The sequence below is a fragment of the Streptomyces sp. BoleA5 genome (genome assembly GCF_000373665.1).
In the GTDB taxonomy this organism is placed as follows: domain Bacteria; phylum Actinomycetota; class Actinomycetes; order Streptomycetales; family Streptomycetaceae; genus Actinacidiphila.
This window is the reverse complement of record NZ_KB892108.1, coordinates 51,725-107,701: the sequence shown is the minus strand read 5'-3', so window position 1 is coordinate 107,701 and position 55,977 is coordinate 51,725. Positions and strand designations below refer to the sequence as shown.

The 55,977-nt window shown below is 72.3% G+C and carries 57 protein-coding genes and 1 pseudogene (2 of these 58 only partly in view); 15 read left to right on the top strand and 43 right to left on the bottom strand.

Going from position 1 to position 55,977, the window contains the following annotated elements:
* The 4 genes from aceE to B085_RS0122295 all read right to left on the bottom strand — a co-directional run.
* Positions 1-1,739, bottom strand: partial view of a pyruvate dehydrogenase (acetyl-transferring), homodimeric type gene (gene aceE / locus B085_RS0122310; protein ID WP_018560813.1) — the 5' portion only. 937 nt of this gene lie to the left of the window's left edge; only the first 1,739 of its 2,676 coding nucleotides appear in the window; its start codon is at positions 1,737-1,739; its stop codon lies beyond the left edge, outside the window.
* Between the two features lie 130 nt (positions 1,740-1,869).
* Complete coding sequence (locus B085_RS0122305; RefSeq protein WP_018560812.1) at positions 1,870-2,496, bottom strand: GntR family transcriptional regulator; 627 nt, start codon at positions 2,494-2,496, stop codon at positions 1,870-1,872.
* 93 nt (positions 2,497-2,589) lie between these two features.
* Positions 2,590-2,718, bottom strand: a complete 129-nt coding sequence (locus B085_RS51500; RefSeq protein ID WP_018560811.1) for a hypothetical protein — start codon at positions 2,716-2,718, stop codon at positions 2,590-2,592.
* Positions 2,719-2,769: 51 nt separating this feature from the next.
* Positions 2,770-3,570, bottom strand: a complete 801-nt coding sequence (locus B085_RS0122295) for an exodeoxyribonuclease III (protein ID WP_018560810.1) — start codon at positions 3,568-3,570, stop codon at positions 2,770-2,772.
* A gap of 72 nt (positions 3,571-3,642) precedes the next feature.
* Here B085_RS0122295 and B085_RS0122290 point away from each other — a divergent pair, with 72 nt between their 5' ends.
* From B085_RS0122290 to B085_RS0122280, 3 genes are read left to right on the top strand one after another with little or no spacing between them, the layout of a single operon-like run.
* The gene (locus B085_RS0122290; RefSeq protein WP_018560809.1) at positions 3,643-4,143 is read left to right on the top strand and encodes a GNAT family N-acetyltransferase; all 501 of its coding nucleotides are present in this window, start codon (positions 3,643-3,645) and stop codon (positions 4,141-4,143) included.
* Between the two features lie 9 nt (positions 4,144-4,152).
* Positions 4,153-4,539: a PPOX class F420-dependent oxidoreductase gene (locus tag B085_RS0122285; RefSeq protein WP_018560808.1), complete on the top strand. Its 387-nt coding sequence runs from the start codon at positions 4,153-4,155 to the stop codon at positions 4,537-4,539.
* A complete protein-coding gene (locus B085_RS0122280; protein ID WP_018560807.1) occupies positions 4,536-4,931 on the top strand; it encodes a (2Fe-2S) ferredoxin domain-containing protein in 396 nt (131 codons plus the stop codon). Before B085_RS0122285 ends, B085_RS0122280 begins: the two co-directional genes overlap by 4 nt.
* A gap of 71 nt (positions 4,932-5,002) precedes the next feature.
* Here the strand turns inward: B085_RS0122280 and B085_RS50120 are convergent, their stop codons facing one another.
* Together B085_RS50120 and B085_RS43400 are read right to left on the bottom strand one after the other, a co-directional pair.
* Positions 5,003-5,173 (bottom strand): hypothetical protein, encoded by a 171-nt coding sequence (locus tag B085_RS50120; protein WP_018560806.1) that lies wholly within the window; start codon positions 5,171-5,173, stop codon positions 5,003-5,005.
* 291 nt (positions 5,174-5,464) lie between these two features.
* On the bottom strand, positions 5,465-5,899 hold the full coding sequence (locus B085_RS43400) for an ATP-binding protein (RefSeq protein WP_018560805.1): 435 nt from the start codon (positions 5,897-5,899) through the stop codon (positions 5,465-5,467).
* Between the two features lie 125 nt (positions 5,900-6,024).
* On the opposite strand from B085_RS43400, the gene B085_RS0122265 reads away from it, so the two are divergent.
* The 3 genes from B085_RS0122265 to B085_RS0122255 all read left to right on the top strand — a co-directional run bounded on the left by B085_RS0122265 (position 6,025) and on the right by B085_RS0122255 (position 7,482).
* Positions 6,025-6,888 carry a helix-turn-helix domain-containing protein gene (locus tag B085_RS0122265; protein ID WP_018560804.1) on the top strand — a complete coding sequence of 288 codons (864 nt, stop codon included), beginning with the start codon at positions 6,025-6,027 and terminating at the stop codon, positions 6,886-6,888.
* Between the two features lie 5 nt (positions 6,889-6,893).
* Positions 6,894-7,133 (top strand): DUF397 domain-containing protein, encoded by a 240-nt coding sequence (locus tag B085_RS0122260; RefSeq protein WP_018560803.1) that lies wholly within the window; start codon positions 6,894-6,896, stop codon positions 7,131-7,133.
* A gap of 109 nt (positions 7,134-7,242) precedes the next feature.
* Entirely contained in the window at positions 7,243-7,482 is a 240-nt protein-coding gene (locus B085_RS0122255) for a hypothetical protein (RefSeq protein ID WP_018560802.1), read from the top strand.
* 37 nt (positions 7,483-7,519) lie between these two features.
* On the opposite strand, the gene B085_RS0122250 is transcribed toward B085_RS0122255, so the two are convergent.
* Complete coding sequence (locus tag B085_RS0122250; RefSeq protein WP_018560801.1) at positions 7,520-8,662, bottom strand: glutathione-independent formaldehyde dehydrogenase; 1,143 nt, start codon at positions 8,660-8,662, stop codon at positions 7,520-7,522.
* Between the two features lie 141 nt (positions 8,663-8,803).
* Here B085_RS0122250 and B085_RS0122245 point away from each other — a divergent pair, with 141 nt between their 5' ends.
* Positions 8,804-9,001 carry a hypothetical protein gene (locus B085_RS0122245; protein ID WP_018560800.1) on the top strand — a complete coding sequence of 66 codons (198 nt, stop codon included), beginning with the start codon at positions 8,804-8,806 and terminating at the stop codon, positions 8,999-9,001.
* A 181-nt stretch (positions 9,002-9,182) separates the two neighbouring features.
* Here the strand turns inward: B085_RS0122245 and B085_RS0122240 are convergent, their stop codons facing one another.
* Both B085_RS0122240 and B085_RS0122235 read right to left on the bottom strand, forming a co-directional pair.
* Positions 9,183-10,211 (bottom strand): MsnO8 family LLM class oxidoreductase, encoded by a 1,029-nt coding sequence (locus B085_RS0122240; RefSeq protein ID WP_018560799.1) that lies wholly within the window; start codon positions 10,209-10,211, stop codon positions 9,183-9,185.
* A 59-nt stretch (positions 10,212-10,270) separates the two neighbouring features.
* Positions 10,271-10,849 carry a dihydrofolate reductase family protein gene (locus B085_RS0122235; RefSeq protein WP_026251315.1) on the bottom strand — a complete coding sequence of 193 codons (579 nt, stop codon included), beginning with the start codon at positions 10,847-10,849 and terminating at the stop codon, positions 10,271-10,273.
* A gap of 139 nt (positions 10,850-10,988) precedes the next feature.
* Here B085_RS0122235 and B085_RS0122230 point away from each other — a divergent pair, with 139 nt between their 5' ends.
* Positions 10,989-12,581: a DHA2 family efflux MFS transporter permease subunit gene (locus B085_RS0122230; RefSeq protein WP_018560797.1), complete on the top strand. Its 1,593-nt coding sequence runs from the start codon at positions 10,989-10,991 to the stop codon at positions 12,579-12,581.
* 50 nt (positions 12,582-12,631) lie between these two features.
* Here the strand turns inward: B085_RS0122230 and B085_RS0122225 are convergent, their stop codons facing one another.
* The 18 genes from B085_RS0122225 to B085_RS0122140 form a co-directional block, all read right to left on the bottom strand.
* Entirely contained in the window at positions 12,632-13,093 is a 462-nt protein-coding gene (locus tag B085_RS0122225; RefSeq protein ID WP_018560796.1) for a DUF5709 domain-containing protein, read from the bottom strand.
* Positions 13,094-13,333: 240 nt separating this feature from the next.
* Positions 13,334-13,795 carry a hypothetical protein gene (locus tag B085_RS43395; RefSeq protein WP_018560795.1) on the bottom strand — a complete coding sequence of 154 codons (462 nt, stop codon included), beginning with the start codon at positions 13,793-13,795 and terminating at the stop codon, positions 13,334-13,336.
* 276 nt (positions 13,796-14,071) lie between these two features.
* The gene (locus B085_RS0122215; RefSeq protein ID WP_018560794.1) at positions 14,072-14,443 is read right to left on the bottom strand and encodes a low affinity iron permease family protein; all 372 of its coding nucleotides are present in this window, start codon (positions 14,441-14,443) and stop codon (positions 14,072-14,074) included.
* 96 nt (positions 14,444-14,539) lie between these two features.
* Entirely contained in the window at positions 14,540-15,529 is a 990-nt protein-coding gene (gene hypE, locus B085_RS0122210) for a hydrogenase expression/formation protein HypE (protein ID WP_078620015.1), read from the bottom strand.
* A 79-nt stretch (positions 15,530-15,608) separates the two neighbouring features.
* Positions 15,609-16,733 carry a hydrogenase formation protein HypD gene (gene hypD, locus B085_RS0122205; RefSeq protein WP_018560792.1) on the bottom strand — a complete coding sequence of 375 codons (1,125 nt, stop codon included), beginning with the start codon at positions 16,731-16,733 and terminating at the stop codon, positions 15,609-15,611.
* Positions 16,730-17,026, bottom strand: a complete 297-nt coding sequence (locus tag B085_RS0122200) for a HypC/HybG/HupF family hydrogenase formation chaperone (protein WP_018560791.1) — start codon at positions 17,024-17,026, stop codon at positions 16,730-16,732. Before B085_RS0122200 ends, hypD begins: the two co-directional genes overlap by 4 nt.
* Complete coding sequence (gene hypF, locus B085_RS43390) at positions 17,026-19,401, bottom strand: carbamoyltransferase HypF (protein WP_018560790.1); 2,376 nt, start codon at positions 19,399-19,401, stop codon at positions 17,026-17,028. Before hypF ends, B085_RS0122200 begins: the two co-directional genes overlap by 1 nt.
* The gene (gene hypB / locus B085_RS0122190; protein WP_018560789.1) at positions 19,401-20,192 is read right to left on the bottom strand and encodes a hydrogenase nickel incorporation protein HypB; all 792 of its coding nucleotides are present in this window, start codon (positions 20,190-20,192) and stop codon (positions 19,401-19,403) included. The genes hypF and hypB overlap by 1 nt, the downstream gene beginning before the upstream one ends.
* Positions 20,193-20,197: 5 nt before the next feature.
* A complete protein-coding gene (locus B085_RS0122185) occupies positions 20,198-20,596 on the bottom strand; it encodes a hydrogenase maturation nickel metallochaperone HypA (RefSeq protein ID WP_018560788.1) in 399 nt (132 codons plus the stop codon).
* 182 nt (positions 20,597-20,778) lie between these two features.
* The gene (locus tag B085_RS51995; protein ID WP_018560787.1) at positions 20,779-20,883 is read right to left on the bottom strand and encodes a DUF6893 family small protein; all 105 of its coding nucleotides are present in this window, start codon (positions 20,881-20,883) and stop codon (positions 20,779-20,781) included.
* 54 nt (positions 20,884-20,937) lie between these two features.
* Positions 20,938-21,456 carry a hydrogenase maturation protease gene (locus B085_RS43385; protein ID WP_037732204.1) on the bottom strand — a complete coding sequence of 173 codons (519 nt, stop codon included), beginning with the start codon at positions 21,454-21,456 and terminating at the stop codon, positions 20,938-20,940.
* Positions 21,453-22,817: a hypothetical protein gene (locus B085_RS0122170; protein ID WP_018560785.1), complete on the bottom strand. Its 1,365-nt coding sequence runs from the start codon at positions 22,815-22,817 to the stop codon at positions 21,453-21,455. The genes B085_RS43385 and B085_RS0122170 overlap by 4 nt, the downstream gene beginning before the upstream one ends.
* A complete protein-coding gene (locus B085_RS0122165; RefSeq protein ID WP_018560784.1) occupies positions 22,814-23,461 on the bottom strand; it encodes a DUF6084 family protein in 648 nt (215 codons plus the stop codon). The genes B085_RS0122170 and B085_RS0122165 overlap by 4 nt, the downstream gene beginning before the upstream one ends.
* Entirely contained in the window at positions 23,458-24,123 is a 666-nt protein-coding gene (locus B085_RS0122160; protein WP_037732203.1) for a DUF5947 family protein, read from the bottom strand. The genes B085_RS0122165 and B085_RS0122160 overlap by 4 nt, the downstream gene beginning before the upstream one ends.
* The gene (locus tag B085_RS0122155; protein ID WP_018560782.1) at positions 24,120-24,641 is read right to left on the bottom strand and encodes a hypothetical protein; all 522 of its coding nucleotides are present in this window, start codon (positions 24,639-24,641) and stop codon (positions 24,120-24,122) included. Before B085_RS0122155 ends, B085_RS0122160 begins: the two co-directional genes overlap by 4 nt.
* Positions 24,638-26,422: a nickel-dependent hydrogenase large subunit gene (locus B085_RS0122150; protein WP_026251312.1), complete on the bottom strand. Its 1,785-nt coding sequence runs from the start codon at positions 26,420-26,422 to the stop codon at positions 24,638-24,640. The genes B085_RS0122155 and B085_RS0122150 overlap by 4 nt, the downstream gene beginning before the upstream one ends.
* A gap of 66 nt (positions 26,423-26,488) precedes the next feature.
* Positions 26,489-27,574: a hydrogenase expression protein HypE gene (locus B085_RS0122145; RefSeq protein WP_026251311.1), complete on the bottom strand. Its 1,086-nt coding sequence runs from the start codon at positions 27,572-27,574 to the stop codon at positions 26,489-26,491.
* A gap of 273 nt (positions 27,575-27,847) precedes the next feature.
* A complete protein-coding gene (locus B085_RS0122140) occupies positions 27,848-29,560 on the bottom strand; it encodes a hydrogenase maturation protein (protein ID WP_018560779.1) in 1,713 nt (570 codons plus the stop codon).
* A 262-nt stretch (positions 29,561-29,822) separates the two neighbouring features.
* Here B085_RS0122140 and B085_RS0122135 point away from each other — a divergent pair, with 262 nt between their 5' ends.
* Positions 29,823-31,391, top strand: a complete 1,569-nt coding sequence (locus B085_RS0122135) for a cellulose binding domain-containing protein (protein ID WP_018560778.1) — start codon at positions 29,823-29,825, stop codon at positions 31,389-31,391.
* A 300-nt stretch (positions 31,392-31,691) separates the two neighbouring features.
* Positions 31,692-32,129 carry a subtilase-type protease inhibitor gene (locus B085_RS0122130; protein ID WP_018560777.1) on the top strand — a complete coding sequence of 146 codons (438 nt, stop codon included), beginning with the start codon at positions 31,692-31,694 and terminating at the stop codon, positions 32,127-32,129.
* Positions 32,130-32,246: 117 nt separating this feature from the next.
* On the opposite strand, the gene B085_RS0122125 is transcribed toward B085_RS0122130, so the two are convergent.
* Complete coding sequence (locus B085_RS0122125) at positions 32,247-33,041, bottom strand: SDR family NAD(P)-dependent oxidoreductase (RefSeq protein ID WP_018560776.1); 795 nt, start codon at positions 33,039-33,041, stop codon at positions 32,247-32,249.
* A 307-nt stretch (positions 33,042-33,348) separates the two neighbouring features.
* Between B085_RS0122125 and B085_RS0122120 the strand changes: the two genes are divergently transcribed.
* The 4 genes from B085_RS0122120 (at position 33,349) to B085_RS0122105 (ending at position 37,689) form a co-directional block, all read left to right on the top strand.
* Positions 33,349-34,545: an alginate lyase family protein gene (locus B085_RS0122120; protein ID WP_018560775.1), complete on the top strand. Its 1,197-nt coding sequence runs from the start codon at positions 33,349-33,351 to the stop codon at positions 34,543-34,545.
* Positions 34,546-34,581: 36 nt separating this feature from the next.
* Complete coding sequence (locus tag B085_RS0122115; RefSeq protein ID WP_018560774.1) at positions 34,582-35,370, top strand: crotonase/enoyl-CoA hydratase family protein; 789 nt, start codon at positions 34,582-34,584, stop codon at positions 35,368-35,370.
* A 239-nt stretch (positions 35,371-35,609) separates the two neighbouring features.
* The gene (locus B085_RS0122110) at positions 35,610-37,253 is read left to right on the top strand and encodes a M4 family metallopeptidase (RefSeq protein ID WP_018560773.1); all 1,644 of its coding nucleotides are present in this window, start codon (positions 35,610-35,612) and stop codon (positions 37,251-37,253) included.
* Positions 37,254-37,329: 76 nt separating this feature from the next.
* Positions 37,330-37,689, top strand: coding sequence for a nuclear transport factor 2 family protein (locus tag B085_RS0122105; protein WP_018560772.1), 360 nt, complete (start codon positions 37,330-37,332; stop codon positions 37,687-37,689).
* An 18-nt stretch (positions 37,690-37,707) separates the two neighbouring features.
* Here B085_RS0122105 and B085_RS50965 read toward each other — a convergent pair.
* The 7 genes and pseudogenes from B085_RS50965 to B085_RS43375 form a co-directional block, all read right to left on the bottom strand.
* Positions 37,708-38,076, bottom strand: a pseudogene (locus tag B085_RS50965) (RNA polymerase subunit sigma-24); the annotation flags it as partial.
* Positions 38,077-38,147: 71 nt separating this feature from the next.
* On the bottom strand, positions 38,148-38,486 hold the full coding sequence (locus tag B085_RS0122095; RefSeq protein WP_018560770.1) for a YciI family protein: 339 nt from the start codon (positions 38,484-38,486) through the stop codon (positions 38,148-38,150).
* 580 nt (positions 38,487-39,066) lie between these two features.
* Positions 39,067-39,405 carry a MerR family transcriptional regulator gene (locus B085_RS0122090; RefSeq protein ID WP_018560769.1) on the bottom strand — a complete coding sequence of 113 codons (339 nt, stop codon included), beginning with the start codon at positions 39,403-39,405 and terminating at the stop codon, positions 39,067-39,069.
* 930 nt (positions 39,406-40,335) lie between these two features.
* Positions 40,336-40,593, bottom strand: coding sequence for a hypothetical protein (locus B085_RS51990; protein ID WP_420706621.1), 258 nt, complete (start codon positions 40,591-40,593; stop codon positions 40,336-40,338).
* Positions 40,594-40,664: 71 nt separating this feature from the next.
* Positions 40,665-41,396 (bottom strand): hypothetical protein, encoded by a 732-nt coding sequence (locus tag B085_RS43380; RefSeq protein ID WP_018560767.1) that lies wholly within the window; start codon positions 41,394-41,396, stop codon positions 40,665-40,667.
* A 14-nt stretch (positions 41,397-41,410) separates the two neighbouring features.
* Entirely contained in the window at positions 41,411-42,013 is a 603-nt protein-coding gene (locus tag B085_RS0122075) for a DUF4328 domain-containing protein (protein ID WP_018560766.1), read from the bottom strand.
* 99 nt (positions 42,014-42,112) lie between these two features.
* Entirely contained in the window at positions 42,113-42,955 is an 843-nt protein-coding gene (locus tag B085_RS43375; protein ID WP_018560765.1) for a GntR family transcriptional regulator, read from the bottom strand.
* A gap of 238 nt (positions 42,956-43,193) precedes the next feature.
* Here B085_RS43375 and B085_RS0122065 point away from each other — a divergent pair, with 238 nt between their 5' ends.
* A complete protein-coding gene (locus tag B085_RS0122065) occupies positions 43,194-44,633 on the top strand; it encodes a cellulose binding domain-containing protein (protein WP_018560764.1) in 1,440 nt (479 codons plus the stop codon).
* Between the two features lie 62 nt (positions 44,634-44,695).
* Here the strand turns inward: B085_RS0122065 and B085_RS0122060 are convergent, their stop codons facing one another.
* The 8 genes from B085_RS0122060 to B085_RS0122025 all read right to left on the bottom strand — a co-directional run.
* On the bottom strand, positions 44,696-44,875 hold the full coding sequence (locus B085_RS0122060; protein ID WP_018560763.1) for a hypothetical protein: 180 nt from the start codon (positions 44,873-44,875) through the stop codon (positions 44,696-44,698).
* Between the two features lie 207 nt (positions 44,876-45,082).
* Positions 45,083-46,183 (bottom strand): 2,3-diaminopropionate biosynthesis protein SbnA, encoded by a 1,101-nt coding sequence (gene sbnA, locus B085_RS43370; RefSeq protein WP_018560762.1) that lies wholly within the window; start codon positions 46,181-46,183, stop codon positions 45,083-45,085.
* A gap of 226 nt (positions 46,184-46,409) precedes the next feature.
* Entirely contained in the window at positions 46,410-47,480 is a 1,071-nt protein-coding gene (sbnB, locus tag B085_RS0122050; RefSeq protein ID WP_018560761.1) for a 2,3-diaminopropionate biosynthesis protein SbnB, read from the bottom strand.
* The gene (locus tag B085_RS0122045; RefSeq protein ID WP_037732202.1) at positions 47,477-48,511 is read right to left on the bottom strand and encodes a TauD/TfdA family dioxygenase; all 1,035 of its coding nucleotides are present in this window, start codon (positions 48,509-48,511) and stop codon (positions 47,477-47,479) included. The genes sbnB and B085_RS0122045 overlap by 4 nt, the downstream gene beginning before the upstream one ends.
* Positions 48,508-51,762 (bottom strand): non-ribosomal peptide synthetase, encoded by a 3,255-nt coding sequence (locus B085_RS0122040; protein ID WP_018560759.1) that lies wholly within the window; start codon positions 51,760-51,762, stop codon positions 48,508-48,510. Before B085_RS0122040 ends, B085_RS0122045 begins: the two co-directional genes overlap by 4 nt.
* A gap of 31 nt (positions 51,763-51,793) precedes the next feature.
* Positions 51,794-54,397, bottom strand: coding sequence for a Pls/PosA family non-ribosomal peptide synthetase (locus B085_RS43365; protein WP_063741061.1), 2,604 nt, complete (start codon positions 54,395-54,397; stop codon positions 51,794-51,796).
* A 437-nt stretch (positions 54,398-54,834) separates the two neighbouring features.
* The gene (locus B085_RS43360) at positions 54,835-55,635 is read right to left on the bottom strand and encodes a hypothetical protein (protein ID WP_018560757.1); all 801 of its coding nucleotides are present in this window, start codon (positions 55,633-55,635) and stop codon (positions 54,835-54,837) included.
* Positions 55,632-55,977: the 3' end of a serine/threonine-protein kinase gene (locus tag B085_RS0122025; RefSeq protein WP_026251310.1), read on the bottom strand. 1,280 nt of this gene lie beyond the right edge of the window; the window shows 346 of its 1,626 coding nt (coding positions 1,281-1,626); its start codon lies off the right edge, out of view; the stop codon is at positions 55,632-55,634. Before B085_RS0122025 ends, B085_RS43360 begins: the two co-directional genes overlap by 4 nt.

Genomic DNA, 55,977 nt, shown 5'->3' with positions numbered 1-55,977 from the left:
TCGGTGATGCCCTCGTTGAGGATCTGCCCGTTCTCCGCCTCCTTGTAGTACAGGAGCATGTCGCGGTCGACCGGGTCGTAGGTCTGGCCGAGCGGCGAGTAGATGCCGGCGCTCGGGAAGAGCGACTCCATGCCGAAGGTGCGCGCCTCGTCGGGGACGATCGGTACCCAGCGGCGACCGCTCTCCTTCTCCCGCATCAGGTCCTTGAGCAGCCGGACCAGGGCCATCGTGGTCGCGATCTCCTGGCCGCCGGAGCCCTTGGCCAGCGCCTCGAAGGGCTTGCCGGACGGCTCGGGCAGCGTCACGGCGTGCACCCGCCGGGCCGGCGCGGGGCCGCCGAGCTCGGCGCGGCGCTCCTGCAGGTAGCGGACCTCGGGGGAGTCGGCGCCCGGGTGCGCGTACGGCACCAGGTCGCCGGAGAGCGCGCTGTCCGGGATGGGCAGCTCGAGCAGGTCGCGCATGGTGCGGAACTCGGGGACCGTGAGCTTCTTCATCTGGTGGTTGGCGTTGCGCGACTCGAAGCCGCGGCCCAGCGTCCAGCCCTTGACCGTCTGCGCGAGGACCACGGTCGGCGCGCCCTTGTGCGTGATGGCCGCGCGGTAGGCGGCGTACACCTTGCGCGGCTCGTGGCCTCCGCGGGAGGTGTGGAAGCACTCGGTGATCTTGACGTCGGTCAGCAGCTTCGCCATCTCGGCCAGCGCCGGGTCGGCGCCGAAGAAGTGCTCCCGGATGTAGGCGGCGTCCCGGGTGGCGTACGTCTGGAACTGGCCGTCGGGCACCTCGCGCAGGCGCCGGACGAGCGCGCCGGTGGTGTCGAGGGCGAACAGCTCGTCCCAGGCGGAGCCCCACAGCGACTTGACGACGTTCCAGCCCGCGGCGCGGAACTTCGCCTCCAGCTCCTGGACGATCTTGAAGTTGGCGCGCACCGGTCCGTCGAGACGCTGCAGGTTGCAGTTGATCACGAAGGTCAGGTTGTCCAGCCCCTCGCGGCCGGCGAGGCCGAGGGCGGCGGTCGACTCCGGCTCGTCCATCTCGCCGTCGCCGAGGAAGGCCCACACGTGCGAGCCGGAGACGTCCTTGATGCCGCGGTGCGTCAGGTAGCGGTTGAAGCGGGCCTGCTGGATCGCCGCGAGCGGGCCGAGGCCCATCGACACCGTGGGGAACTCCCACAGCCAGGGCAGCCGGCGCGGGTGCGGGTAGGACGGCAGGCCGTCGCCGCCGGCCTCCTGGCGGAAGTTGTCCAGCTGCCGCTCGGTCAGCCGGCCGTCGAGGAAGGCGCGGGCGTAGATGCCGGGGGAGGCGTGGCCCTGGATGTACAGCTGGTCGCCGGAGCCGTCCCCCTCCTTGCCGCGGAAGAAGTGGTTGAAGCCGGTCTCGTACAGCCAGGCCGCGGAGGCGAAGGTGGCGATGTGGCCGCCGAGGCCCAGGCGGCTGCCGCGGGTCACCATGGCGGCGGCGTTCCAGCGGTTCCATCCGGCGATGCGCCGCTCCATGTCCGCGTCACCGGGAAGCTCGGGCTCCGCGGCGGCCGGGATGGTGTTGATGTGCTCGGTCTCCAGCAGCGAGGGCACCGAGAGGCCGGACGCCTGCGCGTGGTCGAAGGTGCGGCGCATCAGGTAGGCCGCTCGCTCCGGGCCGGCGGCACGGGCGACCGCGTCGAGGGAGGCGGCCCATTCGCCGGTCTCCTCGGGGTCGGGGTCCGGCAGGTGATCGAGCGCGCTCAGCGTGGCGTCGGTCATGGTGAACGCCTTCCAGATGGTTCCGTGCGGGCAGGGTGTCCCCGTCTCTCACAGAATAAATCTGATCGATGATCGATCAAATACCCTGTGACGAGGGTCACAGAAAGGGGGTTCCGGCCCTCGGACCGGGTCAGCCGCCCTGCGGGGCGCAGCCCAGCACATGCTCCTTGACCAGCTCGCCGACCCGCGGATCGTCCCTGCGGAAGGCCTCCACCACCGCCTGGTGCTCCTCGGCGTACAGCCGCTGCCGGGTGCCCAGCCAGCGGATCGACAGCGCCGTCCAGACCTCGATCCCCAGCGACTCCCAGGTGTGCAGCAGCACGCTGTTGCCCGAGGCCCGCACCAGCTCGCGGTGGAACGCCACGGTGTGCCGCACCTGTGCCCCGGCGTCGCCCACCGCGTCCGCCTCGTGCAGCAGGGCGACCTCGGCCTCCAGCGCGGACAGGTCCTGCCGCAGGCGTGGCGCGGCCAGCTCCGCGGCGATCTGCTCCAGGCCGGCCCGCACCGGGTAGATCTCCTCCAGGTCCGCGGCGGTCAGCCGGCGCACCCGCACGCCCTTGTTCGGAGCGGACTCGATCAGCCGCATGACCTCCAGCTCCCGCAGCGCCTCCCGCACGGGCGTCTGGCTGACCTCCAGCTCGGTGGCGATACCCCGCTCGACGATCCGCTCCCCGGGCTTCCACCGCCCGCTGACGATGCCGTCCACGATGAACTCGCGGATCTGCTCGCGCAGAGAGCGGACGACGGGCGGCGCCATGGGGACTCCTCCGGAAAAGGGCAGCTGACTAGACGATACGGCGACGGCGCCCTCCGGCGTTCCGGGACGGCGGCACCGGCTGCCGCCACGCCCTCAGGCGGGGACGACCTCCACGCCGTCCTCGGCCGGCACCTCCAGGACCAGGCCGAAGCGGCTGTCCGGCTCCCCGCGGGAGTTCGGCGTGACGCCCAGCGCCCCCGGGCGACGGCGGGGTCCCGCCACACCAGGGTGCACGGGGGTGGTGACCCCCGAGCACCGACTGCCTGCTCCCGGCTACCCGAGATCGTAGGTGACCGTCACCGGCGCGTGGTCGGACCAGCGCTCGGGGTGCGTGTCCGCGCGCTCGACCCGGGTCTGCGCGGCCCGGGCCGCCAGGCCGCGGGTGGCGACGTGGAGGTCGATGCGCCAGCCGCTGTCGTTGTCGAAGGCGCGGCCCCGGTAGGACCACCACGTGTACGGGCCCTCGCCCTCCGGGTTCAGGTGGCGCACGACGTCGGTGTACCCGGCCTCGTCGTAGACGCGGGACAGCCAGGCCCGCTCCTCGGGGAGGAAACCGGCGTTCTTCTGGTTGGCCCGCCAGTTGCGCAGGTCGCGCTCGGTGTGCGCGATGTTCCAGTCGCCGCAGATCAGCACCTCGCGGCCCTCGGCGGCGGCCTTCCCCCGAAGCTTCACCATGTGATCGAGGAACGCCTCCATGAAGCGCTCCTTCTCCTCCTGCCGCTCCGTGCCGACCTCGCCCGAGGGGAGGTAGAGGCTGGCGACCGTGACGCCCGGCAGCTCGATCTCGGCGTAGCGGCCGGAGCCGTCGAACTCCTCCGAGCCGAAGCCGATCCGGCTCGCGGACGGTTCCCGCCGCGAGTAGAGGGACACCCCGGCCCGGCCCTTGGCGGCCGCCGGCGCGTGGAGCACGTGCCAGCCCTCCGGCGCGCGGACCTCCTCGGGCAGCTGCGCGGCCTCGGCGCGGACCTCCTGCAGGCACACCACGTCGGCCGTGGTCGCCTCCAGCCAGGGGAGGAAGCCCTTCTTGGCCGCGGCGCGCAGCCCGTTCACGTTCACGGTGGTCACGGTGAGCATGACGGGGACGATACCCGGCGGCCGCAGGGTGCCCGTACCGGGGCGTAGGCCGCACACCCGTACGATGTGCGGGTGGAGATCCGGAAGACGCGCTACGACCACCCCGACGCCGTGCTGCTGACCGAGCAGGTGCAGCAGGAGTACGTGGAGCGGTACGGCGGCCCCGACGCGACCGCGATGGACGCCGACCACTTCGACGGCCCGCACGGTCAGTTCATGGTCGGCTACCTCGACGGCGCCCCCGTCGTGACCGGCGGCTGGCGCGGCCAGGACGCCTCCCCCGAGGGCTTCGAGGACGGCGACGCCGAGGTCAAGCGGATGTACGTGGTGCCGCAGGCACGGGGCCGCGGATTCGCGCGCCGGATGCTCGCCGCCCTGGAGGCCGGCGCCGCCGCGGCGGGCCGCACCCGGATGGTGCTGGAGACGGGGCAGATGCAGCCGGAGGCGATCGCCCTGTACGCCTCCTGCGGCTACACACCGGTGGCCAAGTTCGGCCACTACAAGGACAGTCCGCTCAGCGTGTGCCTGGGCAAGTCGCTCCCGGCACCGGCCGAGGCGGCCGTTCCCGCGTAGCCTGGGTCCATGATCGAGGACAGCGCGTCCGCCCGGCTCGCGGCGGGCAAGTACCTACTGGTCACCACCTACCGGCGGGACGGCCGTACCGTTCCCACCCCGGTCTGGGTGGTCCGCGACGGTGAGGCGCTCGGCGCGTGGACCGCGGCGGACTCCGGCAAGATCAAGCGGATCCGCAACCGCGCCGACGTGCTGGTCGGCCCCTGCGACGTACGCGGCAATCCCACCGGGGAGCAGGTGCCCGCCCGGGCCGAGATCCTCGGGCCGGAGGAGACCGAGCGCTACCGCTCCCTGGTCGCCCGCAAGTACGGGCTGTTCGGCCGGCTGACCCTGTTCGGCAGCCGGCTGCGCCGCGGCCGCGAGGGCACCGTGGGCGTGCGGATCACCCTCACGTGAGCGGCGGTGGGCCGCGGGCGGGCGCCTGCACGGTGAGCGTCTGCCGCGACTGCTGCTGCGGTACGGAGAAGGTCCCCGGCGTCGACCACGACGCTCAACTCGACCGGCTCCGGCGGGAACTCGCCGGGATCTGCCGGGTGCGCGCCACGCGGTGCCTCGACGTGTGCGAGCAGGCGAACGTCGTGGTCGTCCAGCCCTCGCCGCAGGCGCGCGCGGCCGGAGGGCGACCGGTCTGGCTGGGGCTGGTCAATGATCCGGGCGCCGTCGACGACATCGTCGCGTGGGTCCGCGCCGGGGGACCGGGCCTCGCCGCGCCGCCCGACGTGCTGGACCTCTACGCCATCGAGCCGCCCGGCGGCCGCGTCGTGGGCGCGGCGGACGCGGCGCCCTGAGAGGCCGGACACGGCAGGGGCCGTACGGGCTTCGTTGCCCGTACGGCCCGTGAACCGGCCGTGCCCGAGGGTCAGTCGATGCTCCGCAGGATGTGCGGCTCGTTCAGATCGTCCTCGTAGCCGGCCAGTCGGATCGGTGCCGACCTGGCCCAGACGTCCAGGTTCCGCACCTCCCGCTGTTGCGCGGGCTGATCGTCGGGCTCCTTGGGGAGCTGGTTCCGCTTGGACTTCTCGGGTGTCACCGCGCACTCCTTCGTGTCGGGTGAGCCGGACGCCGGCCCGGCCGCTGCCGGACGCCGACCGCCCGGTCGGGCTGATGGCTGAGCGGACGCGGTGGCGCCGGTCGCGGAACCGGGCGGGGACCGCGGTGGGCGGTTCCTCCCGGGGCGGAGGCAGGGGGTGTTGGTGCTCCCCCGAAGGCCTTTCCGTCGGGAGAAGCCTATGCCCGGAGGCGGGGTGCCACCATCCCAATACGGCGCGCCCCCGGCGACGACCACCCTTCCCGCGGACACCGGAGGGACGTCAGCCGGCGTTCAACCGTTGCGCCGGGCCGCCTCGGTACGGCCGCAGGACAGGATCGCCCACACCGCGCGACCGGTGCCGTGCGCCGACGGACGCACGCCCCACCCTTCGGCCAAATGGGCGACGAGGGCGAGCCCGCGGCCGTTCTCGTCGCCGTCGGCGGCCGCGCGCGGGAGGGGGCCGGCGGGCTCGCGCCCCTCGTCGACGACCTCGATGTGCAGCTTGCCGGCCGCCGTCCAGAGCAGGCACGCGACGTGGTCGCTGCCGCTGTGCACCACGGCGTTGGTGAAGAGCTCGCTCACCACGAGGCCGGCGTCGTCGCCCAGCCCCACCAGGCCCCATCTGCCCAGCGCGGAGCGCACCTGGCGGCGCGCGACGCCGACCGAGGAGGCCTGCGCCGGCAGTCGGAGCCGGAAGGTGTCCCGGGCGCTGATGGCATAGAGCACACACGCAACTATGGCCACTGCTTGCACAGAAGGCAAGGGTCATTCTGCAAATTGCACAATCGCCAGTAGCAGGGTGTGGGTTCCATTCGTGACATGGCACACTTCTGCCATGCGGGAATTGCAGCGTGGCTGAGGCGAGGGCGAGCGGGGCGCCGACCGTCCTCCGCGTGATCCTCGGCAAACGCCTCCACGACCTGCGGGAGAAGGCCGGTTGCTCGTACGAGCGGGCCGCGCGCGAGCTGGACGTCACCCATGCCACGGTGCGCCGGATGGAGAAGGCCGAGGTCGGCCTGCGCATCCCTTACGTCGAGAAGCTGCTGGCGCTGTACGGCGTCGACGCCGCCGAGGCGGCGACCTTCATCGACCTCGCCAGGCAGGGCAACCGCCCCGGCTGGTGGCACCGTTACCGCGACGTCCTGCCGTCCTGGTTCAGCGCCTTCGTCAGTCTGGAGGGCGAGGCGGCCATCATCCGCGCCTACGAGCCGCACTACGTCCCCGGACTGCTGCAGACCGAGGACTACGCCCGCTCCGTACTCAGGGCCGGCCGCCCCGGCGCCACCACGGAGGAGCTCGAGCGCCTGGTCGCGCTCCGCCGGGAGCGGCAGGCACTGCTCGCCCGGCCGGACGCCCCGCTGCTGTGGGTGGTCATGGACGAGACCGTGCTGCGCCGCCCCATCGGGAGCCCCGAGGTGATGCGCGCGCAGCTGGACCGGCTGGCCGAGGCGTGCGAGATGCCGCAGGTGAGACTGCAGATCATGCCCTTCGACGCCGGGCCGCACCCGGCGATGTACGGGCCGTTCCACATCTTCCGGTTCCAGATCCGCGAGCTGCCGGACGTCGTGTTCACCGAGAGCCTGGTGGGCGCCGCCTACCTGGACGACGTGGACGACGTCTCGACGTTCCTCGAGGCACTGGACCGGATGTGCGCGCAAGCAGCGCCTGCACACAGCACCGCAGCCATCCTCGATGGCATCCGCAAGGAGATCTGACACACATGGACGACCGCATATACAACGGCATGCGCGCCCTCGACCTCGGCAGCGAGGGCTGGCACAAGCCGTGGAGCGGCGGCAACGGGGGAAGTTGCGTGGAGGCCATGAAACTGGCCGACGGCAGGGTCGCACTGCGGCAGTCCACCGACCCCGACGGGCCGGCACTCATCTACACGGACCACGAGATCAGGATGTTCATCGAGGGTGCCAAGGACGGGAAGGCCGACTTCCTGCTGTCCTGAGCCGCCGCATTGACAACTTCGAGTGAACGCAGCCCGCGTGGGCAACCGCGACGACCGACGGGCTGTCTCCAGCGGTAATCCGCCGGACGGACGGGACAAGGGGAGCAGCATGACCGGACAACTCGGACCGCTGTACGAACCGGGCGTGGCCTATGTGCGCATCGCCGCGGCAGACGCGGCGACCGCCCACAGGGTCGCCGACGTCATCGCCTCCCGGTATCCGGGGACCCGTCCGCCGCGGGTCACCACCAACGCGGACGGACTGGTGGAGTTCGACCTGTACACGTACACCCTGGAGGAGGTCAGCCCCTCCGGCCCGTACGACGCCCAGGGCCCGGAGAGCTGCTAGCCGGGCCCTGGGCGCGGTCAACGGACGGCCGAGGGCCTCAGCCCTGACCGGGGTGGAGGACGACCTTGGTGTAGCCCTCGATCCGCTTGTCGAACTTCTCGTACGCCGACGGCGCGTCCGCCAGGGGCAGCTCGTGGGAGACCACGAAGCTCGGGCGGGCGCGGCCCTCGATGATCATGTCGCGCAGCTGCCGGTTGTAGCGCTTGACGTTGCACTGCCCGGTGCCCAGCCGCAGGCCCTTCTCGAAGAGCCGGCCGATGGCGACCAGCAGCCGGCCGCTCTTGGCCTGCTCGTCCGGCCCTCCGGGGTCGGACGGCACGTAGAGGCCGGGGATGCCGAGGGCGCCGGTGGGGCGCACGGTGTCGATCAGGGAGTTCAGCACCGCCGCGGGCTCCTCGCGGCCCGCGCCGCCTGCCTGGGCCTGGTAGCCGACCGCGTCGACGCCCTTGTCGGTGCCCTCGCCCTTCATGTGCTCCTTGATCTGGTCCACCGGACTGCCCTTGGTGAAGTCGATCGGGATCGCGCCGATCTCCTCGGCCTTCTGCAGCCGCTCCGGCACCCGGTCCACGACGAACACCTTGGCCGCCCCGCGCAGCATCGCCGAGTACGCGGCCATCAGCCCGACCGGGCCGCCGCCGTACACCGAGACGCTCTCGCCGGGGGAGACCTGGGCGAGCTCGCACCCGTGGTACCCGGTCGGGAAGATGTCGGCCAGGAGCACGAAATCGGACTCGTTGGCGGTGCCCTCCGGCAGTTTCAGACAGTTGAAGTCCGCGTACGGAACGCGCACGTACTCCGCCTGGCCGCCCGGCCAGGGACCCATGGCCACATAGCCGTAAGCGCCTCCGGCGAACCCCGGATTGACCGTCAGGCAGTAGCCGGTGAAACCCGCCGAGCAGTTCTTGCAGAATCCGCAGGCGACGTTGAAGGGCATGACCACACGGTCGCCCTGCTTGAGGGTGGTGACCCCCTCGCCGACCTGGTCGATGATTCCCAGGTTCTCGTGGCCGAAGACGATGCCGGGCTCCGCGGCGGTCCGGCCCTCGTACATGTGCAGGTCGGAGCCGCAGATCGCGGTGGAGGTCACCCTGACGACCACGTCGTTGGGGTGCTGCAGGCGCGGATTGTCGACTTCCTCGACGGCTACTTCGAACGGTCCTTTGTAGACGACGGCCTTCACGTGGACACCTCCGATTGGTGTCGGATTCATGGCTTACGTGACCTATTTCTCATGCTGCCTCCTTGGGGGTTACGAGACAAGCCAGCTATTCTTACCGCAAATATGTCGATTTGCGGTTTACCGCGGAGAAAGGCGGGAACAATGGCCCAGCGCTCAGGAACGCTGCTCGTCCCCGTGCCCGGCCTGTCCGGCACGCTGTACCCGGTCGGCACGCGCGTGGCCATCAGCGGTCTGGGCTCCTCCGTGGACGCCTTCGTGGACGGCGACTGGCTGCCGCTGTCGTGGTGGGAGTTCGCCGAGGGCCGCAACGACGACGTGTACGAGGGCCCCGCGGTCTGACGTCCACACCGGGCACACCCGGCCGGGGCCGGGCGCGAGTTGACGGCACCGCCGTGACAGGGCCGTCACGGGGGACGTCATGTTCGGCCAGGACCGCTCCCCGGACGGCGAGTTCAGGGACCCGGCGCCCAACCCGCCGCCGTGGCGGGGCGGGTCGCCTCGGAGCGCGCCAGTCGGAGCCTCAGCCCGCCGACACGGCCCGTGTGCCCAGTTCCGCGAGCCGCGCCAGGCGGCGGTGCGAGTCCAGCAGCGCCGACCGGTCGTAGCCGGCCGTGGTGACCAGCACCTCGTCCGCCGCGGTGCGGGCCACCAGGCCCGACAGCGCGGCCGCCACCTCGTCCCCGGTGCCGTGGACGCCGTTCGACAGCGCCCCCTCGAACACCTCGCGCTCGCGTGCCGTCATCTGCCCGGCCGGCACCTCGTCCGGCGGCGCCAGGGGCGGGAACTCGCCCCGCGTACGCGAGCGCGCCAGCGACCAGGCCTCGGAGACCAGCAGCCGCCGGGCGGCCTCCGTCGTCTCGGCGACGGACACGGGGGTCGACACCACGACGTACGGACGCGGCGCCCACGCCGTCGGCCGGAACGCCGCGCGGTAGCCGTCGATCGCCTCCCGCATGCGCTCCTCGCCCCGCACCGCGGCGATCACCAGCGGCAGTCCGAACGCCGCCGCCGTGGCCGCCCCCGCCCCTGTGGCCAGCACGAACGCCGGGACGCGCATCCCCTCCGGCGGCCGCGGGTGCACCGCGCCGGGGCCCGCCGTGCCGGTGAAGTAGCCGAGCAGTTCGGTCAGCAGCTCCTCGAAGTCCCCGGCGGCGCGGGCATCGCGTCCCAGCGCCCGGCGCACTCCGTCCGTGAAGCCCACCGACCGGCCCAGCCCCATGTCGATCCGCCCGGGGAACAGCGACTCCAGCACCCCGAACTGCTCCGCCACCACCAGCGGCCGGTGGTTGGGCAGCATGACCCCGCCCGTGCCCACCCGGATCCGGGACGTGGCCGCGGCGACCGCCGCCGCCAGCACCGCGGGCGCGGACCCCGCCACACCCGGCACCCCATGGTGCTCCGACACCCAGAAGCGGTGGTAGCCCAGCTCCTCGGCGTGCCGCGCCAGCCACACCGTGTCCCGGAGTGCCTGCGCGGGCTCCGCGCCCTCGCGTACGGGCGAGCGGTCGAGGATCGAGAACGGAATCGGGGGCAGCTGCGGTGCGATCACCTCTGTTGCAACGCCCGCCGCGGCACGTGATTCCCGCGCCGCGGCGCCGCGGAGGCCGCTCAGTCCTCCCGGCGGGCGTACGTCACGATCAGCACGCCGCTCTTGTGTGTGCGCACCTCGGTCACGTCGTACGCCTGCGGGGCGAAACCGCCCGCGAACAGCGGCACACCGGCGCCGGCGACCACGGGGTTGATCTTGACCACCAGCTCGTCGATCTCCGTGCGCAGCGAGCCCGCCAGGCGGCCGCCCCCGCACAGCCAGACGCCCGCCCCGTCCTGTCGCTTGAGCTCGCGCACGAACTCCAGCGGGTCGCCCGGGACCAGTTCCACCTCGGGGTCCGGCTTCGCGGCCATGCTCCCCGACACCACGTACTGCCGCAGGTGCGGATACGGGCTGGTCACCCCGAACGGCACCCCCACCTCGTAGGTGGCCCGGCCCATCAGCACCGTGTCGAACCGCCGGTTCGGCGCGTCGGCGATGCCCAGCGGGCCACGGGCCTGGACCGGGAGGGTCTCCGGGTACTTCGCGAGTACGGTCTCCATGTGGTCGCCCACGGCCGCGAGGAAGTCGTACTCACCCTCCGGACCGGCCACGAAACCGTCGATCGTCGACGCCACGAAATACGTCAGCCTGCGCATGCTTCCCCCCTGGTCCGCGATGATCGTCAACCGGGGCCAAGCTAGTGTGCGGACGCGGCCCACCGCCACGCGATACCCCGGCCGCGGGGGTAGATTCGGTGACGACCCGCGGGGACCACGGGGAATGGCGGAGGGTGCGATGACGGAAGCCGCGAGCACGACGGACCGGGCCGGGACGCTCACACTGGGCGGGGCGAGCGGGCGCTGGGTCCTCGCGGCGGTGGTACTGGGCTCGGGCATGACGCTCCTCGACGGCACCGTTGTGAACGTCGCCCTGCCGACGATCGGCAAGGACCTCGGGGCCACGCTCGCCGGCCTCCAGTGGACGATCAACGCCTACACCCTCACCCTCGCCGCGCTCATCCTGCTGGGCGGCTCGCTCGGCGACCGCTTCGGGCGCCGCAAGCTGTTCATGATCGGCACGGTGTGGTTCGCGCTGGCCTCCCTGCTGTGCGGCATCGCGCCGAGCATCGAGATGCTGATCGGCGCCCGCGCCCTGCAGGGTGTCGGCGGTGCCCTGCTGACCCCCGGTTCGCTGGCCCTGATCCAGGCGTCCTTCGCCTCCCGGGACCGGGCCCGCGCGATCGGCGTGTGGTCGGGCCTGGGCGGCATCGCGGGGGCGCTGGGGCCGCTGCTCGGCGGCTGGCTGGTCGACGCCGTCAGCTGGCGCTGGGTGTTCTTCATCAACCTCCCGCTGGCGGCCCTGGTCATCGTGGTCGCCGCCCGGCACGTCCCGGAGAGCCGCGGCGAGAGCGTCAGCGGCGGCTTCGACGTCGCGGGCGCCGTGCTCGGCGCGGTCGGGCTCGCCGGGGTCACCTACGCCCTGATCGCCGCCGGGGGAAGCCACCCGGACATCACCGCCGTCTGCGTCTCCGGCGTGGTGGGCCTGGCCGCGTTCGCCGGGTTCGTGGTGACCGAGCGGCGCAGCCCGCACCCGATGCTCCCGCCGAGGCTCTTCGCGAACCGCCAGTTCACCGCCGCGAACCTGGTCACCTTCGCGGTCTACGCGGCACTCGGCGGCCTGTTCTTCTTCCTGGTGCTGGAGCTGCAGACCGAGGCCGGCTACTCCCCGCTGGCCTCCGGGACGGCGCTGCTGCCGATCACGGTGATCATGCTGGCCCTGTCCGAGCGCGCGGGCCGCCTCGCCGAGCGCATCGGGCCGCGCATCCCCATGACGGTGGGCCCGGCGATCTCCGCCGTCGGCCTGCTGCTGATGACGCGGATCGGCGCGGACGCGTCCTACGTCGCCGACGTCCTGCCCGCGGTGTGCGTCTTCGCGCTGGGCCTGGCAGCCACCGTCGCCCCCCTCACCGCGACCGTCCTCGGCGCCGCCGACATACGGCTCGCGGGTACCGCGTCCGGAGTGAACAACGCGGTGGCGCGGGCGGCGGGCCTGCTCGCGGTGGCGGCCCTGCCGCTGATGGCCGGCCTCTCCGGCGACGACTACGAGGACCCGGCCGCCTTCGGCCACGGCTTCCGCGTCGCCGTCGTGATCTGCGCCGGGATGCTGGTGGTGGGCTCGCTGCTGGCCTGGTTCGGCATCCGCTCGGACGTCCTGCGGGAGACCCCCGAGGAACCGGTGAAGCCGGTCCCGCCGTGCAAGCACTACTGCGCCATCGGCGCCCCGCCCCTGCAATGCGGTGTGCGGCCCCCGACGGGAGAGGCGGGAGAGGCGGGAAAGGCGGCGGGCGGCGGGCCCGGCATGCGCAAGGACGCTCCCCCCGGCGCGTGAACCGTGTGGTGGGCCGCGGGCCCCGGCCGGCTCGGCCGGTCCGGCCCGGGTCAGTACTCCTCGGACTCCGGTACGAGATGCATCGCGGCCTCCTCGGCCGAGGCGGCCGCCCCGTCGATGCCGATGTCCTGGGCGACCATGCCCTCGGTGTCGTAGTGCGCCCCCTCGTCGGGGGCGACCAGCCGCCCGGCGCGCGGTCCGCCGACCTCGCCGTCGATCAGCTCCCCGTCGGTGTCCCACGCGTCCCCGATGCCGTCCCCGTCGGGGATCGGCAGGTCCGGGAGCTCCTCGGCCAGGCGTTCGTCGAGCGTCTCGCCCCGCAGGCGGCCCGCCGCCGTGGTGGCGGGCTTGTTCACCGCCCAGGGCCGCTCCGGCGGTGAGTAGCCCTCGTCGAGTATCTGGTCGACACCGTGGTAGTCGAGGGTGTCCTCGGGCTCCAGCAGCCCGGCGTCGTCCTGGACCTCTGAACCGTCCGGCTGGTAGACCTCGTCACCCATCTCGTTCTCTCGCATGTCCGTCTCCTCGCTCACGCGCCGCCACCGCTTCGGCGCCGCCTTGCGGGCCGCGCGCCCCCTCTTCCCTCCACACTCTTCCGTCCGGACGCCGATCGCCACCCGGAAGCGTGAACAGGGCCGGCGCGGGAGCGTCCCCCGCAACCCCGCCCGGGGTCCCGTGCCCCGCCGCCCCGGCCGCGCCACCGTCGTGCTCGGCGGCGGCCGGGGCGGCGGTCCGAAGACCCGGGGCTCCGGGGGTCAGCGTCCGGAGGACCGGCGGCCGACGGGACCGAAGTCGTCGTCGCACTCCAGACCCGGGAACCCGCGGTCCAGACCCGAGAACCCGCGGTCCAGGCCGGAGAACCCGTGCGCGGGCCCCCGGACGACCCGGAAGGACGCGGTGGTCTGGGTACGCGGGGGGCACCGCACCGTCACGGTGTACCAGCCGGGCCGGGTGTGCTTCGGCACCCGGAAGGTGCCCGCGAGCAGGCCGCTCCTGCCCAGGGGCAGCAGGTTGACCTGGCCGCCGGCTTCGGACTGGCCCTTGGAGTAGTTGGCGTCGGGACAGGCCGTGGTCGTGACGGTCAGCCGCATTCCGGGAACGGCGTAGTAGGGGGTGACCCAGGCATCGGAGATGTCGCTGGCAGAGGCATTGGGAACAGTGAGACCGATGACGGCCGCGGCCATGGCGACGCCGCCAAGAACGCGAGTGGTGGGCATGAGGCAGCCTCCAGGTGAACGGGCGGGTAAGAGCGGTCCCGGCGCGGTCCGCTCCACGCGGAGCAAAACAGCACCCAGGGGGGCCTGCCACCCGGGGAACCTGCGCACGGCGCCGCAGTCGGCCGTCAGGGGCCGTGCCCTCGGTATGTCGCCGCAGGTCAGGAGGCATGCACCCGGTCCTCCGAGAAGAATGCCGGGTTTGCCCGCAAACAGGTGACGTCGCGACAGATGCCGCGCTGCCAAACAGCTTTGACGTATCGTCAGAAGTCGGGGCGGTCATGCGTCCTCGTGGAGCCCGATCACGCCGCGCAGCGCGTCCCGTGCCTCGTGCGAGCTGCCGCCCTGCTCAAGGAGCGCGGCGGCGATGGCGTCCAGCTTTCGCTGGACGGCGTGCTCGGCGCGGCGCTCGGCGTTCTTGAGCAGGGCGAGCAGCAGCAGCGTGACCGCGGTCATCAGATCCGCCGCGAACAACTGCCACTTCAGGGGCAGCCCGAGGGCGTGGGCGACGAGGAAGCCGGCCACCAGGAGCAGGCAGACGCAGTAGAAGAGCGGCGACGCCGTGAAGTTGGACGCCGCCTCGGCGAGCCGCTCGAACCGGCCCCGTCCGGTCTCGTCCTCGGTCCGCTCGGCGGGATGCCGGAACGCCACATCGTCCTCCTGGGTGCTCCTCGACGATGCGCCCGTGCGGCGCGCACGGGGCTCCGGCCGGCCCGCGTTCGGCGGACCGGCCGGAGCCCCGGACGGTCAGCAGATGCGCGGCAGTTGCTCACCCAGCGGCAGATCGACCACCCGCGTCCCGCCCAGCCCCGTTCGGGCGACGACCATGCCCGCGTGGTCCGGCACGCACTCGCCGATGACGGCCGCGCCCGCGCCCAGCGGATGCGCGCGCATCGCGGCCAGCACCTCCTCGGCGACCGCGCGGGGCACGAAGGCGACGAGCCTGCCCTCGTTGGCGACGTACATCGGGTCCAGGCCCAGCACCGCGCAGGCGTTGGCCACCGCGGGCGGCACGGGCACCGCCCGCTCCTGCAGGACGACACCGACGCCCGAGGCGGCCGCGATCTCGTTGAGGGCGGCCGCCAGACCACCGCGTGTGGGGTCCCGGAGCACGTGCACGTCCGTGGTGACGCGCAGCACCGCCTCGACCAGCCCGCCGAGCGCCGCCGTGTCGCTCTCGATCTCGACCCCGAACTCCAGGCCCTCGCGCACGCTCATCACGGCGACCCCGTGCGCCCCGATCGCCCCGCTGACGATGACCACGTCGTCCGGCGCGGCGCGCTGCGGACGGATGTCGACACCGTCGGGGATCAGCCCGATGCCCGCCGTGTTGACGTACAGCCCGTCTCCGTGGCCCGCCTCGACGACCTTGGTGTCGCCGGTGACGACCTCCACCCCCGCGGCGCGCGCGGCCGCGCCGAGCGCCTCCGCGACCCGGGCCACCAGCGACATCTCCACGCCCTCCTCCAGGATGAAGCCGCAGGAGAGGTAGGCCGGCGTCGCCCCGCTCATCGCCAGGTCGTTGACGGTGCCGTTGACGGCGAGGTCGCCGATGCTGCCGCCGGGGAAGAACAGCGGCCGCACCACGTAGGAGTCGGTGGAGAACGCCAGCCGGGCGCCGCCCAGTGTCACGGTCGCGGAGTCGGCGAGCCCGGACAGCACCTCGCCGCCGAAGGCGGGGGCGAAGACGTACCGGACGAGTTCCGCGGACAGCGCGCCCCCGCCGCCGTGGCCCATCACCACCCGCGGCTGGTCGCGCAGCGGCGCCGGACAGGTCCAGCCGGAGAAGTCCGGGGCGGCCAGGGATTGTGCGATGTCAGCCAACGGGGCTCGCCTCCAGGGGTGCGCTGGTGCCGCCGAGCCGGCGGTAGAGGTAGTACGCGGCGCAGGCCCCCTCGCTGGAGACCATCGTGGCGCCGAGCGGGGTGCGGGGCGTGCAGACACCGCCGAACGCCTCGCACTCGTGCGGCTTGATCAGGCCCTGCAGCACCTCGCCGCTGCGGCACTCCGCCGGCTCCCGCGTGGCGATGCCGGTGACGGAGAACCGGTGCTCGGCGTCGTACTCCCGGTAGCGCTCGGACAGCCGCCAGCCGCTGTCGGGGATGACGCCGATCCCGCGCCAGGCCCGGTCGGTGACCTCGAAGACGTCAGCGAGCATCGCCCTGGCAGCGGGGTTGCCCTCCGGGCGGACGGCGCGCGGATAGGCGTTCTCCACCCGGTACTCGCCGTGTTCCAGCTGGCGGACCGCGCGGCGCACGCCCTCCAGGATGTCCAGCGGTTCGAAGCCGGTGACGACGATCGGCACGCCGAAGCCGTCCGCCAGCTCCGGGTACTCCTCCGTCCCCATCACGCTGCACACATGACCGGCCGCCAGGAACCCCTGCACGCGGCAGTCCGTCGAGCGCATGATGGCCTCGATGGCCGGGGGGACGCGGACGTGGGACACCAGCAGGCTGAAGTTGGCGATGCCGAGCTTCCGCGCCTGGTACACCGTCATCGCGTTGGGCGGGGCGGTGGTCTCGAAGCCGATGCCGAAGAAGACGACCTCGCGGTCGGGGTTCTCCCGCGCGATCCGCAGCGCGTCCAGCGGGGAGTAGACGACGCGCACGTCACCGCCCTCGCCGCGGACGCCGAACAGGTCGCGTCCGGTGCCGGGGACGCGCAGCATGTCGCCGAAGGAGCAGAAGATCACCCCGGGGCGGGAGGCGATCTCCAGCGCCTTGTCGATGACCTCCAGCGGGGTCACGCAGACCGGGCAGCCGGGCCCGTGGATGAGTTCCACCTCCTTCGGCAGGAGCTGGTCGATGCCGTGCCGGATGATGGTGTGGGTCTGGCCGCCGCACACCTCCATCAGCGCCCAGGGCCTGGTCACCGTCGCGTGGATGTCGTCCAGCAGTCGCCGGGCCAGCTCCGGGTCCTGGAACTCGTCGATGTACTTCACCGCTCCGCCTCCGCCGTCGTTCCCGCCTCGGCGGCCGCCTGCTGCCAGGGGTCGCCGAACTCCTCCTCCAGCAGCCCGAGGTTCCCGAAGAGGGCGAGCGTCTGCCGCGCGGACTCCTCGTCGAGCCGTTGCAGCGCGAAACCGACGTGGACGATGGCGTACTCGCCGACCTGCAGGTCGGGCAGGTACTCCAGGCACACGTCCTTCACCACGCCGCCGAAGTCGACGACCGCCATCTTGGTGCCGTCTCGTTCCTCGATCTCCAGCACCTTGCCGGGTACCGCCAGGCACATCAGCTGTCTCCTCGCTGTGGGTGGGGGGTCGGGGGGCCGCCGCGCGCGGCGACGACGAGCTGGCCGAGCGCCAGGCCCCCGTCGTTGGGCGGTACCAGCCGGTGGCGCAACACCGTGAACCCGTCCGCGCGCAGGTCCCGCGCGCACGCGGAGGACAGCAGCGCGTTGGCGAAGACACCGCCGGTGAGCGCCACCGCCGTGATCCCGTCGCTCTCCCGTACGGCGGCGCACACCCGCCGGACGAGCTCGGCCACCGCCCGGTGGAAGCGTCCGGCGATCACCCCGGTGGGCACCCCCGCGTCCAGGTCGGCGACGACGGCCGCCAGCACCGGGCCCGGATCGCAGGCGGTCGCCCCGCCGGCGCCGCCGCCGGGGCGCAGCGCGAAGGAGTAGCCCCCGGCGGGCAGGCCGCCCGCCGCCACGGCCGAGGCCTCCAGTTCGACGGCGGCCTGCGCCTCGTACCCCGCCCGGTGGCACACCCCGGACAGCGAGGCGACGGCGTCGAAGAGCCGGCCCATGCTGGAGGTCGGGACGCAGTGCAGCCCGCGCTCCAACTGGACTGCCAGAACCGCCCGTTCGTCCTCGGGGCAGGCGTCCGTGCACGGCAGGCCGGGCGCCCACGGGAGGCCGGCCGCCCGCAGATGCGCCAGCGCCATTCGGTAGGGGCGGCGCACAGCCGCGTCCCCGCCGGGCAGCGGCACGTACGCCAGGTGCGCGGACCGCCGGAAGCCGTCGTAGCCGGCGAGCAGGAACTCACCGCCCCACACCGCGCCGTCGTCGCCGTGGCCCGTGCCGTCGAAGGCGACGCCGAGCACCGGGCTCGTGCCGTCCAGCCCCGCCTCGGCCATCGCCGCCGCGACGTGCGCGTGATGGTGCTGCACCCGCCGCAGCGGCCGGTCGCCCGCCTCGCGCCGGGCCCATCCCACCGAGCGGTAGCCGGGGTGCCGGTCCGCGGCGAGCAGCGCGGGCCTGACCCCGGTGATCTCCTCCAACTGCCGCTCGGCGCCGGTGAAGGCCGTCAGCGTCGCCAGGTCGTCCATGTCGCCGACGTGGGCCGAGAGCCAGGCGTGCCGGCCCTCTCCCACGCAGAAGGTGTTCTTCAGGTCGCCGCCCACGGCGAGCGCCGGGACCACGGGCACCGGCAGCGGCACGGGGAAGGGCGCGTAGCCGCGTGAGCGCCGCACGGGCAGTTCCTCGCCGTCGCAGATCCGCACCACCGAGTCGTCGCACGGCACATGGATGGGCCGGTCGTGCGTCAGCCAGGCGTCGGCCAGTCCCGCCAGCCGTTCCAGCGCCTGTTCGTCGTCGGTGACGATGGGCTCCCCGCCCAGATTGCCGCTGGTCATCACCAGCAGCCGGGGCCCTGGCGGGTCGCCCGGCAGCCCCAGCAGCAGATGGTGGAGGGGCGTGTACGGCAGCATGACCCCGAGATCGGCCACCCGCGGCGCCACGGCCTCAGCGACCTCGCACGCCTCGGGACGCCGCCGCAGCAGGACGATCGGCCGGCGGTTGCCGGTCAGCAACCCCCGCTCCTCCGGCCCGACATGGGCCAGCCCTTCGATGTCCGCGAGATCCCGCGCCATCAAGGCGAAGGGCTTGTCGCCGCGGTTTTTGCGGGCCCGCAGCAGCCGCACGCTCTCCTCGTTGCCCGCGTCGCAGGCCAGGTGGTAGCCGCCCAGGCCCTTCACCGCGACGACCGCGCCCGCCGCCAGCAACCGCCGCGCCTGCGCGACCGGTTCGCCCTCCTGCCCCGCCGGGTCCCCGCCCGGCAGGACCAGCCGCAGCCGGGGACCGCAGTCGTGGCAGGAGACCGGCTGCGCGTGGAAGCGGCGGTCGGCGGGATCCTCGTACTCGGCCCGGCACTTCACGCACATCGGGAAGCGTGCCATCGTGGTGTTGGGACGGTCGTACGGCAGGCCGGTGACGATCGTGAAGCGCGGCCCGCAGTGCGTGCACGTGATGAACGGGTGCCGGTGGCGGCGGTCGCCGGGGTCGCGCAACTCGGCCAGGCACGCCTCGCAGGTGGCGGTGTCGGGGGAGACGAGGGTGCGGGAGGCCCCGTCGCCGGGGCGGGAGGGGCTGATCGTGAAGTCCGTGCCGCCCGCGAGGGGTACGGGGCGGTGGGACACCGACTGCACCACCGCGAGCGGGGGCGCTTCCGCACCGATCCGGTCGCAGAAGGCCGCGACGGCGCCGGGGGCGCCCTCGACCTCGGCGACCACCCCGTCCCCGGTGTTGCCGACGTGGCCCGCGAGTCCCAGTTCACGGGCGAGGCCGAACACGAACGGCCGGAAGCCGACCCCCTGCACGACCCCCCGGACCAGCACCCGGCGGCGCTGCGCGGTCCGGGCCGCGGGCCCCGGCTGACCCGGCATCAGTGCGTGTGGTCCACGGAGCGGGTGTGCCCGGCGACGTCCTCGTGCGGGTGCTCGTGGGCGCGCCCGTGGTCGTGCCCGTGCGTGTGGCCGTGCTGGACCGCGGTGCGCGCCATCACCGGACGGTGCACCGCGGCCCCGGCGTGCACGGCCAGCGCCCGCTCCAGCAGCACGCCCGCGCCGTCCCCGTCCCGCGCGGAGGTACGGACGACCTCCACACCCGGGTTGACCTGCGCCACGGCCGCGAGGAAGGCCGGCTCGTCGAAGCCGACCGCCCCGGCGATGTCGTACTTCGTCACGAGCACCAGGTGCGCCAGCCCGAAGGCCGTCGGGTACTTCAGCGGCTTGTCCTCGCCCTCGGTGACCGAGGCGAGCACGACGCGCAGCGACTCACCGAGGTCGTACGAGGCGGGGCAGACCAGGTTGCCGACGTTCTCCACGAACAGCAGGTGCGTGCCCTCGGGGAGCCAGGTGTCGACGTGCGACCGGACCATCGCCGACTCCAGGTGGCACAGCCCGTCGGTGAGCACCTGCCGGACCGGGGCGCCGGAGCGGGCCAGCCGGGTCGCGTCGTTCTCGGTGGCGAGGTCGGCGGTGAGCGCCGCCACCGGCACTCCGCGCAGCCGGGCCAGCCCGAGTTCGGACTCCAGCAGAGCGGTCTTGCCGCTGCCCGGGCTCGACAGCAGGTTCACCATGACGGTGCCGCGCGCGGAGAGCTCCTCCCGCAGCTCCTGCGCGCCGCGGTCGTTCCTGGCCAGCACGGACTGCCGCAGATCGGTCACTTTGCACATGGCTCTCAGCGCTCCTCGGGGAGTGTGGCGACCGGACGGCGCTGCTCGGCCCACCGCACCTCGGTGATCCGCAGCTCACGGCCCGCCAGCAGCTCCGTCGCCGCGCCGTCGCAGCCGGGACAGCTCAGCCGCGGGGGCATGCCGGTGGGCCAGTCCCGCGCGCAGCGTGCGCAGCGGGCCCGGCCGGGTACGGTCTCGGTGGTGAGGGCCGCGCCCTCCAGGACGGTGCCGGCGCAGGCGAGGTCGAAGCTGAAGGCGAGGGCGTCCGCCACGACACCGGCGAGTTCGCCGACCTCCAGGTGGACGGACTGCGCGGAGGGCGCCGTGCCCGTACCGTCCGCGAGCCGGGCGGCGGCCTCCTCGACCTGCTCCACCACCGCCACTGCGATGGACATCTCGTGCATCGTCTCTTCTCCGGTGTGCGGGTGCCGGCCGGGCCCCGGCTTCCGGTGGGCCGGGTGGGCCCCGGCGGGCCGGGTGGGCCGGTGGGCGGCGCCGGCGGCTCACGCGGCTCCATTGAAGGCCCGGCGCCGGGTGCACCCGGCCCGCCACGCCGCCCGTCCGGCGACGGCCTACCCGTTCGGGCTCACATGGACCGGATGTGCATGTAGCGCTTCACGTCGGGCAGGACGCGGGAGATGGCGAGGACGGCCACGGCCGCGCCCACCGCGCTCAGGGCGATCTTCCACATGGCGGGGTACTCCTTTCTGCTCGTTGCCGCGTTTCGGGGGACGCGGCGGGCCGGTCAGGCCACCGTGTGCGGGTGCGCGGGCCGGCCGCACTCCTCGCCGACGACCCTCAGCACCAGCCGCACGGCCTCGTCCACGGCGGCGGCCACGGGAGCGCTCAGACCGATGCCCTCCTCCAGGCACGCCGGCTCGCAGCCGACGACCAGGACCCGGGAGGGCTTGGGGGATCCCGTCCCGGCGCTGAGGGTGTCGAGCAGCGCCAGCACGGTGTCCGGGGTCATCCGGTGCCCGTCCACGAGGGCCTCGTCGGGGCCGGCGGTGCCGGGCGGCGGCGCCTCGATGAGGTGCAGCGTGCCGGGGGCGCCGCCGCGCGCCACGGCGTCGACGAGGACCACGCTGCGGTACCCGTCGAGCAGCTGGTACGCCAGGTGCACGCCCCGTACGCCGGTGTCGGTGACGTGGACGCCGTCGGGCAGCGGGTGCCCGGAGAGCCGGCGCACCACCTCGACACCGAAACCGTCGTCGCCCAGGAAGATGTTGCCGATGCCCGCGACCAGCACTCCTCCCGTGCTCACGCGTCCTCCAGGGGAGCGAGTTCGTCGGGCTGGAAGTACAGGAATCGGCCCTGCTCGCGGCGGATCTCCGCGCCGGGGTCGCCGTCGACGGTCACCGCGAGGTGCACCCCGCCGTCCACGTCGTGCAGCACCGCCTCCACCTGGGCGCTGCGGCCGTGCAGGAACAGGTCCTGCGCGTCGGTGCGCCGCCGTCCCGGGCGCAGCACGACCCGGCTGCCGGCGGCCACCCAGGTGTCGCCGACCATGACGCGGTCCCGGGCCGGATCGACGGAGGCGTCCGCGCCCGGGTCCCACCAGGGGGTCTCGGGGACCGCGGCGGGCGAGTCCTGCGGACCGGTGACCTCGCGCAGCGCGCGCACGGCGCCGTGCAGACGCTCCATCACCTCCGGCGGCATGGAGTCGGCCAGGTCGATCACCGCGGCCGCCCGTTCGTCGGTGCCGCGCGCCTGCCGTTTCTCCTCGTCGGTGAGGGCGGCGGTGCGCAGTGCCAGGATCTCGTCGATCTCGGTGGCGTCGTAGAGCGCGCCGGGGCTCTCCGGGGCGATCCGCGGATGGTCCTCCAGGATGATGGGGGAGGACAGCACCACGTTCGCCGCGGCGTCGTCGCCCGCCAGCACCGGCCAGGTGTTCTCGTTGCGGCACTCGGCGACGGCGGCCTTCGCCCACTCCGGGGGGTCCGTCATCGACACGAAGTAGCCGGCGGTCAGCCGCAGCATCAGGTGGGCCGAGACCAGCGCGTGCGGCAGCGCCTCCTCCCGGTTCGAGGCCAGGGCGCTCCCGGTGTTCTCCGCGACGGCGGTCAGCCGCAGCACCCGGTAGGGGCCGGGCAGTTCCTCGGCCGAGAGCCGCAGGACGCCTTCGAGGCGCTCCCGGCGCCGTACGACCCGCCCGGCGGGGAAGCCGTCCGCGCCGGTGACGATCTCGCTGTCCTCCGTCGCGGGGACGGTGAACGGCAGGACGACGTCCTCGGCGGTCAGCGCCGCGACGTCGACGGACACCTCGACGCGTTCCTCCACACCCTCGTCCCACGGGACCAGCACCCGGTCCGGTAGCTGGAGTTCGTCGGTGGGCTCGAACTCGCCGTCGAGCAGCATCCGTTCCACCGTCCGCCGCTGGGCGTGCAGGAAGCGCAGCTCCGCGTGGAGCGCGGCGTCCGCACGCGGCTCCATGAGGATCTCGGTGCGCTGCAGGACGGGTTCGCCGGAGGCGGAGGCCCACACCGGGGGCACCAGCACCCCGAACTGCCAGCGCATCCGGTTCTTCGCCGAGGACGCCCGGTACGGGTAGAGCACATAGCCCTCGAACAGGACGGCGTCGGCGGCCTGCCGGGCGGTCGCGAAACGTTCCGCGGCGGCCGTCACCGGGCGCCTCCCGCCGGGGCGGCGGCGCCGGCGAGCAGGGCCTCGACGGTCGCCTCCCACGAGGGAAGGGCGTGCGCGCTGCGGAAGGACCGCAGGGACTCCAGCGCCGTACGGGGCAGCCGGATCCAGCCGCACCCCGGGAAGTGGGCGTCGATCGCCTCGCGCCACACCGCCACCGGCATGCGGCACACCGCCTCCTTGTCCCAGGGCACGGGCCGCACCTGGAAACCGCCGGGACCGACGAAGGCGGTGCCGGAGAAGAGCAGCAGCAGCGGAGCCTCGCCGTCCTCCAGGGCGTCGAAGTACCGCGCCGAGGCGACGTCCGTGTCGTAGGTGCACGGCACCGGCAGGTCCACCTCGGTCTCGCCGGTGAATCCCGGCACCATGAGCGACACCTGCGCGAACTGCATCGGCTGCAGAGTGCTTCCCCACCGCTCGCGCTCGCCGAACAGATCCCCCAGGCCCCGTGCCTCCGCGTCGCCGTACCCGCGCTGCGCCGGTTCGATGCGCAACTGGCAGCGCAGCGCGAGGGCGTGCACCCGCTCCCCGGCGGGGGCGGTGATCCGCAGCCGGAAGACCAGTGTCGGTCCGGCGGCGTACGGATCGGCCCGTACACCCGTGCAGCCGAAGTCCAGCTCGGTCACGTCGGCAACCCCTCCCGCGGCGCCACCGGTGCGGCCCGCTGTCGTACGTCGTCGAAGAAGGCGGCCAGTTCGGCGCGGGCGCCGGAACCGCCGTCGAAGCCCTGCCAGTTCAGACGCAGCCGGCCCACCAGCTCGTAGGCCCGGTCGACCGGGAGGAGGTAGCACTCCCCGCCGTCGCCGCCCCCGCCGTCGCCCCCGTCGCGGTCCCGGCGGACCAGCAGCGCCTCCACGTCCGGGCGCAGCGCGCCGGCCAGCGGCGAGTCGCCGAACACGGACCGCCAGGTGCCGGGATCGACCTCGCTCTCGGTGGCGCCGGCGGGGCTCGGGTAGAGGACCACGGGCCGGTCGAGCACCGAGTTGTGGAAGAAGAAGGCGACCGAGACGGGGATCCGCAGCCGCTGCCACGCGGCCGCGTCGGGCACCGAGCGCGGGTCGCCGAGCACCCGGTCGGGCACGGCGGCGAAGCGTCCGCCGCCCGCACCGGGCCGCTCCAGGAGCAGGGCGCACGGCACGCAGGCGCAGGCCAGCGCGCGCTTGCCGGCATCGACCAGATGCCGGTGGGGGCCCGTCAGCTCCACCCCGCACAGCTCGCAGCGCTCGGGCGCGGGCTGCCGGGGCGCCACAAAGCGGCGCAGTCCGGCCCCGGGGGCCTGCGGACTCATGGCGCCCCCGGTGGGCGGTTGCCGATCTGGAGCAGCGCGGGCTCGCCCGCCGCCGGACCGGAGAGCGGCATCTCGACCACCGACACCTCCGGGGCGAAGCACGACAGTGCCGCCTCGATGCGCTGCCGGGTCGCGTCCATGGTGCTGGGGCAGCCGCAGCCCCCGTCCTCGCGGGCGCTCAGGCGCAGGGTGCCGGTCTCGGGGTCGAAGTGCTCGATGCCCACCGTCGCACCGGCCCGGGCCGCATCCACGGCGCGGCCGACCCGGGTGAGGGTGTCCTCGGGGTGCAGGTCGTGGAGGGTCAGCAGGCCCGCGACCATCTCGTCGGCCATCAGCACGGCGAGCGGGTCGGCCGAGCCGTTCTTCAGGAGCGTGACCGCGCGGTCCAGGCCCGCGCCGTAGAACTCCATGAGGGTGCGCACCAGTTCCTCCGCGGCACGCGCCGTCTCGCCGTCTCCGGAGGCCGCGAACGCGTCGAGGATCTCCTCGACGCGCCGCGCCGTCTGCTCCGCGCTCATCCGGCCATACCGCTCAGACCGGTGGGCACGTGGAGTTTCTCCACGGTGCGCCCGCCGCCGACGTACATGTGGACGCCGCACGGCAGACACGGGTCGAAGCTGCGCACGGCCCGCATGATGTCGATGCCCTTGAAGTTCTCCGGGGAGTTCTCCTCGAAGATCGGGGTGTTCTGCACCGCGTCCTCGTACGGGCCCGGGGTGCCGTAGGTGTCGCGCACGCTGGCGTTCCAGGGGGTCGGCGGGTACGGGTGGTAGTTGGCGATCTTGCCGTCGCGGATGACCATGTGGTGCGAGAGCACGCCGCGCACCGCCTCCGTGAAGCCCACGCCGATGCTCTCGTCCGGGACCTCGAACTTCTCCCACGTCTGGGTGCGGCCGGCGCGGACCTCGTCCAGCGCCTTCTCGCAGAAGTACAGCGCGCAGGCGGCGGAGTAGGCCTGGAAGTAGGTGCGGGCCCGGTTGCGCTCCAGGGCGTTGCTCCACTGCGGGATCTTCCACTCGAAGGTGGTCTCCGGCTTGGTGAGCGTCTTGGGAAGGTTGATCACCACGCTGTGCCCGGTGGCCTTCACGTAGCCCATGTCGACGAGGCCGTTGAGGGCGGTGGACCACAGCCGGGCGAGCGGGCCGCCGCCGGTGTCCAGCGCCAAGTGGTCCTTGCCGTCGAACCAGCGCGGGGACATCACCCAGCTGTACTTGTCGCCGAAGTCGCGCTTCTGGGGCGCGGGGATGGTGTGCTGGTTCCACGGGTGGCGCGGGTCGACCGGGTTGCCGAGCGGGTCGTGGGTGACGAACTGCTGCTGGCCCTCCCAGTCCTGGTAGTAGGAGCTGCCCAGCAGGATGCGGATGCCCAGGTTGATCTGCGTGAGGTCGTTGGTGACCAGCTTCCCGTCCACCACGATGCCGGGGGAGACGAACATCTTCCGCCCCCAGTCGGTCATGTTGGCGTACGTGAAGTCGCAGTGGTCCGGGTCGTTGAACGCGCCCCAGCAGCCGAGCATGATGCGGCGGCGGCCGACCTCCTCGTAGCCGGGCAGGGCCTCGTAGAAGAAGTCGAAGAGGTCGTCATGGAGCGGCACGACGCGCTTCATGAACTCCACGTACCGCATCAGCCGGGTGAGGTAGTCGGTGAACAGCTGCACCGACGCGATGGTGCCGACACCACCCGCGTACAGGGTGGAGGGGTGGACGTGCCGGCCCTCCATCAGGCAGAACATCTCGCGGGTGTACCGGCTGACCTGCAGCGCCTCGCGGTAGAACTCGCCCTCGAGCGGGTTGAGGGAGCGCATGATGTCGCCGATGGTGCGGTAGCCGTGCTCCGCGGCATGCGGGGCCTCGGTGCGGTCGGCCTGCTCCATGACGCCCGGGTTGGTCTCGCGGACCATCTTCTCGCAGTAGTCGACCCCGACCAGGTTCTCCTGGAAGATGTTGTGGTCGAACATGAACTCCGCGGCCTCGCCGAGGTTGATGATCCACTCACCCAGGTGCGGCGGCTTCACCCCGTACGCCATGTTCTGCGTGTAGACCGAGCAGGTGGCGTGGTTGTCGCCGCAGATGCCGCAGATCCGGCTGGTGATGAAGTGCGCGTCACGGGGATCCTTGCCGCGCATGAAGACGCTGTAGCCGCGGAAGACCGACGAGGTGCTGTAGCACTCCGCCACACGCTTCTGCTTGAAGTCGATCTTCGTGTGGATGCCGAGGCTGCCCACGATCCGGGTGATCGGATCCCAGGACATCTCCATCAGGCCACTGCCGTCTCCGGCCGTCTTCGTCTTCGGAGCCATGGTGTGTGCGTGCCCTTCGTCAAACGGGGGAGGTGGGTGGTCAGTGGCCGGCTCGGTGCCGGGAGGTCACCAGGGCGCCTTGTAGCCGGTGGTGAGCTTCCGGCCGGTGTGGCGCCACTTGGGCTCCTTGTCCACGGTCCTGGCCGTGATGGAGCGCAGCTTCCGGATCGCCGCGCCGTACGCGCCGCTGGCGGTGCTCGACAGCCGCGCGCCGGGCGGTTCGTCCATGAACGGCATGAACATGTCCGGGAAGCCGGGCATGGTGCAGGCGATGCAGATGCCACCGACGTTGGGGCAGCCGCCGATGCCGTCCATCCAGCCGCGCTTGGGGACGTTGCACTTGACGACCGGGCCCCAGCAGCCGATCTTGACCAGGCATTGCGGCGAGTCGTAGCGGTCGGCGAACTGGCCCTGCTCGTAGTAGCCCGCCCGGTCACAGCCCTCGTGCACGGTCGCGCCGAACAGCCACGCCGGGCGCAGCTTGTCGTCCAGCGGGATCATCGGCGCGGAGCCGGCGGCCTGGTAGAGCAGGTACGTGAGCGTCTCGGCGAAGTTGTCGGGCTGGATCGGGCAGCCGGGCACGCAGACGATCGGGATGCCCGCCTTCGACTTCCACTCCCAGCCCAGGTAGTCCGGCACGCCCATGGCGCCGGTCGGGTTGCCCTCCATGGCGTGGATGCCGCCGTAGGTGGCACAGGTGCCGATGGCGACCACGGCCAGGGCCTTGGGCGCGAGACGGTCGATCCACTCGCTGGTGGTGATCGGCTGGCCCGTCTCCGGGTTGTCGCCGAAGCCGCACCAGTAGCCCTCGGCCTTGATCGCCTCGTTGGGGATGGACCCCTCGACGACCAGGACGAACGGCTCGATCTCACCGCGTTCGGCCTTGAAGAACCACTCGATGAAGGTGTCGGCGCCCCCGACCGGACCGCACTCGAAGTCGATCAGCGGCCAGTGCACCTGGATCTCGGGGAGGCCGGGAAGGCCGCCCAGGACGATCTCCTCGATGCTGGGCAGCGTCGCGGCGGTCAGCGACACCGAGTCTCCGTCGCAACTCAGCCCCGCGTTGATCCAGAGAATGTGGATCGGGGCTTGCTCGTCCCCGGCTGCCGGGGTCCGTGCGGCGTCGTTCTGGGTCGAAGCAGTCGCATCCATCGGGATGCCTCCTCATCGAGCGACAAATGCCACATAAAGGCATCTATCCCCCTTGATAGCGACTGGCTCGCCGGGACGGGACGTCGAAGGGGGCCAATACGGTGACCGCCCCGCGCGGTGCGGCCTCCGCCCCGAGGCCGTGGCCACGGGAGGCCGGTACGCGCCTTCCCGACGGCGGGGGGCGGCCGCGCGCCGGCCGTTCATCCCGGGACGGCGGCCGTCGCGACGGGGAAGCGCGTCACGGCGGTCGGGGGATGCGCGGGGTCGCCGGCGTCAGGGGCAGGAGGCCGCCGGGGTCTCCCGCAGGTGCGAGGGGGTCCCGGCGTGGGTTCGGCGGTGCACGAAGTCCGAGCGGAGGGCGTGGTAGGGGGACCGGGGGTCGAAGAAGGCCTCCCGCATGCGGGACAGCTCCTCGGCGCGGTACGACGCCAGGGGTCGCTGCGCCTCGCGGCGCTCGGCCTCCGCCTTCTTCGCGGCGATCCTGGGTTGAGTCCCGGCGGTGCGGGCCAGCCGGGCAGCGAGGCGGGCGACGTCGGGGCCGAACTCCCGCGGGCCGCACATCAGCAGCCGGTCCACCAGCCCGATCCGCAGGGCGGCGGCCGCGCCGACCGGCAGGGCCTGCCGGGTCAGGCGCGCGGCCATGGCGGGGCCGACCCGGCGGGGCAGGGTGTACGTCCAGTACTCGGAGCCGTACAGGCCCATCAGGCGGTAGTGCGGGTTGAGCACCGCGCCCTGGCGGCACCAGACCTCGTCGGCGGCGAGGGCGAGCATCACGCCGCCCGCGCCCGCGTTGCCGCCGAGCGCGGCGACCACCAGGCGGTCGGTGGTTGTCAGTACCGCCTCGACCAGGTCGTCGATGGCGGTGATGTTCGCCCAGGACTCGGCGCCCGGGTCGGCGGCGGCCTCGATGGCCTTGAGGTCGATGCCGTTGGAGAAGACGTCCCGGGCGCCGCCCAGCACCAGCACCGAGGTGGGCCGCGTGCGGGCGTGGCGGTACGCCGCCAGGAGCCGGCGGCAGTCGGCGGCGGACATCGCGCCGCCCGGGAAGGAGAACGACAGGATGCCCGCCGCGCCGTCCTCGCGATAGCGGATGTCGGCCCAGGTGTCGCGCTCGCCGGCGAGTTCCGGGGGCAGCGGCTCCTCCGGCAGCGGCGGAAGGAGGTCGCCGAGCGCGGTGACGGCGGGCAGCGCGAACGTGGGCGGGCCGCCCGGGGCGGGACGGGGCCGCAGCCGGGGGAGCCATACGGCGCCGTCGCGGGTGGCCCGGCACACCGCGCCGGCCCGGGTGGCCAGCAGCCGCCCCGGTTCACCGCGCAGCCGGTCCTCGGGGTGGCCGCCGTGCAGGAACCAGCGGGCGCCGAGGAGCTCGTCCAGGACGCCGGGCCGTGAGTCGGCGGCGCGCAGCTTGCGCAGCACGGTCGTGGTCGGGTCGGCGGCCCAGTCGATGCGCCGTTCGTCCTGGCGGAGTGCCGGGCGGACGCGGACGGCCGCCGCGAGGGCGGGGTCGCTCTGCCGCCGGGGGGCGTACGCGCCCGAGGCGAACCGGTCGACGGCGAGCAGGACGGCCTCCATCGCGGCGTCCGATACCTCGCCCCGGTACAGGTCGCTCTTGCCGACCGGCGGCACCTCGCAGTCCACCGAGGCCCAGACCGGGCCCGCGTCCATCTCCTCCTCGGCCTGCAGGACCGTCACCCCCCAGGCGGTGACGCCCTCCTGCACCGCGCGGTCCAAGGAGGCGGGTCCCCGGTCGCCGGGTGGGCCGGGGTGCACGATCAGGCAGGTACGGGCGGTCCGGACGTCCTCGGGGATCGCCGCCTTGAGCATGGGCGCGACGACGAGTTCCGGTTCGTGACGGGCGACCGCGGCCCGCATGGCGTCGCCGTCCGGTGTCACCTCGACGGCGACGGTGTGGCCCAGCTCGCCGAGTTCGGCGTACACGCGCTGCGTCAGGCTGTTGAACGCCGACGCCATGAGCAGGATGTGCATGACGACCTCCCGGGCCGCCCGGCACGATCGGGGAGGGGAGCACCGGCCCCGGCCTTCAGCGATGATGCCCGCCCCGCGGCTGCCCGCGGGTGCGGCCCCGCCGCCGGTTCACCCGATCGCCACCGGCCCGGCCGCCCAGGGGTGGTGCGACGGCACGATCCCGGACCGTCGCATGTATTGACGCGAACGCATCAACCCGATAGGTCTACACCAGATACATGTGGTACAGACCAACTGCGTGTTCCCCCCACGGGAGGCCCGGATGCGAAGAACTCTGGCCCTGGTCACCGCGCTCGTCGGAGCGCTCGTCCTGCTCCTCGCCCCGCCCGCCGCAGCGGCCGCCCCGAGCGCGGCCTTCGTCAAGACGGCCACCTGGGACACCGGATACCAGGGGCAGTACACGATCACCAACGGCGGCACCACCACCCTCAGCGGATGGACCGTCGAGTTCGACCTGCCGTCGGGGACGAGCGTCGGCTCGTACTGGGACACCTTGATGACCCGGAGCGGCAGCCACTACACCTTCAAGAACCGCGACTACAACGGGACTCTCGCGCCCGGAGCGACCGCCGCCTTCGGCTGGGTCTCCTCGGGCACCGGCGCGCCCGCGAACTGCAGGCTCGACGGCGGGTCCTGCACCGGCTCCGGCGGCGGACCGGACACCACCGCGCCCAGCGTCCCCGGCGGGGTCACCGTCGGCTCGGCCACCTCCTCCTCCCTCACCGTCCGGTGGACCGCCTCCACCGACGACTCCGGCAGCGTCGCCGGCTACGAGGTCTCCCGGGACGGCGGCGCGCCCGTCGCCGTGACCGGTACCTCGTACACCGCCACAGGGCTGCAGGCGAGCACCGGCTACTCCTTCCGCGTCCGTGCCAAGGACGCCGCGGGCAACACCTCCGCGTACAGCGGCGCGGTCGGCGGGACGACCACCTCCGGTGGCACCAACCCGCCCCCGGGCGGCGTGCGCACCGCGCCGTACGTCGACATGGGCGCCTGGCCGACGCCCAGCCTGACCACGCTGTCCTCTGCGAGCGGCCTGAAGAGCTTCACCATGGCCTTCATCACCGCCTCGTCCTGCAAGGCGATGTGGTTCAACGCGTACGACCCGCGCGACGGCTGGAACAAGGACCAGATCGACGCGATCCGCGCGGCCGGCGGTGACGTCAAGATCTCCTTCGGCGGCGCGACCGGCATCGAACTCGCGCAGGCCTGCGGCTCCGTCGACGCGCTGTACGCCGAGTACGACGCCGTGGTCAACGCGTACGGCCTGACCTACGCCGACTTCGACATCGAGGGCGCCGCCACCGCCGACCCGGCGTCCGTCGCCCGCCGCTCCCAGGCGCTGGCCCGCCTCCAGCAGGCCCACCCCGGGCTGCGGATCTCTCTCACCCTGTCCGTCCTCCCGGAGGGGCTCACGGCGGACGGTCTGGGCGTCGTGCGCTCGGCCCGGGACGCCGGGGTGAACCTCGACGTCGTCAACATCATGGCGATGGACTACTACCGCAGCGCCGACTACGGCGACGCGGCGATCCAGGCGGCCAACAGCACCTTCGCCCAGCTCAAGTCCCTCTACCCCGGCACGTCCGACGCGCAGGTGTGGGCGATGGTGGGCGTCACGCCGATGCTCGGGCAGAACGACGACGGCCGGATCTACGACCAGGCCGACGCCCGCCAGTTGGTGAGCTTCGCCCAGGGCAGGCACCTCGGCATGCTCGCCTTCTGGGAGACGACCCGGGACCGCAACGCCTGCACCGGCGCCCTCTACATGTGCACCAACATCCCCCAGTCCCCCTACGAGTTCTCGCGGATCTTCGCGGGCTACAGCGGATAGCGGCTCCCGGGCACCGTCCCCACGGGCCGTCGTCGTGTGCGGAACACGGCGGCGGCCCGCTGCTTTCCGGCCGATGTGGAGACGATGTCGTCGATCCGTGAAGGCGCTTTCACGGAGGCCCCGGTTCCACTGAGTCCATTCACCCGGACGCCCAGCCCACCGCAAGTGCGACACAACGGATAGTACACACTGTGAACAATCGGTGACCGAAAGTCGCGGAGCGATGTGACGAGCGGGTACCCGATGCACAAGACTCCACGACGTCCGATATCCGGATCGAGTGCCGAAGGAGTGTTCGCTATGCGGATCAGTGCGGTGGGGACCTGCCTGGCCCTGGTGGCGGCGATGTGTTCGGCGGGGGTCGCGGCCGGCGCGGCGCAGGCCAGGCCGGCCGGGGCGACGAGCCTGTACGCGCCGTCCGCCCTCGTCCTGTCCGTAGGGAGGGGTGAAGACCCCGCGACAGCGACGATACAGCGCGCGGTCGTGCTGCGCTGCAGGCCCACCCCGTACGGCGACCACCCGGACCCGGTGGCCGCCTGCGCGGAACTCGCCGCCGTCCACGGGGACTTCGCGGCGATGACCGCCGACGCGGAGGGTGTGGCCTGCACCCGGATCTGGGATCCGGTCGTGGTCACCGCCGACGGGGTCTGGGAAGGCCGGCGCGTCACCTTCGCGCGGACCTTCGGCAACCCGTGCATGCTGCGCGGCAGCGACACGGCCGGCGTCTTCGCCTTCTGACGCCGATGCCGTGAACCAAGGCCACGGGGTTCACCGTGGGGGAGAGCCCTGTGAGGGGCGGCCGACTCGTGGGACGGGGTCGGCCGCCCCTGTTTTTTGCCGTGTCCTGCCGCGGCGTCAGGTCGTCTTGATCTGGCCACCGTCGATGGTGAACTCCGCGCCCGTGACGTTGCCGGCGACGGGGGAGACGAGGAAGGCGATCAGGGCGGCGACCTCCTCGGGCTCGGTGACGCGCCCGGTCGAGATGCCCATGCTGCGCGGCACGACCTCGTCCAGGGCCTGCTGGGCGGTGGTCCCGGCCGCCGCGGCCGTCTGGTCGGCGAAGGCGCCGGGGGCGGTCCAGAAAGGCGTGCGGACGGGACCGGGGGCGACCGCGTTGACGCGCACGCCGCGCGGCGCGAACTCCTCGGACAGGGACTTCGTCAGGTTCGCCAGCGCCGCCTTGGCCGCCGAGTAGTCGACGACCATGGGGTAGGGGAGCCGCGCGTTGACGGACGTGACGTTGACGATCGCGCCGCCGCCCGCCGCCACCATGTGGGGCAGCGCGGCGCGGGTCGTGCGGACCGCGCTGAAGAAGGAGATCTCGAAGACGCGCCCCCACTCGGCGTCGTCCACATCGAGGAAGCTGTCCCGGGACTTTCCCGATCCCACGTTGTTGACCAGGATGTCGACGGCGCCGTAGCGCTCCGCGGCCTGCCGTACGAGTTCGGCGGGTCCCCCCGGGGTGGCGAGGTCGACGGCCACGGGGGTCACCTCGTGGGCCTCCCGGAGAGCCTCCGCCTCGGGGGTGACGCTGCGGCTGCCCGCGACGACCCGGACGCCCTCGCGCGCGAGCGCCTCCGTCACCGCCAGGCCGATGCCCCTGCCGGCTCCGGTGACGACAGCGACCTTGCCCTGGAGCTGCAGTTCCATGAGGACCCCTTCGGAACAGGCGAGTGGGTATCGAGCCTGGGGTACGGGAGGCCCGGTCGCCATCGGAGCGCGGCCGGTCGGGCTCCCGCCGGTGGTCGCGCACAGAGGCGGGTCGGATACGTGTCCCCGTTGCCGTGGCGGACCCCGTCGCGAAGCGCGCCCCACCATGACGGGTATCGGCCTTGTGCGACAAGGGACTTGACGGGGTATTGGTCTAGTCCTACCGTCATCCCTCAATCGCAGTGTTCACGGGTGCATCCATGGTTCACCCATGTGAACATGCCGTCTCCTGGGAAGGCGTCCCCCCATGTCCCACAGATCACAAGGTCTCCTCACCAAGGGCGTCTTCGCCCTCGTCGCGGCGCTGGTCGCCGCCCTCCTGGCCGCACTGCCCGGCGGCGGCCGTGCCGAGGCCGCGCCGGCTTCCTTCAGCCATCCCGGCGTCCTGGTCAGCCGCGCCCAGCTCGACTTCGTACGCGGAAAGGTGCAGGCCGGGGCGCAACCCTGGAAGGGCGCTTACGACCAGATGATGGCGTCGAAGTACGCCTCGCAGTCGCGGACCCCCAAGCCGCGCGCGGTCGTCGAGTGCGGCTCCTACTCCAACCCCAACTACGGCTGCACCGACGAGCGCGAGGACGCCATCGCGGCCTACACCAACGCGCTGGCCTGGTACGTCACACGCGACGCCAAGTACGCGCAGAAGGCGATCCAGCTGATGGACGCATGGTCGGCCACCATCACCGACCACACCAACAGCAACGCCCCGCTGCAGACCGGCTGGGCGGGCTCGGTGTGGCCGCGCGCCGCGGAGATCATCCGCTACACGTACACCGGCTGGCCGAACGTGAACCGCTTCGCCACCATGCTGCGCGACGTCTACCTCCCCGAGGTCATCAACGGCTCGAAGAGCAACGGCAACTGGGAGCTCAGCATGATGGAGGCCGCCGTCGGCATCTCCGTCTTCCTCGACGACCGCACCTCCTACGACAAGGCCGTCACGCGCTACCTCAACCGCGTGGCCGCGTACGTCTACCTGGACACCGACGGCTCGCTGCCCAGGACCGTGCCCGGCAGCGGGCTCGACACCCGGGACGAGATCGTCGGCTACTGGCAGGGCCAGTCCACCTTCGTGACCGGTCTGACCCAGGAGACCTGCCGCGACTTCACGCACACCGGCTACGGCATCTCGTCGATCTCGCACGTCGCGGAGACCAGCCGCATCCAGGGCGAGGACCTCTACCCGCAGGTCGGCGAGCGGTTGCGGCAGGCGCTGGGCTTCCAGTCCAAGTACCAGCGTGGCGAGGCCGTGCCGTCGTGGCTGTGCGGCGGGAGCCTCAACCTGGGTCTCGGGCCGGTCACCGAGGTCGGCTACAACGCGATGCACAACCGGCTCGGCTACGCCATGACCAACACCCAGGCGCTCACCGAGGCGCAGCGCCCGGCCGGCAGCAACAACCTCTTCGTCGCCTGGGAGACGCTGACCCACGGCGATAACCTCTCCTGATCCGGCAGAGGTGATCGGCGGCGGAGGGAACCGGCCATGCCCGTACGTGTCGAGCGCAGCGGACCCGTCACCACGGTGGTGCTCTCGCGCCCTGAGGTGCGCAACGCCGTCGACGGTCCGACGGCACGCGAACTGGCCGACGCCTTCCGCGCGTTCGACGCCGACCCCGGCGCCTCCGTCGCGGTGCTGTGGGGGGAGGGCGGCACCTTCTGCGCGGGTGCCGACCTCAAGGCCATCGGCACCCCGCGAGGCAACGAGGTGACCGATGTGGCGGACGGGGGCGGCGGCAGCGGCGGGGACGGCCCCATGGGGCCCACCCGCCTGCGACTGGGCAAGCCGGTCATCGCGGCCATCTCGGGCCACGCGGTGGCCGGCGGCCTGGAGCTGGCCCTCTGGTGCGATCTGCGGATCGCCGAGGAGGACGCGGTGCTCGGGGTGTTCTGCCGGCGCTGGGGCGTGCCCCTGATCGACGGCGGGACGGTACGGCTGCCGCGCCTGATCGGCACCTCGCGGGCGATGGACCTGATCCTGACGGGACGTCCGGTCGACGCGGCCGAGGCGTACGCCATGGGCGTGGTCAACCGGGTCGTCCCGGCCGGCGGGGCACGCGCGGCCGCCGAAGCGCTCGCCGCGCAGATCGCGGCCTTCCCGCAGACCTGCCTGCGGCACGACCGGCTCGCGGTGCTGGAGGCCGAGGGTCTGGAGGAGACGGCCGCGCTCGAAGCGGAGTTGCGGCACGGCAGGGTGTCCCTCGCGGAGGCGGGGGAGGGCGCGGCGCGCTTCTCGGCGGGGGCCGGGAGGCACGGCGCGTTCGACCGGAACTGACCGGCGCGGGACGACCGACGGGGGCCGTTCCGCGCCGGTCACCGGGCTGAGCTGCGCCCATGGCGTGACCGCCGTGTGGACTTCGGCCGGTTCCCGTGTGTGGACCACGGACGCGCTCTGGACATCCGTATGTCATGGGCACTTAAATCTGGCACCACCTCACCTCCGCACCCGGGCCCGCCCCACCGTGGCCGGACGCAGATGCGGGGACCGCGCACGCCCCCCACCAGAGGAGCACGATGCAGCCCAGCACCAGACGTGCCGCGACCGCCATATCCGCGGCGCTGGCCGCGACCGCCGTCACCGCCGCCCTCCTGACGCCCTCCGCGGCGTCCGCGTCCGGCCGCGACATCTCCTCCCGCGCCACCGGCGTCGCCCGCGCCGACGCCGCCGTCACCACCCACGCGACCCGACTCGCCGTCACCGCCGCGCAGGGCCGGACCGTCCGCGACGTCGTCACCGACGCGGACGGCGCCCAGCACATCCGCTACGACCGGACCTACCGCGGACTGCCCGTCCTCGGCGGCGACCTCGTCGTCCACCTCGCACCGGGCGGCACCTACGAGGGCGCCGAGCGGGCCACCCGCTCCGACCTGGCCGTGCCGAGCACCACCCCGTCCGTGAAGGCCGCCACCGCCGCCGACAAGGGGCTGGCGGCACTGCGTTCCGCCCACCGCGGGACATCGTTCCGGCAGGCCAAGGCCAAGCCGCAGCTCATCGTCGACGCACTGCACGGCGCGCCCCGCCTGGCCTGGCGCACCACCGCCGTCGGCCTCGACAGCCTCGGCAACCCGGCCGCCCGCGTCGTCCTCACCGACGCCCGAACCGGCGCCCGGATCGACGCCTGGGACGCCCTGGAGACCGCCACCGGGGACGGCAAGTCCCTCTACGGCGGAACCGTCTCCCTGGAGACCACCCTCAGCGGCAGCACCTACCAGCTGAAGGACGCCACCCGCGGCAACACCTACACCGGCGACGCGCAGAACAAGACCGACCTGTGCATCTTCGGCATCTGCTTCTCCCGGGCCCCCGCGGTCCTCTTCACCGACGCCGACAACCACTGGGGCACCGGCACCACCGCCGACCGCGCGACGGCCGCCGTCGACGCCCAGTACGGCACCAACGAGACCTGGGACTACTACAAGACCGTCCACGGCCGCAGCGGCATCGCCGGCGACGGCAAGGGCTCGTACAACCGCGTCCACTACGGCAGCAACTACAACAACGCCTTCTGGGACGACAGCTGCTTCTGCATGACCTACGGCGACGGCGACGGCACCACCTTCGGTCCGCTGGTCGCCCTCGACGTCGCCGGGCACGAGATGTCGCACGGCGTCACCTCGCGCACCGCTGCCCTCACCTACTCCGGGGAGTCCGGCGGCCTCAACGAGGCCACCTCGGACATCTTCGGAACCCTGGTCGAGTGGTACGCCGGCAACTCCTCCGACACCGGCGACTACCTCATCGGCGAGCGCATCGTGAAGTCCGGCTTCGGCCGGCCCGCGCTGCGCTTCATGGACAAGCCCTCCAAGGACGGCAGCTCCGCCGACTGCTGGAGCTCCGGCGTCGGCAACCTCGACGTCCACTACTCCTCCGGTGTGGCCAACCACTTCGCCTACCTGCTCGCCGAGGGCAGCGGCGCCAAGACCGTGGGCGACGTCAGCTACAACAGCCCCACCTGCAACGGCTCCACCGTGGGCGGCATCGGCCGCGACAAGCTCGGCAAGATCTGGTACCGCGCGCTCACGGTCTATATGACCTCCGGCACCAACTACGCGGGCGCCCGCACCGCCACCCTCAAGGCCACCACCGACCTCTACGGCGCCTCGAGCGCCGAGTACAACGCCGTGGCAGCCGCCTGGTCCGCCGTCAGCGTCAACTGACGCCGGGCCGATCCACGGCCCCGGGGGACCGGCCACGGCCTGGCCGGTCCCCCGGGGCGGTGCCAGACTGGCACCCGTGACCACCACCGACGCCGTAGCGGCGATACGCGCTCACGTGCGGGCCTTCAACGCCCGCGACCTGGACGCGCTCCTGGCCGGCTTCACCGACGACGCCGTGTGGATCACCGGCACCACCACGGTGCGTGGCCGCGCGGAACTCACCGCGCTCTTCGACGAGGCGATGCGCGGGCTGCTTCCCACCCTGGAGGTCCACGACCTCATCGCCGAAGGTGACCGCGCGGCCTGCCGGATGACCGAGAACCTCACCTACCGCGGCGACCGCCGCACCTGCCCGATCGCCGCGTTCTACGAGCTCCGGGAGGGCCGCATCGCCTGGGCCAAGGTCTACCGCGAGGGCAGCGCGGACGTCGCCTGAGCGGCGCCGTCTGGTCGAACCGCTCTCCGTCCACGGCCGGAGCTTGTCCGGGTTGCGGACCGCCCAGATGCGGGAGACGCGGCCGCCCGTGACATCGAACGCCGCCACCGTCACGGTCACCCCGGCGTGCCGGGCGACCGGGCCGGGCCGGCCGTTGACCGTGCGCTCCGGCAGCGTCAGGCCCTGGGTCCTGCCGGCCATGTGGATCAGGTACCCGGCGATGCGCTCGCCGCCCTCCACCGGGCGCAGGCCGGCGCCGGCCAGGCCGCCGCCGTCGGCGGCCATCGTGGCGTCGGGGTCGAGGAGGCCGACGAGGGCCCTGATGTCCCCGGCCTCCCACGCCTCCTTGAAGTGCCGCACCACACCGGCCTGCCCGGCCGCCGTCCCTCTGGGCCTCGTGATGTTCGGGCTCAGCGTGCCGGCGCTGGCCGTGGGCGCCCGAGGGGCGTCGTCCTCGGTCAGTCGGTCGGGTCGGGCATGATCTCCCGGACCTCCTGCGCACAGCGGCACGCGGCGGCGAGCTCGGCGGCCCACTCCAGCGCGTTCTCACGTGAGGGCACGTCGATGACCGCGAACCCGCCGAGCACCGCCTTGGTCTCCGGGTACGGGCCGTCGGTGACGGTCCCGTCGGTGGACACGACGCTCGCCCGCCGGCTCTGCAGTCCGCCGCCGAAGACCCACACGCCGGCGTCCCGGGCCTTGCGCACCACCTTGAGCGAGGCCTCGGCCACCTCGGGCAGATCCTCCTCGGGGAAGGTCATCGCGCCGTCGTCGAACGAGATCAGATAGCGGGTCATGCGTGACTCCCTCGGTCGTCGGCCGCCATCGGCCGCCTCTCACCCTACGGCGCGTGCCTTCCGCCGGAACGGCGTTCGAACAGATCTCCGGTACGTGTCCAGGGCGGCGGCCAGTCAGAACCGGGCGGAGGTGGGAACAGTGGCCGTTCGTACTTCTCGCCCCACGCCTCCATCGGCCGGCGGTCGTCGATGAGGTCCACCGGCCTGGCACCCCAGGCAGGCGTCGCCCCACTTCGGCACCCACGGACACGGCGCGGCATCGATGCCGTCCTGGTGCATGCCGCACGGGGTTGGCGCCGACGCAGCCGTACGCATGGGCACGTGGCGGCGGACCCGCCCAATCCGCCGGCCCCGGCAGAAGGCTGATGGTGCCGTGACCCTGCAGGAGAAGGGCCCCGCGAGCTGGTTTATCAAGCTGACTGGGCTTGTGCGGCCTGAACCCATCCAGCCCAGTCCGGTGTCTCCCGCTCACATTTCAGCGAGTGGTTCGCCGAGCTCACCAGTGCATGGGACGCCGCAGGGCCGGCAATCGGCGGGTGACGGCCTCGAAGCGCACGTGGCAGACCCCAAACCCATCGTCTCAGGTCTCGGTAGGCGGGTCCGGCGGTCCGGCGGCGCGGCGGTACTCGGCGTTGATGCGCCGGGCTTCTTCGAGTTGGTCTTCGAGGATGATGATGCGGCACGCGGCTTCGATGGCGGTGCCCTGATCGACGAGCTCGCGCGCGCGGGCGGCGATGCGCAATTGGTAACGGGAGTAGCGGCGGTGGCCGCCGGCGGAGCGGAGCGGGGTGATGAGGCGGGCTTCGCCGATTGCTCGGAGGAAGCCCTGGGTGGTCCCGAGGATTTCGGCAGCCCGGCCCATGGTGTAGGCGGGGTAGTCGTCGTCGTCGAGACGGCCGTACGAATCATCTGCTGTCATTGAACCTCTCTCATGGAACGCGTTGAGGGGCCCGGATGCCGTACTGGCACCCGGGCCCCGAAGGAACTGTTACACCATCTGCCGGCCCTGGTACTTTGCCGGCCTTCTGTGTCCGCCGACCCGACCGAAAGGCTGTCGGGGTTGCGGGGATCGCGATTGCTTGACCGGAGACCACCTCACTATCGATGTCCTGCGGTACCCGGGTCCCAAGATGTCGGCCCGGGCGATCCTGATGGTGCTCGGTTCCTCCGTTCTTCCCTCAGTGATCAACTGTGTACTGCCGGTGATGCGACCTGCAAGTGGCCTAGGGAAGCGCCACTTTCGGCAGTCTTGGAATCCCACTGCCGAACTGCCCGATGCGTGCGCCCGCAGCCGACGCCTTCACCAGGGTGCTGCTCACTTGCCTTCGCTGCTGAGTACTACTGCGTCAACTGCGGTACAGCTCGTGGCGGCCCCTGATCACTGCGGGCCACCCGGTCCGGCCGTCAGTCCCGTCGCCGTCCTGCAACCACCCTGGCTACGCAACTCCACCACCGCACCGTCCTGCACACTGCAACCAGCTGTACTGCGGGTACTGCTGACCGGCAGTTCGTCTCTGCCAGGCCCTTCTGTCTCCTCTGGGCTACAGGAGAAACCATAACGACACCAGCGCCCAATGTCTACTCTGGCCACCATAGATTTTCCGCAGTGCGACGGTGAGGGAATCGGCCTCGCGTCGGGCGGAAGCGCGGGGAGCGGACCCTTTGCTGTACACGGCAGCGGTGGCGAGGAAGTCCGTCTCCTCCGGTGCGCGGGCCGCGGCCTCGAAGGGCTCGTTCGCCACATCGACCGCGGTCAGCTCACCGCGGACGAGCTCCTGTGCCAGGCCGAGGAGTACGCGCCTGCATGATGCCGAGTTCGCTCAGGGCCCGGTCGTACAGCTCACGGATCTCAGCGGGACCGTCGCGGCGCGACAGTCCGGCGAGCTCCCGGAGCGCGGGTGAGTCGTCGCCATCGGCGGGTTGCGCCCGTCGTCCGTCCACCGGGCGTCCGCCCCGGCGGCCGGCGTCGCCACGGCCTCGGACCAGGGGCCAGGTCGTCCGGATCGAGGCACGGTTCCAGGCTGCGGGCGAAGCCGCTCCTCACGGCGGTCTCCGCGTCCAGGAACCCGTGCCGGGGCAGCCCACCGGGCATGTGCCGCCCCGGCACGCGGACGAGGAGAACGCTCTCGTCCTCGGTCAGGGAGACGAGATCCACCGCCCCGGGTCCCCGTCAATCCGTCAGAGGTCCAGCAGGTGGATACGGCGGCGGGACGAGGGGGCGCCCAGGGTGATCGCGGGGCGGGTCCTGGCGGGGGTGCCGGGTACGGCGCGCTCCAGGTGGACGCGGCCGCCGAGTTCCACCAGGCCGTCCGGTGCGGGTGCGGTGAGGATCTGGGAGCCGCGGCCCTGGGCGATGTTGAGGGCGCGGTCGAGGCGGTCGGTGAGCAGGAGCGCCGCCGAGCCGGTGGCCTCGACCTCCCTGACGCCGTCACCGCGGCCCGGGAAGCCGCGGGCGCGGACCCGTCCGGCGGGCTCGTCCTCCCAGGCCCAGGCGTAGATCCATTCGCCGGGCGGCGGCACGGGCAGCGCGTCCACCTCCTCGGGCGAGTCGTACTGCCGCAGGGTGCGGGGCGGGGCCCAGGCGGGGCTGGCCTCGAGCCAGGTGAACTCGCCGTCGAGGCGGACGCCCACCACGCCGGCGGGGGTGATCAGTTCGGGGGCGTCCAGCAGCCAGGCGGCGCCCATGCAGGGGGTGCCGGCGAAGGGCAGCCGGCCGTCGGCGGAGCGGATGTCGATGATGCCCCGCTCGGGATCGTCGACGAACACGGTCTCGGTGAAGCCCGATCGCCGGGCGAACGCGACCCGCTCCTGTTCGTCGGTGACGGTGCTTCCGTCACGCACCACGGCGAGCCGGTCGCCGTGCCCGCCGGCGGGTCCGCAGAAGACCCGCACTATGTCGTAGCCGGTCATGGTCGCAGCCTGCCTCATGCCTGCGTGACGGCGGAGAGGGGAGCCGGGGCGCCGAGTGCGGCGCCCTGGAGCGAGGTGATGCGCTCGATGAGGAGGCACAGCAGCACTGCCGCGGCGAGCATGAGCGCCTCGGCGACCGCCAGCGCGGTCCGCGAGCCCGGGGCGGCCTGAGTGGTCAGCGTGAGAACGACCCCGTGCCCGATCCAGGCCGCCCACCAGAGGTTCACCTGTGTCGAGTCGCGTTTCGGGTTCCATGACGGGGAACTCGCGCGTCCGATGTCGAGGACGAACTGCCGCGGCATGAAGAAGTTCAGCACGGGGACGAACCACGACCCGATCAGCCAGCCTCTGCCCGGGAGCGCGGCCTGCGGGGCCAACACCAGGGCATTGCGCCGGGACCGGGCCAGCCACACGAGGAAGAGCACGGCCGCGATCGTCATCAGATAGACGAAGACCTGGGAGACGAGGCCGGAGGTGTGCCGGGTCGCGGCTGAGGGATGGATCTGGCGGTTCTGGACGGCCACCGCCCGGAACACGTCGACAACGGCGGCCGCGGCTATCGCCACCTGCGCGCAGCGGGCAAGGGTCAAGGGGGAGTCGGGGGACTTGCTGGACATCGTGGATGGCCTGTCTCGGGTCGTGCGCGGCTCCGGTGGACACGGGAGCGGAGCGATCATAGGGGCTGAGGGGCGCACGTGTGTACGGCTTGCGGGTCCTCATCCGCGGGGCTGTACGTCCCCCATCACATGGGCGAGCGTGCCGGCCGGGGCGGCGCGCTCGTCGGGGGGCATGCCGGGGTGGTGCCCGGCGGTCACGGGCAGGCCCGCGGACGCCGGGCCGGCGAGGGACAGGCGGGAGACGATGCGGTAGCGGTCGCCGCGGTAGAGGGAGTGCACGTACTCCACGGGGCGGCCGGCGGCGTCGCTGGTGAGGCGGTCGAAGAGCAGCGCGGGGGAGAGCACCGGCACCTGCAGCAGGCGGGCCTCCTCCTCGTTCGCGACCGTGGGTTCGATGGACTGGACGGCTTCGTGGACGAGGACGCCGTGCCGCTCCCGCAGGCAGGCGTAGAAGTCCCCGGACTCCATGTCGGCCGCCCGCAGGCCCGGCACCAGCTCGGCCGGTACGTGCAGGTACTCGACGGCCATCGGCTCGCCGTCGACGAGGCGAAGCCGGGCGATGTAGACGATCTCGGCGGCGGGCGACACCCGGAGCTTGCGGCCCACGCGGGCACCCGCCCGCACCGTGGCGAACTCCAGGACGCGGCTGAGCCAGTGGCCGGAGGCCTGCGGCAGGCTGAAGGCGTTCTTCCCCTGGGCGAGTTCCTGGGTGATCTTCGCGGGGGCGACGAACATGCCGCTCCCGTGGCGCCGGACGAGCAGTCCGGTGGTGACCAGTTCGTCGACGGCCGAGCGCACGGTGGGCCGGGAGACGTCCAGTCGCTCGCACAGGGCGCGCTCCGACGGGATCGGGGTGCCCGGTGCCTGTGACTCCACGAGTTCCAGGAGGTGGTCGCGGACCCGTTCCCGTTTCAGCGGCGACCGCGGTGCCTCACCCGTCATGCGCCCCGCCCCCTCTTCTCGGCCGTGCGGTGGATGCCGTGCCCACGAGGCTATCCAGTTGCTGACCAGTTCTCCAGCGTTTCCGGCACTCGCATAAGGTGCGGGCGCCCCGAATTCCCTTCCTGTCAGGGGACTTGACCCCTCATCTGGTCTATGCCACCTTCCCTTACCAGTGGAAGACCAGTTGCCAAGTGGTAAGCCCTCCCCCACGTGCTCCACCCGACTGGAAGGGGTCCCCATGTCAGGACCGTTCCGCACCACCGCCCGGGTCCGCACCGCCATCGCCGCCTGTACGACGGCGGGTCTCGCCTGCGCCGGACTCGTCGCGTTGCCCGCTTCGGCCGCGGCGACCACACTCACCGCGCAGTACCGGACGAGCGCGTCCGGGGCCACCGCGGACCAGGCCGAGCCCTGGCTCGAGATCACCAACCGGGGCACCTCCTCCGTACCGCTCAGCGAGGTGACCCTGCGCTACTACTTCAAGGCGGACAGCTCCACCACCGCGTACCGCTTCGCGTGCTCCTGGGCGGTCAAGGGGTGCGCCAACATCACCGGCACGTTCGGCAACCTCGCCAACCCCACCGCCACCGCCGACCGTTACCTGGAGATCGGCTTCACCTCCGGCGCGGGTTCGCTCGCCGCGGGACAGAACACCGGCGACATGCAACTGCGCTTCTACCGCGCGGACTGGCAGCGTCTGACGCAGTCCGACGACTACTCCTTCAACGGCTCCCGGACGACGTACGCCGACTGGGACAAGGTCACCGTGCAGCGCGGCGGCCCGGTCGTCTGGGGCACCGCTCCCGCCGGCAACGACCCCACGGACCCGCCCACCGATCCCCCCACGGACCCACCGACCGACCCCGACGCGCCCGCGCTCTTCGACGACTTCAGCTACACCTCCAGCAGCGACCCCGCGCTGCAGAACCACGGCTGGACCGTGAAGTCCGGCCAGGGCGGTCCCGGCGTACCGGGCGCCACGTGGTCACCGCAGGACGTCACCTTCGTGGCGGGCACCGGGGGCAACAAGGTCATGAACCTCCGCCTCACCACCGACGGCACCGCCGCCGGCACCAAGGAGAGCGAGATCCAGACCACCGCCCGCAAGTTCCGCAACGGGACGTACGCCGCCCGCGTGCGCTTCAACGACACGCCGACCGGCGGCCCCGACGGCGACCACGTCGTCCAGACGTTCTTCGCCTTCACCCCGCTCAACGCCCCGATGGACCCGAACTACAGCGAGCAGGACTTCGAGTACCTGCCCAACGGCGGCTGGGGCGAGCCGAGCAACATCATGTACACGACGTCCTGGGAGACCTACAACCCGGACCCGTGGAACGCGGTCAACACCCACTCGGAGAGCCGCCAGAGCTACGAGGGGTGGCACGACCTGCAGATCACCATCGACAACAGCGCCATCACCTACTACATCGACGGCCAGGTGTTCGGCTCCCACGGCGAGCCCTACCTGCCGGAGACCAGCCAGTGGATCGACTTCAACCACTGGCTGATCGACCTCACCGGTCAGACGGGCAGCGCCCCGCGCTCGTACAACCAGCAGGTGGACTACGTCTACTTCGTCAAGGACCAGGAGCTGACCCCGGCCCAGGTCGCCGCCAAGGTGGCCGCCTACCGCACCGCGGGCACCGCCTTCACCGACACCGTCCCCGGCAGCTGACCGGGCCCCGTGCCGCCGCCCACCGCCACAGGGGCGCGGTGGGCGGCGGCACGGACCGCCCCCTACGGAAGCGACCAGGCTTCGGTGACCGCGCCGTGTTTCACCCGGGCCTTGACGGCGCCGGGCCCGACCCAGGCCCCCGTTCGGGCCTCGGACCCCTGGTCCGCCGCGGCTACCGCGCCCGCGGCGATCAGCACGGTGGCGGCGGACAGTGCCAGAGCGGCGGCGGTGCGTCGGATCATCGTAGGTCCCCCCTCGGTCCCAGGTGTCGTCGTCGACCCTGCTCACGAGGGTACGGGGGCGCACCCGGGCGGGGATGAGTACGCGTGCTCAAGCCCGATCGGCGGAACCACTCAGTCGGTGTTCGCCCGCACGCGGACGTGCTGCTGCGGCGGTCGATGACCGCCGCAGCAGCATGTGTCGACGGGGGCGGCGTCGCCGCCCGGACGTCAGTGCAGTTGACCGTCGGGGGAGACCGACGGCGTCGTCGCCGGTTCGGCGGGGGCCGCCGCGGACGCGGAGGACGCCGCGGCCCAGGCGGCCTCGGCCGCCGCCGCCCACGCGGGGTCGGCCCAGGAGGTGTCGGCCCGTTCGTCCGGTTCGAGGACGTCCTCGCCATACAGGTCCTGCAGCCAGTTGCTCTGGTAGATCGTGTCGAGGTAGCGCTCGCCGAGGTCCGGCGCGATCGCCACCGACGTGAGGCCGGGCGCCCCGTTCTTCTCGAGCCAGCTCGTCGCGCCGCTGACCACGGTGCCCGTCGAGCCGCCGAACAGGAAGCCGCGCCGGGCCAGCCGGTGGCAGGCGCGGATGGTGTCCGCCTCCTCGACCAGGACGACCTCGTCCACGAAGGACTCGTCGAGCAGCGGCGGATGGACGCTCATTCCCAGCCCGGGGATCATCCGGCGGCCGGGCGCCCCGCCGAACGTCACGGAACCGACGCTGTCCACCGCGACGACCTTGACCGGCCGGGACCACTCGCGGAACCAGCGGGCGCAGCCCATCAGCGTCCCCGTGGTGCCGGCCCCGACGAACACGACGTCGACCTCGGGGAACTGCCGCGCGATCTCCGGAGCGGTCGTCCGGTAGTGCGCCCGCCAGTTGCCCGGGTTCGTGTACTGGCTGAGCCACACGTACCGGTCGTCCGAGGCGCAGAGCGCGCGGACGAAGTCCAGCCGCGCGCCGAGGTAGCCGCCGTGGGCGTCCGGCCCGGAGATGATGTGCACCTGGCTGCCCAGGGCCTTCATCAGCAGCCTGGTCGACAGGTTGCACCGTGCGTCGGTGACGCACAGGAACCGGTAGCCCTTGCTGGCGGCGATCATGCTCAGTGCCACGCCCAGATTGCCGGACGAGGACTCGACCAGGATCGACTCCGGAGTCAGGATCCCCTCCCGCTCGGCTGTCTCCACCATCTCGGTCGCGGCTTTGAGCTTGATCGAGCCGGCGAAGTTGAAGCCCTCGCACTTGAGGAAGAGCGACTGCCCGAAGATCGACTCGAGGTCGACGAAGAGCTGTTCCTCGTTGAAGGCCTGGGGAACGGATATGACTGTCACGATGGCCTCCTCATCTGCAGCGCCTGTCCCGTCCAGACGGGGGAGCAGCGCGTCAGCGGCCGCTGTGTCCTGCACTGATGAGCTTGCGTGGCTGGACCGTTGGTCTTTCCCGGAGGTACCTCCGCATGCGGCTCCTTGTGGTCGGTCGCCGTGGTGCCCGTCCCGGTGTCGGGGGCCCGGGCCCAGGTCCGGGGGCCCGGTGTCGTGGGGGCGGGGCCGCGGCCGTTCATCCGTACCGGCGCATTTCGTGGAAGAAGTCGTCGACGACCCGCAGCTCGCCGGAACGCGCCACCTCGTCGTAGACGTACTTGCCGACCGCGAGGTCGAGGACCCCGAGTCCGAAGGGCGAGAACACCACGGGCCGGTCCTCGCGGAGCGCCACCCGGCCGGCGATCACGTCGTCCAGCGTGCCGGCCAGGAAGTCGCGGTTGCCGGTCTGCTGCTCCGCCAGGTGCGGCGACGTGTCCGCCTTCAGGCAGTGCTCGACGTCGTCGACCACGTTGGTCGAGCCGAGCACGATCTCCGGCGTGAGGTCGCGCAGCGACATGTGCAGCACGAGCGGCTTGTGCCCGAACCAGGTCATGTCCCCCACGTGGGGCCGGCCCGCGACGGTGGCGAAGACCACCAGGTCGCTCTCCCGGACGAGCTGCTCGGGGTTCTCGTACACGGTGACGCGTCCCGGGGCGCCCGTCTGCTCGACGTAGCCGCGGAAGCCCTTGGCGCTCTCGGCCGACAGGTCGTGCACGCCGACCTCGTCGAAGTGCCAGCCCGTGCCCACCAGGTAGGTGTGGATGTAGCGGGCGATCAGCCCCGTCCCGAAGAACCCCACGCGCCGGGGGCGCCGGTCCGGGCGGCTCAGCCGGTCGGCGGCCAGGGCCGCCATCGCCGCCGTCCTGGTGGCGCTGATGATGGAGCTCTCCAGGCACGCCATCGGGTAGCCCGTGTCGTGGTCGTTGAGGATGAGCACCGCCGAGGCGCGGGGGATCCCCGCCGCCACGTTCTCCGGGAAGCTGGAGATCCACTTCAGGCCGTCCACGCGTACCTCGCCGCCGATCGAGGCCGGCAGGGCGATGATCCGGGCGGTGGGACGATCGGGGAACCGCAGGAAGTACGACGGCGGGTTCACCGAGTCACCGGCGGAGTGCAGCCGGTAGGTGGTCTCCACCAACTCCGTGATCTGCTTCTCGCGCCCGTGCAGGGCACGCTGGACCTGGACACCGGGCACCACCGCGAACGGCGGTACGATGAGCGGCCCGGAGGGCGCGGAACCCTGGGCGGCGGAGCGGTTGCTGGTCATGCGGTCGTCACCTCGACGGTCGGGGAGCAGTCGGCCAGGCGCACCGCGTCGGCCATGCCGACCAGCACTTCACGGGAGCCCTCGTAGGCCTCGCGGCTGTGAGCGGTGCGGATGTTGTCGACGAGCATCAGGTCGCCCGTCTGCCACGGCTCGCGGGCGGTGTTCGCCTCGTAGACGGTGTTGAGCAGCTGGACGACGTCCGCGCCGATCGGGTCGCCGTCGCCGAAGCGGGTGTTGAACGGCAGGCCCTCGGCGCCGTACATGTCCACGAGGTACTCGTGCACCTCGGGGTCCATCGTCCATTCGTTGAGGAACGCGATCTGGTTGAACCAGCAGCGCCGGCCCGTGACCGGGTGGCGGACGACGGCACTGCGCCGCTGGCGGGTGCGCAGGGCCCCGTCCGGCTGCCACTCGAAGGCGATGGCGTTGGCGCGGCAGTAGTCCTCGACGGCGGAACGGTCGTCGGTGCCGAAGGCCTCGGCGACGGTCGCCCCGATCTCGTCGTTGTAGCTGCGGGTGAGCAGCCAGCCCTCGCGCTCGAAGCGCTGGACCAGCTCGGGCGGCAGTGCCTCGAGCACGGCCGGTGCGTCGGCCACCGCCGTCGCCCCGCCCTTCTCCGGCGCGGTCAGACAGGCGAACATCATCATGCCGGGGAACTCGAGCCGGTAGCTCAGTTCGTGGTGCATGCACATCGGCTGGTTGGGCGGCCAGTTGGAGGAGGAGTACAGGCCCTCGGCGTAGGTCTGCCGGGACGCGAAGGCCTCCTTCTCGGCGGTCAGCCGGCCGGCCAGCCGCCGGACGACGCCTGCGGCCTTGTCCGCGGCGGTCAGGCCGAGGCCGCGGATCAGGACCGAGCCGTGCTCGGCGACGACCGCGCGCAGCGCGTCGCGGTATCCGTCGGCCCAGCCCGCCGGGTCCTCGACGGCCCCGGTGCGCAGGATCGGGGGTGAGCCGGGCCGCAGCTCGAGGTCGAGCAGGGACGGAGGGGAAGCTGAGGTCGACAACTGCGTCTCCTCTCGGTTCGCGTTCATGGGGAGGCCAGGAGTTCGGCGGCGCGCAGGACCGCCTGCGCCACCTCGTCCGGGCAGGTGCGGGGGAAGTGGTGGCCGCCGCGGGCGAGCTCGTACAGATCGACGTGCTCGGCCAGCAGCCGCCATTCGCGGTACCGGCGGGAGTGGTCCGCCGTGTACGGGTCGTCGGCGGCGACGACCACGGTGACCGGCGCGGACAGCCGCACCGGCGGTGCGGAGTCGAGGGCGTCGGCGAAGTATCGGTGGGCCGCCACGCAGTCGTGGCGGTAGGCGGCGGCGACGTGCTCGGCACGCGTCCTGTCCAGCTCGGCGAGCTGGCCGTAACCGCCGTCGCCGCTCAGCTCGGCGGCGATCTCGGCGTCGCTGCGGCCGGACAGCGCCTCGGCCGCGGCGCGCCGCCCGGCGGAGTCGCCGAGCAGCTGCGCGCCGAGGAACACGCGCTGGACCTCGACGCCCCGTTCCTGCAGCCGCCGGGCGGTCTCCACCGCGAGGGCGGTGCCCGAGGAGTGGCCCCACAGCAGGATCCGGGACAGTCCGCGGCCGGCGATCTCCTCGACCACCGCGTCGGCCACCTGCGCCATCGGGGCGAACGCCTCGTGGCGGGCGGCCGGGTCGTGGCCGGGCAGTTCGACGGCGTAGACCGCGCAGCCCGCGGGCCGCAGGGCCGCGGCCAGCGGCCGGAAGTTCACCGCGTTGCCTCCGGCGTACGGGAAGCACACCAGGGCGCCGTGCGGCTCGCCGTCCGGCTCCGACAGGGCCTGCAGCAGTCCGGGCCGGGCCGCCGTCCGGCCGTCGACGACCTCGGCGAGGTCGGCGAGGACGGGGTGGGCGGTGACGTCCTTGAGGGAGACCGCGCGGTCCAGCAGGATCGCCAGCCGCACAGCCGACAGGGAGGTGCCGCCGCGGTCGAAGAAGTGGTCCCGGCGCCCGATCCGCTCCTGCGGGATGCCGAGCACCGTCGACCACGCCTTCGCCAGGCGCAGCTCGGCGGGAGTGGCGGGGGCCTGCCCGTCCGGCTCCGCGGAGTCCCGCTCGGAGCCCTCCTCCGCGGCCAGCGCCGTCAGGGCCTTGCGGTCGATCTTGCTGTTGGCGGTCAGCGGCAGGCTCTCCCTCCAGTGGAAGGCCGCGGGCACCATGTAGGCGGGCAGGGAGGCCGCCAGGTGTTCGCGCAGCGTGTCCGCCGCCACGGGCGCGGGACCCGAGTAGAAGGCGACCAGCTGGCTGCCGTCCTCGCTGACGACGACCGCGCCGTCGCGCACGCCCGGCGCATGGACCAGGGTGTTCTCGATCTCGCCGATCTCGATGCGGAAACCGCGGATCTTGACCTGGTGGTCCTTGCGGCCGAGGAACTCCAGCGTGCCGTCCGGGTGCCAGCGACCGTAGTCGCCGCCTCGGTACAGCCGCTCACCGGACCGGTGGGGGTCGGTCAGGTACGTCTGGCGGGTGCGCTCGGGGTCGTTGATGTAGCCGCGGCCCACGCAGACGCCGGAGAAGACGACCAGACCCGGCGCGCCCAGCGGCACCGGGGACAGGTGCTCGTCGACGACGTACACGCGGACGTTGTTGACGGGCCGGCCCAGCGGCACCCAGTCGGTGTCCGGGACCCGGTCCATCACCGCGTGGTTGGTGTCGTCGCTGGTCTCGGTCAGCCCGTAGGCGTTGACCAGCTTCACACCGGGCCGGGCGGCGAACCAGCGCCCGATGAGGTCCTTCTTCAGGGCCTCGCCGGTCACCGACACGCAGCGCAGGTCCGGCAGTTCGCGCGGCTGCCGCTCCAGTGCGGACAGCACGACGTCCAGGTAGGAGGGGACGAGCTGGACGACGTTCGCCCGTCCCTCGACGACCTTGTCGAGGAAGCGGTCGGCGTCCAGGATCGTCTCCTGCTCCACCAGCAAGGTGCGTCCGCCGACGAGCAGCGCCGAGACCAGCTGCCACAGCGAGATGTCGAAGCACTGCGGGGCGGTCTGCGCGACCACCTGCCCCTCGCCGATGCCGAGGTCGTCGATCTTGGCGTAGAGGTGGTTGAGGAAGCCCGCGTGCTCGCACATCGCGCCCTTGGGCTCCCCGGTCGACCCGGAGGTGAAGTAGATGTACGCCAGTTGGTCGCGGGCGACGGCCACGCGCGGGTCCTCGCTCGGGTGGTCCTCCGCGTAGGCGTCCTCGACCGGCAGCCGCTGCACCTCGGGGAGCGCGGACAGGGCCTCGTCCAGGGTGGCGGTGCTGCCGCGCTCGGTCAGCACCATGCGGCACTCGGCGCGGGTCAGGGTGCTCCTGATACGGCCGGCCGGGAAGTGCGGCTCGATCGGCAGGTAGGCACCTCCGGCCTTGAAGACCGCCAGCACGGACGCGAGCCAGTCCAGGTTCCGCTCGGTGACCACCGCGACGACGCCCTCGCGTTCCAGACCGCGCGCCAGGAGGGCGTGGGCCAGGCGGTTCGCGCGGGCGTTGAGGTCGCCGTACGTCCACTGGCGGTCCCCGTGGACGGCGGCGACCGCCTCCGGGTGAGCCCGGACCCGCTCCTCGAACAGCTCGTGCATCCGCTGGTCCGGCAGCTTCCTGTGCGGCCCGGCCATCCCGCTGAGCTGCAGCCGGCTCTCCTCGGCCGACAGCAGGCTCTTGCGGGTGTGCTCGGCGTCCAGGTCGGCGGCGATCCGCGCCAGCGCGGCCACGTGGTAGCCGGCGACACGGGCCGCGGCGTCCTCGTCCATGACGTCGGTGGCGTAGCGCAGCCGCAGCGACAGGCGTCCGTCGCGGTCCGAGGCACCGACCCAGAGCACGGTGCCGGGGGCGAGCTCGACACCGCCGCCGGACAGGTCGAAGACCGTCTCGAAGAGCGGCTCGGTCAGGTCGAGTTCCTTGCGGAGCGCGTCGACCGGGAAGTCCTGGAAGGCCAGTACCCGCGACTCGGCGCCGTGCGCGTCCAGCAGCAGGGACCGCCACGAACCGGGGCCCGCCGGCAGCCGGCACGGCAGCACCGCGCCGCCCGCGGCGACGTAACCGGTCACGACGTCGGTCTCGCCGCAGAGCGCGGCCAGCACCTTGGCGTGCGCGGCCAGCAGCACCGAGCCCAGCGGGACGGCGACCTCGTCCGCCACACGGCGCACGGACGCCGTGAGGCCGTCGGGGATCGCCACCACGTGCTCGGCGGCACCGGTGACCGGCTCGGAAGTCCAGCGGGGGATCGCGGTGAACCCGCCCTCGGCGAGCACTCCGCGCCAGAACTCCCGTCCGGCGTGCACTGCCACGTCCATCGAACTGCCTCCACTCGCGGTTTCCACGGGGCTACACACCGCTGATCAGCGCGGTGGCGCGATCGCCGCCGCTGTCGGGGGTCTTCGGGTTCTCGGGCATCTCCCGGGCGGGGTTGCCGCCCCACCGGGCATGCGCGGGGAGTTCCTCGCCCTTCATCACGAAGGAGTCCGGTGCGATCACGACGCCGTCGCCGACGGTCACGCCGTAGTGGACGAGGGCGGCGACCCCGAGGGTGCAGCCGGCACCCAGCGTGCTGTGGTCGGACTTGAAGGCGCCGTCCTCCTGCGAGTGGCTCTGGATCACGGTGCCCGCGTTGAGCGTGCAGTCGTCGCCGATGGCGGCCAGGGAGCGCTCCGGGAGGAAGAGGCCGTCGTCGAAGACCCGGCGCCCGATGCGCACGCCGAGCAGACGCCAGACGACGTTCTTGTACGGGGTGCCGTTGAGGACGTTCAGGTACTCGGTCGCGGCCGTCACCTTCCAGTAGCGTTCGTGCCGCCAGAAGTCGAGGTCGTAGATCGAGCAGTACAGCGGACGCAGACCGCGGAACCTGGTGACGATGCGCTCGCCGAGCACGATGTAGGCGACGGTGACGACCATGACCACGACGTTCGCGACGGCCAGGGCGGCGACGCCGTACGTGGGGTAGAAATCGGCGGCGCAGGAAGCCGTCAGCGCGACCAGGAAGAGCAGCAGCCACTGCAGCATCAGATGCAGCACCGCGGTGCCGGTGTTGTGCCTGTTCTTGTCGGACAGCAGGCGCCGGAACGCGTCGCCGTCCTTCAGGTGGTCGAACCTGCTGTCCCGGTCCACCGTGCGGGGGATCTCGAAGCTGGGCGAGCCCAGCAGCCCGACGTTCTCCCGGACCGGTCCCTCGACGGGGACCATGACCTTCGTGGCCAGCAGGCAGTTCTCGCCCGTCCTGCCCTGGGGCGGATAGGCGATGTGGTTGCCCAGGAAGTTGTGCGGGCCTATCGCCGTCCGGGTGACGCGGAAAGAGGTGCTCGAGTAGTCGGCATTCATGATGGACAGTCCGTCGGCGACCATGGTGCCGCTGCCGACCTTGCTCAGGAACGGATTCTCGTGCTTCACCTCGGTGCCGAAGTTCGAGCCGGTCTGCTCCACCGGCGACAGGTCGTATCCGATGGCGCGCAGGTAGTGCACGACGGCGGAACTGTCGCCGAACAGGACGCGGAAGAACTTCCGGTTGGTGAGGAAGCCGATGCTCCGGTGGACCCCGTAGCGGAACCCGTAGAGCGGGTGGACGGTGTCGGGCTTCACGAGCGGGTGCAGCAGTCGCGGCACGGTGACGACGAGCAGCAGGCCGATCAGCAGCGCCCCGCAGAAGAGCGCGAAGGAGACGGCCAGGGCGTCGGCGTAGAAGGTCCACGTCGTCAGGGCCATCGGGCCCGGCTCCAGCAGGGAGGCCAGCCGCGGGACCGCCGCGAGCAGGATCGCCACCCCGCCGACGGCGAGCGGGACCGAGACGCACACGAGGATCAGCAACTGCGTCAGGCAGTAGGTGACGCGGCGGCTCCTGCCGAACTCCACGGGGGCGACCACGCGGTAGTCCGCCGCGCCCGGCTGCGCGGGGGAGCCGTGCCAGCGCTCGCCGGCGGGGACGGTCTGGCCGGTGTGGAGCGAGGAGGCGTGGCCGAGTTGGGCGCCGTCGCCCATGGAGGTGCCGATGTCGAGCACCGTCACCTCACCGATCAGCACGTCCTTGCCGAGGGTGACCGGGCCGGTCTGGATCGCGCCCGAGTGGCCGCGGTAGCAGGAGAAGTACGAGTCCTTGCGGATCACCGTGCCGTCGCCGATGGTCAGCAGGTCGGTGCAGACCGGGACGTGCTTGGAGAAGACGGCCACGCCGCGGCCTATTCGCGCGCCCAGCGCCCGCAGGTACAGCACGTACAGCGGTGAACCGACGAACAGGACCATGGGGTTCGCCCGGATGAGGGTCCGCACGCACCAGAAGCGGAAGTACGCCAGGCTCCAGATGCGGATCTCCTGCGGCTTCCACCGTCCGACCAGGAGCCACTTGCCCGCGATGGGCAGGGCACAGAGGCCGGCCAGGGCCGCGGCGCCGAACGCCACGGACCGCAGGTACATGCCGAAGGGGCTCGTGCCGGCGGATATCCACTCCGCGCCGCTCATCACCACGAGCGCGGCCAGGTACGAGTAGCCCAGGAAGAACAGGGCCTGCAGCACACCGCAGAGCACATAGCGCGGTGTGCCCCTCGCGGCAGCCGCCTCGATCGCTTCCGGGACCGGCACGTCGGCGAGGGCCGACGCCGCGGCGGGGGCCTGGGCGGCGGCCGGCGCGGCGTCCGCGAAGGCCGCCGCGAGGCTTCTGATCGTCGGATACCGGTAGATGTCCTTCATCGACACCGACGGCAGATCCTGGTGCTTCCGCACCCGGGCGCAGAAATGCGCCATCACCAGGGAGTCGGCACCCATCTCCGTGAAGAAATGGCTGTCGGCCGACACCCGGTCCGTGTGCACGACGCCCGCCAGAATGTCGGCGAGAATCCTTTCCGTGCCGTCGGCCGGGGCGGCGTAGGGACGCCCGGTGGTTGAAGATTCATCGGGATCCGAAGCGGGATCCGACGCCAGGACCTCTGCAGATTTTTCCACGATGTGAGCTCCTTGAGGAAAAGTCGACCACGGGCGGCCGGTAAGGCCGGTACCCGGTGTCCCTCGCGCCCCGGCTGGGCCGGAGCGAGTAATCCGGAAGCCATGCGGTCGTGAGCTCTTCTCTCGCCATACAACCATATGTCGCTCCTCGTAGTCTCCGCCGTCCTCGTTCGGACTGCCACTCGAAGATGATCGAAGTGGCATGTCGCGACCTCGGACTGCGCAAATGCTCGCGAAGGCGCGACGAATCGACGAGTACCGTTCCGGAAAGCCGGAAAAACCATCGATTCGAAAGGTTGCGGGAAAGTCGCGGAGATGCGATAAGCGCTACCGAGAGTGGTCGTCCCGGTCAAGAGAGTTAAAAGGCGACGGGTATTCGCTGAAGCCTCGTCATATGGCCGGGCCCGCCCGCGCCCAGACGGCGCGGGCGGGCCCGGTGGTCACCGGCAGTCGTATGTGAAACCCGTGGTGACGGCGCGGTGGCCGGGGGTGGTGATGCGCAGTTCCGCCTGCGCCCGGTACGTGCCCTGACCGCGGAAGGTCCACAGCAGGTGCAGCCGGGCCTCGTGGCGGCCGCGGGGAACCTCCTCGTACAGCACGTCGGAGGAGGTGCCGTCGTTGCGTAGCCATCGGTAACCGATAGTGCCCGGGCGGCCGTTGGTCGTGACCACCGCGACGAGGTCGACGGTGGTGTCGCAGGGGGGCGCCGACGGGGAGGCGGTCACCGTCACCCCCCGCACCGCGAGGCCCGGGCCGAAGCGCTGCCAGGCGAGGAAGAGCAGCACCGCCGCCAGCACCGTCGCGGCCAGTGCGTACCGCCGCGGCCACCTGCGGCCTGCCGGCCTCGGGGGCGGGGGCGGGGTGATCAGGCCCCGCCAGACCTCGGCGGCGATGTTCGCACGGGCCGCCGCGGCCGGTGTGACACCGGGGCCGAACCGCATCACGTCGCCCTCGACCCGGTCCGGGAGGACGACGCTGTGGCCCGCCTTCACCGTCGGTACCGCCCCTTCGGCGCTGACCGTGGGTTCGAGCCGTGCCGTCGGCGGTGTGGACGGCGCCCAGTGCTCGGCGAGGACGGTGGCGCTGTACTCGGGCTCGGCCGCCGCCCGTACGGGTTCGGGGTCGTGGGGCGAGGCGTCCCGTGGTGCCGCGTCAGCCGGCGGTGCGTCCGCGGGGCCGAGGTGAAGGGTGCGGTCCGTGCGGTCCGTCTCCTCCGGCGGAAGACCGGGCGACCCGTTCACGTGATCACGCAGCCGCGGGTGAGGATCTGCTGGAACGACTGGCCGTTGGCCGCCGCCGGCCCGGTGGTCGCGAGCGCTCCGAACCAACAGCCGCTGCCCCGGGGGAACGTGTGGTCGGCGGTGAACGTGTAGGAGGTCGAGCCGCTGCGGGTGAAGGTCTGCGCGCCGTCGGCGGTGCCGCGCTCCCCCTTCGCGTCACTCGTGTACCAGGCGACCGTGACCGTCACCGGGCGTGCGTCGCTGGCGCGCACCTGGATCGTGGCCGCGGCGCTGAATACACCCGTCTGGGCGAGCGAGGTGACGGAGACGTCGCTCACGCTCACCGGCGGTGTCGGTGACGTG

Coding starts and splice junctions, on each gene's coding strand:
- B085_RS0122125 (WP_018560776.1), bottom strand. CDS start 33,041: ATGGAACTGCAGCTCCAGGGCAAGGTCGCTGTCGTCACCGGAGCCGGC.
- B085_RS0122095 (WP_018560770.1), bottom strand. CDS start 38,486: ATGACCCGCTATCTGATCTCGTTCGACGACGGCGCGATGACCTTCCCC.
- B085_RS0122120 (WP_018560775.1), top strand. CDS start 33,349: ATGTCCCACAGATCACAAGGTCTCCTCACCAAGGGCGTCTTCGCCCTC.
- B085_RS43375 (WP_018560765.1), bottom strand. CDS start 42,955: ATGACGGGTGAGGCACCGCGGTCGCCGCTGAAACGGGAACGGGTCCGC.
- B085_RS0122065 (WP_018560764.1), top strand. CDS start 43,194: ATGTCAGGACCGTTCCGCACCACCGCCCGGGTCCGCACCGCCATCGCC.
- hypE (WP_078620015.1), bottom strand. CDS start 15,529: ATGGGCCACGGCGGCGGGGGCGCGCTGTCCGCGGAACTCGTCCGGTAC.
- B085_RS51995 (WP_018560787.1), bottom strand. CDS start 20,883: ATGTGGAAGATCGCCCTGAGCGCGGTGGGCGCGGCCGTGGCCGTCCTC.
- B085_RS0122115 (WP_018560774.1), top strand. CDS start 34,582: ATGCCCGTACGTGTCGAGCGCAGCGGACCCGTCACCACGGTGGTGCTC.
- B085_RS0122235 (WP_026251315.1), bottom strand. CDS start 10,849: ATGCGCAGGCTGACGTATTTCGTGGCGTCGACGATCGACGGTTTCGTG.
- B085_RS0122155 (WP_018560782.1), bottom strand. CDS start 24,641: ATGAGCGCGGAGCAGACGGCGCGGCGCGTCGAGGAGATCCTCGACGCG.
- B085_RS0122130 (WP_018560777.1), top strand. CDS start 31,692: ATGCGGATCAGTGCGGTGGGGACCTGCCTGGCCCTGGTGGCGGCGATG.
- B085_RS0122110 (WP_018560773.1), top strand. CDS start 35,610: ATGCAGCCCAGCACCAGACGTGCCGCGACCGCCATATCCGCGGCGCTG.
- B085_RS0122145 (WP_026251311.1), bottom strand. CDS start 27,574: ATGGATGCGACTGCTTCGACCCAGAACGACGCCGCACGGACCCCGGCA.
- B085_RS0122255 (WP_018560802.1), top strand. CDS start 7,243: ATGACCGGACAACTCGGACCGCTGTACGAACCGGGCGTGGCCTATGTG.
- B085_RS0122090 (WP_018560769.1), bottom strand. CDS start 39,405: ATGACAGCAGATGATTCGTACGGCCGTCTCGACGACGACGACTACCCC.
- B085_RS0122200 (WP_018560791.1), bottom strand. CDS start 17,026: ATGTGCCTGGCGGTACCCGGCAAGGTGCTGGAGATCGAGGAACGAGAC.
- B085_RS0122245 (WP_018560800.1), top strand. CDS start 8,804: ATGGCCCAGCGCTCAGGAACGCTGCTCGTCCCCGTGCCCGGCCTGTCC.
- B085_RS0122230 (WP_018560797.1), top strand. CDS start 10,989: ATGACGGAAGCCGCGAGCACGACGGACCGGGCCGGGACGCTCACACTG.
- B085_RS0122160 (WP_037732203.1), bottom strand. CDS start 24,123: ATGAGTCCGCAGGCCCCCGGGGCCGGACTGCGCCGCTTTGTGGCGCCC.
- hypF (WP_018560790.1), bottom strand. CDS start 19,401: ATGCCGGGTCAGCCGGGGCCCGCGGCCCGGACCGCGCAGCGCCGCCGG.
- B085_RS0122135 (WP_018560778.1), top strand. CDS start 29,823: ATGCGAAGAACTCTGGCCCTGGTCACCGCGCTCGTCGGAGCGCTCGTC.
- B085_RS0122295 (WP_018560810.1), bottom strand. CDS start 3,570: ATGCTCACCGTGACCACCGTGAACGTGAACGGGCTGCGCGCCGCGGCC.
- B085_RS0122305 (WP_018560812.1), bottom strand. CDS start 2,496: ATGGCGCCGCCCGTCGTCCGCTCTCTGCGCGAGCAGATCCGCGAGTTC.
- B085_RS0122225 (WP_018560796.1), bottom strand. CDS start 13,093: ATGCGAGAGAACGAGATGGGTGACGAGGTCTACCAGCCGGACGGTTCA.
- B085_RS0122260 (WP_018560803.1), top strand. CDS start 6,894: ATGGACGACCGCATATACAACGGCATGCGCGCCCTCGACCTCGGCAGC.
- B085_RS43395 (WP_018560795.1), bottom strand. CDS start 13,795: ATGCCCACCACTCGCGTTCTTGGCGGCGTCGCCATGGCCGCGGCCGTC.
- hypB (WP_018560789.1), bottom strand. CDS start 20,192: ATGTGCAAAGTGACCGATCTGCGGCAGTCCGTGCTGGCCAGGAACGAC.
- B085_RS0122285 (WP_018560808.1), top strand. CDS start 4,153: ATGATCGAGGACAGCGCGTCCGCCCGGCTCGCGGCGGGCAAGTACCTA.
- B085_RS0122045 (WP_037732202.1), bottom strand. CDS start 48,511: ATGAACGCGAACCGAGAGGAGACGCAGTTGTCGACCTCAGCTTCCCCT.
- B085_RS0122060 (WP_018560763.1), bottom strand. CDS start 44,875: ATGATCCGACGCACCGCCGCCGCTCTGGCACTGTCCGCCGCCACCGTG.
- sbnB (WP_018560761.1), bottom strand. CDS start 47,480: ATGACCAGCAACCGCTCCGCCGCCCAGGGTTCCGCGCCCTCCGGGCCG.
- B085_RS0122140 (WP_018560779.1), bottom strand. CDS start 29,560: ATGCACATCCTGCTCATGGCGTCGGCGTTCAACAGCCTGACGCAGCGC.
- B085_RS0122040 (WP_018560759.1), bottom strand. CDS start 51,762: ATGGACGTGGCAGTGCACGCCGGACGGGAGTTCTGGCGCGGAGTGCTC.
- B085_RS43380 (WP_018560767.1), bottom strand. CDS start 41,396: ATGACCGGCTACGACATAGTGCGGGTCTTCTGCGGACCCGCCGGCGGG.
- B085_RS0122150 (WP_026251312.1), bottom strand. CDS start 26,422: ATGGCTCCGAAGACGAAGACGGCCGGAGACGGCAGTGGCCTGATGGAG.
- B085_RS0122075 (WP_018560766.1), bottom strand. CDS start 42,013: ATGTCCAGCAAGTCCCCCGACTCCCCCTTGACCCTTGCCCGCTGCGCG.
- B085_RS0122185 (WP_018560788.1), bottom strand. CDS start 20,596: ATGCACGAGATGTCCATCGCAGTGGCGGTGGTGGAGCAGGTCGAGGAG.